The sequence below is a fragment of the Methylobacterium sp. J-070 genome (genome assembly GCF_022829385.1).
Classification (GTDB): Bacteria; Pseudomonadota; Alphaproteobacteria; order Rhizobiales; family Beijerinckiaceae; genus Methylobacterium.
In genome coordinates this window covers 1-42,152 of the sequence record NZ_JAKSXX010000311.1, presented here as the reverse complement: position 1 = coordinate 42,152, position 42,152 = coordinate 1, and the positions used below count along the sequence as shown (strand labels likewise).

Annotated in this window: 35 protein-coding genes and 1 pseudogene; 15 read left to right on the top strand and 21 right to left on the bottom strand. The window is 69.9% G+C overall.

Annotation, left to right across the window (positions count from 1 at the left end):
• Nucleotides 1-152: 152 nt before the first annotated feature.
• Genes MKL01_RS35300 through MKL01_RS35285 form a run of 4 tightly spaced genes read left to right on the top strand, consistent with a single transcriptional unit; the run spans nucleotide 153 to nucleotide 7,076 of the window.
• On the top strand, nucleotides 153-2,408 hold the full coding sequence (locus tag MKL01_RS35300; protein WP_243909813.1) for a response regulator: 2,256 nt from the start codon (nucleotides 153-155) through the stop codon (nucleotides 2,406-2,408).
• Nucleotides 2,409-2,422: 14 nt separating this feature from the next.
• A complete protein-coding gene (cheB, locus tag MKL01_RS35295) occupies nucleotides 2,423-3,472 on the top strand; it encodes a chemotaxis-specific protein-glutamate methyltransferase CheB (protein ID WP_243909817.1) in 1,050 nt (349 codons plus the stop codon).
• Nucleotides 3,469-5,193, top strand: coding sequence for a response regulator (locus MKL01_RS35290; protein ID WP_243909812.1), 1,725 nt, complete (start codon nucleotides 3,469-3,471; stop codon nucleotides 5,191-5,193). The genes cheB and MKL01_RS35290 overlap by 4 nt, the downstream gene beginning before the upstream one ends.
• A complete protein-coding gene (locus tag MKL01_RS35285) occupies nucleotides 5,190-7,076 on the top strand; it encodes a response regulator (RefSeq protein ID WP_243909811.1) in 1,887 nt (628 codons plus the stop codon). The genes MKL01_RS35290 and MKL01_RS35285 overlap by 4 nt, the downstream gene beginning before the upstream one ends.
• A 435-nt stretch (nucleotides 7,077-7,511) precedes the next feature.
• Here the strand turns inward: MKL01_RS35285 and rplQ are convergent, their stop codons facing one another.
• From rplQ to rpsM, 5 genes are all read right to left on the bottom strand, one after another.
• On the bottom strand, nucleotides 7,512-7,922 hold the full coding sequence (rplQ, locus tag MKL01_RS35280) for a 50S ribosomal protein L17 (protein ID WP_243909810.1): 411 nt from the start codon (nucleotides 7,920-7,922) through the stop codon (nucleotides 7,512-7,514).
• A gap of 197 nt (nucleotides 7,923-8,119) precedes the next feature.
• Nucleotides 8,120-9,139 (bottom strand): DNA-directed RNA polymerase subunit alpha, encoded by a 1,020-nt coding sequence (locus MKL01_RS35275; protein WP_243909809.1) that lies wholly within the window; start codon nucleotides 9,137-9,139, stop codon nucleotides 8,120-8,122.
• Nucleotides 9,140-9,247: 108 nt separating this feature from the next.
• Nucleotides 9,248-10,120, bottom strand: a complete 873-nt coding sequence (locus tag MKL01_RS35270; RefSeq protein ID WP_243909808.1) for an MBL fold metallo-hydrolase — start codon at nucleotides 10,118-10,120, stop codon at nucleotides 9,248-9,250.
• 34 nt (nucleotides 10,121-10,154) lie between these two features.
• Nucleotides 10,155-10,544 (bottom strand): 30S ribosomal protein S11, encoded by a 390-nt coding sequence (rpsK, locus tag MKL01_RS35265; RefSeq protein ID WP_007557606.1) that lies wholly within the window; start codon nucleotides 10,542-10,544, stop codon nucleotides 10,155-10,157.
• Nucleotides 10,545-10,715: 171 nt separating this feature from the next.
• Nucleotides 10,716-11,084: a 30S ribosomal protein S13 gene (gene rpsM / locus MKL01_RS35260; RefSeq protein WP_010686168.1), complete on the bottom strand. Its 369-nt coding sequence runs from the start codon at nucleotides 11,082-11,084 to the stop codon at nucleotides 10,716-10,718.
• Between the two features lie 277 nt (nucleotides 11,085-11,361).
• Here rpsM and MKL01_RS35255 point away from each other — a divergent pair, with 277 nt between their 5' ends.
• A complete protein-coding gene (locus tag MKL01_RS35255; RefSeq protein ID WP_243909807.1) occupies nucleotides 11,362-11,718 on the top strand; it encodes a hypothetical protein in 357 nt (118 codons plus the stop codon).
• A 354-nt stretch (nucleotides 11,719-12,072) separates the two neighbouring features.
• On the opposite strand, the gene MKL01_RS35250 is transcribed toward MKL01_RS35255, so the two are convergent.
• Genes MKL01_RS35250 through MKL01_RS35240 form a run of 3 tightly spaced genes read right to left on the bottom strand, consistent with a single transcriptional unit; the run spans nucleotide 12,073 to nucleotide 15,462 of the window.
• Nucleotides 12,073-13,410, bottom strand: coding sequence for an LLM class flavin-dependent oxidoreductase (locus tag MKL01_RS35250; protein ID WP_243909806.1), 1,338 nt, complete (start codon nucleotides 13,408-13,410; stop codon nucleotides 12,073-12,075).
• Between the two features lie 14 nt (nucleotides 13,411-13,424).
• Nucleotides 13,425-14,468, bottom strand: a complete 1,044-nt coding sequence (locus MKL01_RS35245; protein WP_243909805.1) for an LLM class flavin-dependent oxidoreductase — start codon at nucleotides 14,466-14,468, stop codon at nucleotides 13,425-13,427.
• Between the two features lie 4 nt (nucleotides 14,469-14,472).
• The gene (locus MKL01_RS35240; RefSeq protein ID WP_243909804.1) at nucleotides 14,473-15,462 is read right to left on the bottom strand and encodes an ABC transporter substrate-binding protein; all 990 of its coding nucleotides are present in this window, start codon (nucleotides 15,460-15,462) and stop codon (nucleotides 14,473-14,475) included.
• Nucleotides 15,463-15,870: 408 nt separating this feature from the next.
• Here MKL01_RS35240 and MKL01_RS35235 point away from each other — a divergent pair, with 408 nt between their 5' ends.
• Nucleotides 15,871-17,091 carry a monooxygenase gene (locus MKL01_RS35235; protein ID WP_243909803.1) on the top strand — a complete coding sequence of 407 codons (1,221 nt, stop codon included), beginning with the start codon at nucleotides 15,871-15,873 and terminating at the stop codon, nucleotides 17,089-17,091.
• Nucleotides 17,092-17,116: 25 nt separating this feature from the next.
• On the top strand, nucleotides 17,117-18,445 hold the full coding sequence (locus MKL01_RS35230; protein ID WP_243909816.1) for an LLM class flavin-dependent oxidoreductase: 1,329 nt from the start codon (nucleotides 17,117-17,119) through the stop codon (nucleotides 18,443-18,445).
• 161 nt (nucleotides 18,446-18,606) lie between these two features.
• On the opposite strand, the gene MKL01_RS35225 is transcribed toward MKL01_RS35230, so the two are convergent.
• The 8 genes from MKL01_RS35225 to MKL01_RS35190 all read right to left on the bottom strand — a co-directional run bounded on the left by MKL01_RS35225 (nucleotide 18,607) and on the right by MKL01_RS35190 (nucleotide 28,551).
• Entirely contained in the window at nucleotides 18,607-19,566 is a 960-nt protein-coding gene (locus tag MKL01_RS35225) for a sulfonate ABC transporter substrate-binding protein (protein WP_243909802.1), read from the bottom strand.
• Nucleotides 19,567-19,913: 347 nt separating this feature from the next.
• Complete coding sequence (locus MKL01_RS35220; RefSeq protein WP_243909801.1) at nucleotides 19,914-21,290, bottom strand: LLM class flavin-dependent oxidoreductase; 1,377 nt, start codon at nucleotides 21,288-21,290, stop codon at nucleotides 19,914-19,916.
• Nucleotides 21,287-21,940 carry a methionine ABC transporter permease gene (locus MKL01_RS35215; RefSeq protein WP_243909800.1) on the bottom strand — a complete coding sequence of 218 codons (654 nt, stop codon included), beginning with the start codon at nucleotides 21,938-21,940 and terminating at the stop codon, nucleotides 21,287-21,289. Before MKL01_RS35215 ends, MKL01_RS35220 begins: the two co-directional genes overlap by 4 nt.
• Nucleotides 21,921-22,955 (bottom strand): methionine ABC transporter ATP-binding protein, encoded by a 1,035-nt coding sequence (locus tag MKL01_RS35210; protein ID WP_243909815.1) that lies wholly within the window; start codon nucleotides 22,953-22,955, stop codon nucleotides 21,921-21,923. Before MKL01_RS35210 ends, MKL01_RS35215 begins: the two co-directional genes overlap by 20 nt.
• Before the next feature lie 101 nt (nucleotides 22,956-23,056).
• The gene (locus MKL01_RS35205) at nucleotides 23,057-23,857 is read right to left on the bottom strand and encodes a MetQ/NlpA family ABC transporter substrate-binding protein (protein WP_243909799.1); all 801 of its coding nucleotides are present in this window, start codon (nucleotides 23,855-23,857) and stop codon (nucleotides 23,057-23,059) included.
• Between the two features lie 95 nt (nucleotides 23,858-23,952).
• Nucleotides 23,953-24,753, bottom strand: coding sequence for a MetQ/NlpA family ABC transporter substrate-binding protein (locus tag MKL01_RS35200; protein ID WP_243909798.1), 801 nt, complete (start codon nucleotides 24,751-24,753; stop codon nucleotides 23,953-23,955).
• Nucleotides 24,754-25,532: 779 nt separating this feature from the next.
• Nucleotides 25,533-28,361, bottom strand: coding sequence for a PAS domain-containing sensor histidine kinase (locus tag MKL01_RS35195; RefSeq protein WP_243909797.1), 2,829 nt, complete (start codon nucleotides 28,359-28,361; stop codon nucleotides 25,533-25,535).
• Nucleotides 28,348-28,551 carry a type II toxin-antitoxin system ParD family antitoxin gene (locus tag MKL01_RS35190; protein ID WP_243909796.1) on the bottom strand — a complete coding sequence of 68 codons (204 nt, stop codon included), beginning with the start codon at nucleotides 28,549-28,551 and terminating at the stop codon, nucleotides 28,348-28,350. The genes MKL01_RS35195 and MKL01_RS35190 overlap by 14 nt, the downstream gene beginning before the upstream one ends.
• Before the next feature lie 570 nt (nucleotides 28,552-29,121).
• Between MKL01_RS35190 and ugpB the strand changes: the two genes are divergently transcribed.
• The 7 genes and pseudogenes from ugpB to MKL01_RS35155 form a co-directional block, all read left to right on the top strand.
• Entirely contained in the window at nucleotides 29,122-30,465 is a 1,344-nt protein-coding gene (gene ugpB, locus MKL01_RS35185) for a sn-glycerol-3-phosphate ABC transporter substrate-binding protein UgpB (protein ID WP_243909795.1), read from the top strand.
• A gap of 30 nt (nucleotides 30,466-30,495) precedes the next feature.
• Entirely contained in the window at nucleotides 30,496-31,377 is an 882-nt protein-coding gene (locus MKL01_RS35180; protein ID WP_243909794.1) for an ABC transporter permease subunit, read from the top strand.
• Entirely contained in the window at nucleotides 31,377-32,210 is an 834-nt protein-coding gene (ugpE, locus tag MKL01_RS35175; RefSeq protein WP_243909793.1) for a sn-glycerol-3-phosphate ABC transporter permease UgpE, read from the top strand. The genes MKL01_RS35180 and ugpE overlap by 1 nt, the downstream gene beginning before the upstream one ends.
• Nucleotides 32,210-33,271, top strand: a complete 1,062-nt coding sequence (locus MKL01_RS35170) for an ABC transporter ATP-binding protein (protein ID WP_243909792.1) — start codon at nucleotides 32,210-32,212, stop codon at nucleotides 33,269-33,271. Before ugpE ends, MKL01_RS35170 begins: the two co-directional genes overlap by 1 nt.
• 601 nt (nucleotides 33,272-33,872) lie before the next feature.
• Nucleotides 33,873-34,700 (top strand): EamA family transporter, encoded by an 828-nt coding sequence (locus MKL01_RS35165; RefSeq protein WP_243909791.1) that lies wholly within the window; start codon nucleotides 33,873-33,875, stop codon nucleotides 34,698-34,700.
• A gap of 81 nt (nucleotides 34,701-34,781) precedes the next feature.
• Nucleotides 34,782-36,221, top strand: a complete 1,440-nt coding sequence (locus MKL01_RS35160; RefSeq protein WP_243909790.1) for a phosphatase PAP2 family protein — start codon at nucleotides 34,782-34,784, stop codon at nucleotides 36,219-36,221.
• A 7-nt stretch (nucleotides 36,222-36,228) separates the two neighbouring features.
• Nucleotides 36,229-36,495 (top strand): annotated as a pseudogene (locus MKL01_RS35155) (MgtC/SapB family protein); the annotation flags it as partial.
• 8 nt (nucleotides 36,496-36,503) lie between these two features.
• Here the strand turns inward: MKL01_RS35155 and MKL01_RS35150 are convergent.
• The 5 genes from MKL01_RS35150 to solA all read right to left on the bottom strand — a co-directional run bounded on the left by MKL01_RS35150 (nucleotide 36,504) and on the right by solA (nucleotide 41,024).
• Nucleotides 36,504-37,283 carry an amino acid ABC transporter ATP-binding protein gene (locus MKL01_RS35150; protein ID WP_279605092.1) on the bottom strand — a complete coding sequence of 260 codons (780 nt, stop codon included), beginning with the start codon at nucleotides 37,281-37,283 and terminating at the stop codon, nucleotides 36,504-36,506.
• Nucleotides 37,284-37,287: 4 nt separating this feature from the next.
• Complete coding sequence (locus MKL01_RS35145; protein WP_243909789.1) at nucleotides 37,288-38,163, bottom strand: amino acid ABC transporter permease; 876 nt, start codon at nucleotides 38,161-38,163, stop codon at nucleotides 37,288-37,290.
• A complete protein-coding gene (locus tag MKL01_RS35140) occupies nucleotides 38,160-38,909 on the bottom strand; it encodes an amino acid ABC transporter permease (protein ID WP_243909788.1) in 750 nt (249 codons plus the stop codon). The genes MKL01_RS35145 and MKL01_RS35140 overlap by 4 nt, the downstream gene beginning before the upstream one ends.
• A 37-nt stretch (nucleotides 38,910-38,946) precedes the next feature.
• Nucleotides 38,947-39,789 carry a transporter substrate-binding domain-containing protein gene (locus MKL01_RS35135; RefSeq protein ID WP_243909787.1) on the bottom strand — a complete coding sequence of 281 codons (843 nt, stop codon included), beginning with the start codon at nucleotides 39,787-39,789 and terminating at the stop codon, nucleotides 38,947-38,949.
• A gap of 71 nt (nucleotides 39,790-39,860) precedes the next feature.
• Complete coding sequence (gene solA, locus MKL01_RS35130; protein WP_243909786.1) at nucleotides 39,861-41,024, bottom strand: N-methyl-L-tryptophan oxidase; 1,164 nt, start codon at nucleotides 41,022-41,024, stop codon at nucleotides 39,861-39,863.
• 203 nt (nucleotides 41,025-41,227) lie between these two features.
• On the opposite strand from solA, the gene MKL01_RS35125 reads away from it, so the two are divergent.
• Nucleotides 41,228-42,152: GlxA family transcriptional regulator (locus tag MKL01_RS35125; RefSeq protein ID WP_243909785.1), on the top strand; the 925-nt coding region annotated here is incomplete at its 3' end.

Sequence of the window (42,152 nt, the reverse complement as noted above, 5' to 3'; positions counted from 1 at the left end):
AGGTGATGGGCGCCCTGCAGAACATCCGCCAGGCCAGCCAGCAGACCGCCGCCGGAACCCGACAGGTCGAGGCGGCCTCCGCCAACCTCACCGAACTCGCCCAGGCGCTCATGGCGCTCGCCGAACGATACCGGCACTGAGGGCCCGCCGCCTTGGCCGAGGACATCCGCCAGCTGCTGCTCGCCGCCTTCGACGTCGAGCACCGGGAGCACGTCGCGGCGATCCGCGCGGCTTTGGGCAGCGCCACTCCGGACTGGAACGACGTCTTCCGCCGCGCCCACAGCCTGAAGGGGGCGTCCCGCGCCGTCGACCTGCCCGCCGTCGAGGCGGTGGCCCACCGCCTGGAGACGCTGTTCGAGGGCGTCCACACCGGTGCCACGGTCCTGGACCGGGAGGCGGCCAACGCGGTCCACCTCGCCCTCGACCGGATCGAAGCCTACGTGGCCGGCCTCAAGGACGGCGTCGGCCCGGACATGCCGGCGGACGCCCTGGCGGCGCTGGGCCGGGTCCTCGGCCTTCCCGGCGCGGCACCGGAGCCGGCGAGCCCGGACCCCGCACCGGGACCCCCGCCTGCGCCCCCCTTCGAGCCACCACCCGCGCCGGTTGCTCCTCCGGCCGCCGGCCCTGCACCCGCCGCCCCGTCACCGGCCGCGCCGGCCCAGAGGCCGGTCCCCGAGCCGGCCGAGGCCGGGACCGCCATGCTGCGGGTTCCCGCGGAGGCGGTCGAGGTGATGGCCCGGGCGAGCCACGACCTCGCCAGCACGCTGGCGGGCCGTGCGCCGGCGGCGGAAAGCCTCGCGCGGCTCGCCCGGTTCGCCCAGGACCTGCGCACCGGCGCGGAGGCGCTGGCCGCCGGAGCCGAGGGGGAACGGCCGGAATGGCGCGCCTTCGCGGCCCGGGTCGGCACCTTCGCCCGGGAGGCCTCGGAGCTGTCCCGGCGCCAGGCGGCGGCCTCCAGCCGCATCGAGGGCGCCGCATCCCGCGTCCGCGCCGCCGCCGAGCGCCTCGCCCTGGTGCCCGCCGAGACGGTCCTCGCCCCCCTGGCCCGCTCCCTCCGCGAGACCGCCCGGGAACAGGGGCGCGAGGTCGATATCGACCTGCGCGGCCTCGATCTGCCGGTGGAGCGCGGCACGCTGCAGGTGCTGAAGGATCCGCTGCTTCACGCCCTGCGCAACGCCCTGAGCCATGGCTGGCAGCCGCCGGAGGTGCGCCGCAACGCCGGCAAGCCCGAGGTCCTGGGGCTCGGGCTGGCCATCGCGGTCCGCGGCGCCCGTCTCCAGGTCACGGTGTCGGATGACGGGCCGGGCCCGGATCTCGCCCGGATCGAGGCCACGGCCCGGGCGCGGGGCCTCATCGCCCCGGAGGCGGCCGCCGATGCCGAGACGCTCCTGCGCCTCGTCTTCGAGCCGGGCTTCTCCACCGCGGAGGCGGTCGACACCCTCTCGGGACGCGGCTACGGCCTCTCGGTGGCGGCGGACGCGGCGCGCCAGCTCCTCGGCAGCGTGCGCCTGGAGCCGCGGGCGCCGGCCGGAACCGCCCTGGTCTTCAGCCTGCCGCTGTCGGCGGCCCGGCGCAGCCTGCTGCTGGTCGAGGCCGCCGGACGCAGCTACGCCCTGCCGGGCGACGCGGTCGAGCGCCTGCTGCGGCTCAGGCGGGACGCGCTGCCGGTGGCGATGGGCCGCACGATCCTGCGGATCGGTGCCGGCGACGCGGCGGCGACCTGCCCGGTCGTCGACCTCGCCCAGGTCCTCGGCGCGGTCCCCGCCCCGGCCGATCCCGCCACCCTGACCGCCGTGGTGCTGCGGGCGGGCGGCGGCCGCATGGCGCTGGCGGTCGACCGCCTGCACGACGTGCGCTCGCTCCTCGTCCTGCCCGCGCCCGACTTCGGCGCCGATCCCGGCCTGATCGCCGGCACGGCGGTGCTGCCCGGCGACGTGCCGGTGCTCGTCCTCGATCCCGAGGGGCTCGCCGGACGCGCATCCGTCGCATCCGTCGGAACGATGGCGCAGGCTCCACGTTCGACGACTCACGCGCCATCGCGGGCGACGATCCTGGTCGTCGACGATTCGATCACAACCCGAACCTTGGAGAAGGGCATCTTGGAAGCCGCCGGCTACCGCGTAGTCGTCTGCGTCGACGGCCAGGACGCCCTCGACCGGCTGCGCGCCGAGATCGAGCCCGTGGACCTCGTCCTCGCGGACGTGGAGATGCCGCGCCTCGACGGGTTCGGCCTGCTCCAGGCCCTGCGGGCCGACGAGCGCTTCGCCCGGCTCCCGACGATCCTGATGACGTCCCGGGGAGACGCCGCCGACGTGGCCCGGGGCCTCGACCTCGGTGCCGACGCCTACCTGACCAAGCAGGCATTCGACCAGCGCCAGCTCCTCGACACGATCGGGCAGCTCCTGTGACCCCGGTCCGCGTCATGCTGGTGGAGGACAGCCTCGTGGTGCGCGAGCTGCTCCGCCACATCGTCTCCCGCGACGCCCGGCTCGAGATCGTGGCCGCCGTCGCCTCCGGGGAGGAGGCCATGGCGAAGCTTCAGACGGTCCGGCCGGACGTGATCTCGATGGATATCCGCCTGCCCGGGATCGACGGGCTGGAGACCACCCGCCGGATCATGGCCGAGCATCCGACGCCGATCGTCGTGGTGGCGGATTCGGTCGAGGATTCCTCCCTGCGCATCTCGATGAACGCCCTCCGGGCCGGCGCCCTGTCGGTGGTGGAGAAGCCGGTGGCCACCACCCACGCCGGCTACGAGGCGGTGGCCGGCGAAATCTGCACGCAGCTGCGGATCATGGCCCAGGTGCCGGTGATCCGCCGCCGCCCGATCGGCACCGAATGGGCCACCCGCGGCACAGTCCCGTCCCACGCGTCCCCGGCCGAGCTGCCCGGGCAGGCGCCGAGCCTCCTGGGGATCGGCGCCTCCACGGGCGGCCCCCCGGCGCTCGCCCGGGTGATCGGCGCGCTGCCGAACGACTTCCCCCTGCCGGTGCTGGTGGTCCAGCACATGGGGCCCGCCTTCATGGACGGATTCGCCAGCTGGCTCGACAGCGTCGTGACCCTGCCGGTCGGCCTCGCCCGGGACGGCGAGCGGGCCGAGCCCGGCCGCGTCTACGTGGCGCCCGGCGACCGGCACCTGGAGATCGGCACGGGGCGGATCCTCCGGGTGATCGACGCCCCGCCGGTCTCGGGGCAGCGTCCGGCCGCCACCGTGCTGTTCCGCTCGATGGCCCGGCAGTCGGGCGCCGCCGGCATCGGCGTCCTGCTCACCGGGATGGGCGAGGACGGGGCGGCGGGCCTCTCCGACATGCACCAGGCCGGGGCGCAGACCGTGGCCGAGCATGAGAGCACCGCGGTGGTCTACGGCATGCCGGCGGCGGCGGTGCGGCTCGGCGCCGCCCGCGCGGTCCTCCCCCTCGACCGGATCGCCGAGCACGTCCTGCGCCTCGTCGAGCCTGGGGCGCGGCCGTGACGGGGACCGAGGTCGGCGTCCCCGAGGGGCCCGCCCGGATCCTGCTGGTGGAGGATTCGGAGACTCAGGCGCTGGAACTGCGCCTCCTGCTGGAGGCCAACGGCTTCTCGGTGGAGCGCTGCCCCTCGGCCGAGACGGCCCTCGACCACCTCAACCGCAGCCAGCCCGACCTCTTGGTGGCGGATTACCACCTGCCGGGCATGAACGGCGACGAGCTGATCCGGCAGATGCGCCTGTCCCTGCGCACCCGGGCGCTGCCGGTCCTGATGCTGACCGGCGGCAACGGCGGCGAGCGCCAGGGCCTCGAGAGCGGCGCCGACGCCTACCTGCCGAAATCGGCCGACCGCGACCTGATGATCCTGCGCATCCGCGCCCTGCTGCGCGAGCGGCGCCCGGCCGGCGATGCCGAGGGGCCGGGCGCGGCCGCCTTCCGGCGCGGCCGGATCCTGGTGATCGACGGCAGCGCCACCTACCGGACCTTCCTGGCCGGGCTGATGGGCCAGGACGGGCACCACGTGTCGAGTGCGGACGGGCCGGAGGCGGCGCTGGCCGCCCTGGACGCGGCCGCCGGCGACGACGCCTTCGACTGCGTGACGGTCGATCTTCTCGGCCACGCCTATGACGGGCTGGCCCTGTGCCGGGCGATCAGCCAGCGGCGCTCCGGGCAGGCGGCGGGGGCGGGCTTCCACCTCGTGGGCATCGCCGGGAGCGATCCCGCCAAGGACTTCTTGGTGGACGCCTTCGCGGCGGGGGCCGACGACGTGGTCTCGAAATCCGACGCGGAGGTCCTGGCGCTCCGGGTCCGCGGCTTCGTGCGCCGCCGCCTGCTGGAGGAGGACGACCGGCGCATCGCCGGCCAGTTCGGCGAGCGCGAGCGGGCGGTGGAGCGCGCCCGCGCCGAGGCGGAGGCGGCGGAGGCCCGGGCCGGGCTCGCCGACGCCCTGGAGCGGGCCAACCGCGACCTCGCCGACGCCAACCGCCAGCTCACCGAGGCGCAGTCCAAGCTCGTCCAGGCCGCCAAGATGGCCTCGCTGGGCGAGCTCGTGGCCGGCATCGCGCACGAGATCAACAACCCCCTCGCCTTCATCCTGGCCCACCAGGGCACGGTGGAGCGTCTGCTCGGCGAGCTGCCGGGCGCCGCACCGGATGCGGCCGACCGCGCTGTCCAGAAGGCCCGGCAGCGGGTCGCCTCGATGCGGATGGGTCTGACGCGGATCCAGGATCTCGTCCTGAACCTGCGCAAGTTCTCGCGCCTCGACGAGGGCGAGCGCGCCCTGGTCAACGTGCCGGAGGCGATCGATACGGTGCTGGCCCTGATCCAGCACAAGCTCGGCGAGCGCATCGCCGTGGAGCGCGCCTTCGCGGGCCGGACCGAGATCCACTGCACGCCGGCGCTGCTCAACCAGGTGGTGATGAACATCCTGGGCAATGCCGCCGACGCCATGCCGGAGGGCGGGACCATCCGGATCACCACGCAGTCGAGCCCGGACCTCGACGAGATCCGGATCAGCGATACCGGCCCAGGAATACCGGAAACGCTGCGGGAGCGGATCTTCGAGCCGTTCTTCACGACCAAGCCCGTGGGATCCGGAACCGGCCTCGGCCTGGCGATTGCCTACAGCGTCGTTCAGGCGCATAGCGGCTCGCTGACCGTGGAGACGGCGCCGGAAGGGGGAGCCTGCTTCGTGATCGGGATACCGCGGCAGGCGGCCAGCGCATGAATGACGGAACGGCAGGTGCAGGAACGATCCTGGCCGTCGACGACGAGCCGGACATCCTGATCGCCCTGGAGGACCTGTTCGAGGAGTCCTACCGGGTGCTGACGACCTCGCGGCCCGCCGAGGCGCTGGAGATCCTGCGCGCCGAGCCCGACATCGCCGTGGTCCTCTCCGACCAGCGCATGCCCGGCCTCACCGGCGACGCGCTGCTCGCCGAGGCGCGCAGCTTCCACGACGCGCAGGCGATCCTGCTGACCGGCTACGCCGACATCACCGCGGTGATCGCCGCCCTCAACCGCGGCGGCATCGTCGGCTACGTGACGAAGCCCTGGGACCCCGGCCTGCTGCGCTCCACCGTCCGGCAGGCCTTCGAGCGGCACCGCCTGGGCCGGGACCTCGCCACCGAGCGGGCGCTGCTGCGGGGCCTGCTCGACCACGCCCAGGACGCGATCAGCTTCAAGGACGCCGACGGCCGCTTCGTGCGGCTGAACGCCCGCAAGGCGGCCCTCCTCGGCCACGACATCGCCGCCTGCCTCGGGCGGCGCGAGGACGCCCTCCTCGGCCCGAAGGCCGCTCCGGTCGCCGAGGCGGACGAGGCGGCGATCCGCTCCGGGGCGGTGGCCGAGAGCCTCATCAGCGACGGGCCGACCGGGGCCGAGCAGTGGAGCCACGTCACCCGGGTGCCGATCCGTGACGCCGGCGGCGCGATCAGCCACCTCGCGGTGATCGAGCGGGACGTGACCGAGCAGCGGACCCTGGAGGCCAGGCTGCGCCAGTCCGACAAGATGCAGGCGCTCGGCACGCTGGCCGGCGGCATCGCCCACGATTTCAACAACCTCCTGACGGCGATCCTGGGGAGCCTGGAACTCGCCGGCCCGCGGGTCGCCGACCAGCCGCGGGTGCAGCGCCTGATCGAGAACGCCCGCGGGGCGGCCGAGCGCGGCGCCTCCCTGACCAAGCGCCTACTCAGCTTCAGCCGGGCCCACGACCTTCAGGCCCGGGCGGTCGACGTGAATGCCCTGATCGCCGGGATGAGCGACCTGTTCGGGCGCAGCCTCGGCGGCCTCGTCACCGTCGTGACCGACCTGGAGGACGATCTGCCGGCGGTCCAGGTCGATCCGGACCAGCTCGAGCTCGCCGTGCTCAACCTCTGCATCAACGCCCGGGACGCCATGCCGGAGGGCGGCACCATCACGGTGGCGACCCGGCGCCTGAGCATCGGCGGCGACCCCGAGATCGCCGACGGCCCCTATCTCGGCATCAGCGTCACCGACGAGGGCACCGGCATCCCGGAGGAGATCCTGCGCCGGGTCTGCGAGCCGTTCTTCACCACCAAGGCGGTCGGCCAGGGCACGGGGCTCGGTCTCGCCATGGTGTTCGGCCTCGCCCAGCAATCCAAGGGCCGGCTAGCGATCGACAGCGAGGTCGGCCGGGGCACCCGCGTCGAGCTGGCGCTCCCCTTCGCCGCCCAGGCGCCCGAACAGGTCGCGCGGGAGGCCGGCGCCGCACCGGTCGAAGGGCGGCGCGCCCGCGTCCTCATCGTCGACGACGATCCCCAGGTGCGGCACGTGACCGCCTCGTTCCTCACGGGCTTCGGTCACAGCACCACGGAGGCGGGCGGCGGCGAGGCCGCGCTCCAGCATCTCCAGCGCGACCGATACGACATCGTCGTGGCGGATCTGGCCATGCCCGGTATGAGCGGCATCGAGCTCGCCGCCGAGATCCGCGACCGCGACCCGGGCCTGCCCGTCCTGATCCTCACCGGCCATGCCGACGCGATGCAGATCCCCGAGGACCTGCCGGTGCTCTCCAAGCCGTTCCGTTCCGCCGATCTGGCGGCCCGGGTCGCCACCCTTCTGGAGGATGCCGCCGGACAGACCGGCTAGCCGGCTCCGGAACCCCCCGGCGGCCGGCTCATTGTCCTCGCATGGGGCTCAAGGGCCCCGGGTCTGAAAAGGAGGTGGACCATGAGCGATCACGGCATCTTCCCGCGCCGCCGGCGCGACATCGACCCGGACCAGGACGGTCCACCGGACGCGTTTCAGCAGGGATAGGGGTTTTCGGACCGCGGCGCGGTCGAGTTCCCGGCCCTTCCGAACCGGGCCGACACGGCGAGCTCCCGCGACCATCCGAAACGTGGACCCTGCTCCAGACCCGTCGGCGCGAGCCGGCGGGTTTTCGTTTTTGTATCGCCAGAACGCGAAGAAGCCGCCCTGGGTGAGCCGGGGCGGCTTCTTCGCGTGTAAGACGGTTGAGAACGGAGCCGCGTCTTCCCCTCCCCCGCAGAGGGGTAGGGAGAGCCTGCCGCGCCCGCGCTGGGCTCAGGCGGCCTCGGCCACCTGGCTCGGGCCGGAATCCTTGCCGCGGGCCTCGACGTCGCGGTCGACGAACTCGATCACCGCCATCGGGGCGTTGTCGCCCTGGCGGAAGCCCGCCTTCATGATCCGGCAATAGCCGCCCGGGCGGCCCTTGTAGCGCGGGCCGAGCACCGTGAAGAGCTTCCGGACCATGTCGGCGTCGCGCAGCTGCGCCATGGCGAGACGGCGGGTGTGGACGCTGTCGATCCGGCCCAGCGTGATCAGCTTCTCGACCACGGGTCGCAGATCCTTGGCCTTCGGCAGGGTGGTGACGATCTGCTCGTGCTTGAGCAGCGCCACCGACATGTTGGCGAACATCGCCTTGCGATGCTCGGCGGTGCGGTTGAAACGGCGACCGCGATAACCGTGACGCATGGTGCTGGCTTCCTTCTCGTCGCGGCCGCCGTGCCACGGTACGGCCGGGCGCCCCAACAGCGGGGCTGTTCATTCCGCATGACCCCGCGGCGGGTTCCTTTGGGACTTCGCGTCGTGCCGGCGAAGTCCTCGGTCCGGGTCGGGCGAACCGACGGCGCCGTGCAGCGCCGCCACGTCCGCCCCGAGACGGTCTCGCCTCAGTAGTGCTCCTCGAAGCGCTTGGCGAGATCCTCGATGTTCTCCGGCGGCCAGCCGGGGATGTCCATGCCGAGGTGCAGGCCCATGCCGGCCAGCACTTCCTTGATCTCGTTGAGCGACTTGCGGCCGAAGTTCGGGGTCCGCAGCATCTCGCCCTCGGACTTCTGGATCAGGTCGCCGATGTAGACGATGTTGTCGTTCTTCAGGCAGTTCGCCGACCGGACCGACAGCTCCAGCTCGTCGACCTTCTTGAGCAGCGCCGGGTTGAAGGGCAGCTGCGGCGCCAGCGGGGCGGCCTCTTCCTTGCGCGGATCCTCGAAGTTCACGAAGACCTGCAGCTGGTCTTGGATGATGCGCGCCGCGTAGGCCAGCGCATCCTCCGGCGAGACCGCGCCGTTGGTCTCCACCGTCAGGGTCAGCTTGTCCTTGTCGAGATCCTGGCCCTCGCGGGTCGTCTCGACGCGGTAGCTCACCTTGGTCACCGGCGAGAACAGCGAATCCACCGGGATGAGCCCGATCGGCGCGTCCTCGGGGCGGTTGCGCTCGGCCGGGACGTAGCCCTTGCCGGTGGCGACCGTGAACTCCATCCGGATCTCGGCCCCGTCGTCGAGGGTGCAGATCACCAGGTCGGGGTTGAGGATCTGGATGTCGCCGACCGTACCGATGTCGCCCGCGGTGACGAGGCCCGGTCCGGTCTTGCGCAGGGTCATGCGCTTGGGCGCGTCCGTCTGCGAGCGGATCGCGATGGTCTTGATGTTGAGGACGATGTCGGTGACGTCCTCGCGCACGCCCGGGATCGACGAGAACTCGTGCAGCACGCCGTCGATCTGCACCGACGTCACGGCCGCGCCCTGGAGCGACGACAGGAGCACCCGGCGCAGGGCGTTGCCGAGCGTCGTGCCGAAGCCGCGCTCAAGCGGCTCGGCGACGACCGTGGCGACCCGCTTGGGGTCGTCGCCGGTCGTGACCTGCAGCTTGTTCGGCTTGATCAGTTCCTGCCAATTCTTCTGAATGACCACGATCCTACCTCTCGTCCTTGCCCGGGATCCGCGACGCCCGTCCCCGCGCTTCGGCCGTCCGGCGCCGCCCCCTGGCGCCCCGAACGGTCCCTGAATCCGTTTCCGCCGTTACTCGCCGCCGACCCACAGCACCGGCACGAAGCTGTAGCCCGCCCCGTCCCGGTCCACGTAGCCCAGCGCCGGGAATTCGAGATGGCCGCCGGCGATGAGCGTCCGCTCGCGGGCCACCTCGTCCAGGATCCGCTTGCGCGTCTCCCGCGCCTGGTCGCCGTCGACATCGAAGCCGACGCCGGCCTCCGGGTTCTTGAACTGGATCGCCGGCAGGTGCACCACGTCGGTCCACATCATCAGCGCCTGTCCACCGGAGACGATGCGGAAGCCGCAATGGCCCGGCGTATGGCCGGGCAGGTGAACCGCCGTGATCCCCGGAAGAACCTCGCCGCCCCGGTGCTCGCGCACCCGGCCGGCATAGGGAGCCAGCGCCTTGCGGGCACCCTCGAAATAGGGCTTGGCCGCCTCCGGCGCCCTGGCCAGGGCCTCGTCCGGGAGCCAGTGCGCCGCCTCGTCGGCGTGCAGCACGATCTCGGCGTTCGGGTAGCGCGCCGCCCCGTCCTTCACGAGCCCGCCGACGTGGTCGGGATGCAGGTGACTGACCAGCACCGTGCCGATCTCCTCGGGCGTCACGCCGGTGAGCGCCAGGGCCGCGCCGACCCGACCGAGGGTCGGCGCCGGCGCGAGGTCGCCGTAGCCCGTATCGATCAGGGTCGGCTTGAGGCCGGGCCCGGTGATCAGGAAGGCGTTCAGCGTGATCTTGGGCTGCTCGGTGCGGAAGCCCGCCACTTGGAGGCGCCCGGCCTCCGCCTTGGAAATCCCCGTCACGAGATCGAGGCTCGCCTGAAACCAGCCGTCGTTGAGCGCGGTGACCGTGAGGTCGCCGAGGTTCCAACGCAGCACGCCCGGAAGCGGCTTCGATCCCGTCATGAGCTTCTCCGTCAAAGGGCTTCGCCGTTCCCGATCAGACGCGGCGGCGCTTGCGCGGCCGGCAGCCGTTGTGCGGGATCGAGGTCACGTCGCGGATCGACGTCACCGTGAAGCCCGCGGCCTGGAGGGCGCGCAGCGCCGACTCGCGGCCGGAGCCGGGGCCCGACACCTCGACCTCGAGGGTGCGCATGCCGTGCTCGGAGGCCTTGCGGGCGGCGTCCTCGGCGGCCACCTGGGCGGCGTACGGGGTCGACTTGCGCGAGCCCTTGAACCCCATCGCGCCGGCGGACGACCACGAGATCGTGTTGCCCTGGGCGTCGGTGATGGTGATCATCGTGTTGTTGAACGACGCGTTCACGTGGGCCACGCCCGACACGATGTTCTTGCGTTCGCGGCGACGGACGCGTTGCGGTTCCTTGGCCATGCTCGTCTCACTCTTCCTTCAAGCGCGCCCGTAATTCCAGGCGCTCGGGATTCTTTTGGGACTGGGCCGGGTGCCCGTGCAGGGCCGTCCGGCCTGCGCCGGACCCCTTGCGGGACACGCGGCGCGACGGAGGGAAGGCCGCGCGGAGCACGGCCTTCCGCGTGGGAAAAATTACTTCTTCTTGCCGGCGATCGGCTTCGCCTTGCCCTTGCGGGTGCGGGCGTTGGTGTGGGTGCGCTGGCCACGGACCGGCAGCTGCTTGCGGTGACGCAGGCCGCGATAGGCGCCGAGATCCATCAGGCGCTTGATGTTCATCGAGACTTCGCGGCGCAGGTCGCCCTCGACCAGATAGTCGCGGTCGATCGTCTCGCGGATCGAGAGAACCTCGGCGTCGGTCAGCTGGTTGACCCGACGCTCGGCGGGGATGTTCACCTTCTGGGTGATCTCCTCGGCCTTCTTGGCGCCGATGCCGTGGATGTACTGGAGCGCGATGACGACGCGCTTGTTGGTCGGGATGTTGACGCCTGCGATACGGGCCACGATCACTCTCCATTGTGGGCCCGGGGATCCGGGCCGGTGTCGCGCGCGTCCGGTGGAGGCCGGCCCCTGCGCACGTGAAACGACGACGCGGCCCGCGGGCAGCCCCTGACAGGGCACCTCGGACCATCGTTCGGTTGGACGAAGGAGGGCCTGCTAGCGCGCGGGCGGGCCGATGTCAACGACGGAGTGCCGGGTCGTCATGCCGCCATGCCTCGCCACGATGCGGCGCATTCGAGAGGTTCGGGCGGATCCGAAGCCGAAATCACGGGGGAGCCGGATGGCGATTGTGACCAGCGACGGTGCGACCCTGCGGGCCTTCGCCGAATCGGTCCTGCAGGCGGCCGAGGAGACCCTGGACGAGGTCGTCCCCGTGACCCTAGCGGTGATCGGCGGGGTGCTCGCCGAGGCCGAGCCCGGTTCCGTGGCGCTTCAGCCGGCGGAGGCCGGGCCGGCCCTGCTCTGGGCCACCTTCGGGGGCTGCCGGATGGTGTTCCGATTCAATCCCAGGACGGCCATGATCGAGTTGCGGGACGGCACCCTCGACGGTCATCCGATCCGCCTGTTCGGCTTCCGGTCGCTGGCGATGGATATCGTCAACTTCTTCGGCGCCCTGCACAGGGACGGGCGGTTCTAGAAGGCTGCCGAAGACGTCTCGCTCCGGCGGCGGCGGAGACGATTTTCGTCGTTTGAACGGGTTCATCGGACCGGCGATGGCCGGCCCCATTCCCGCCGTCTGTCGCGCCCGGCCCTCGCCGCGACCTTCCGCCCGCCGACCTCCCGACGGATCGATGCGCCCCTCGCGCTCGGGCCGTCCCGATCGGCATCGGCCTGGGCCTGTCGGGCTTCTGCCCCGGCCGTGGCGGCGCTCTGGACCGGGGCGGCACCGGTCCTTGTCTTCCTGGCGGCGATGCTCCCCGACTAGGCGGCGTATGAGATGGGCTCACAACGAAACTGCAGGACCGTCGCGGTCAGGCCGCAACGCGCCCGATTACGCTGAGAGCGCGTGCCCGGTCGCCAGGTAGCGGCTCGCGGGCCGCGCCAGACCCAGGTGATCGCGCAGCGTCGCCCCGGAATAGTCCCGGCGGAAAAGACCGCGGCGCCGGAGGATCGGCACGACCGCGTCCACGAAGGTCTCAAGGCCCTCCGGCAGCACGTCCGGCATCAGGTTGAAGCCGTCCGCCGCGCCGGCACGGAACCACGCCTCGATGTCGTCGGCGATGGCCTCCGGCGTGCCGGCGACGATGCGGTGGCCGACGCCGCCGCCGAGGGCGCGCAGGAGCTGGCGGACCGTCAGCCTGTCCCGGCGCGCGAGGGCGACCGTGCCGAGGAACATCGTGTGGTTGCCGTCCGGCGGCAGGGGCAGCGGGTCGGGGAGCGGCTTGTCGAGGTCGAGCCGGGCGGGGTCGATCCTCAGCGTGCCCGCGAGCCGGGCGAGGCTGTACGCCTCCGGCACGAGATCCCAGAGCGCATCCTGGCGGCGGCGCGCCTCCGCCTCCGTGGAGCCGATCACCGTGGCGAGGCCGGGCAGGACGACCAGCGCCTCGGGGCTGCGGCCGTAGCGCGCCGCCCGCGCCCTCAGGTCCCGGGCATACGCCACGCCGTCCTCGAGGGTCTGGGCCAGGGAGAACACCGCGTCGGCGGTGGCGGCGGCGAGCTCGCGCCCGTCCTCCGAGCCGCCGGCCTGGAAGGTGACCGGGCGTCCCTGCGCGCTGCGCGGCACCGTGAGCGGCCCCGCGACGGCGTAGTGCACCCCGCGGTGCTCGATGGCGTGGACCTTGGCCGTGTCGACGAACCGGCCGCTCGCCTTGTCGCCGAGGAAGGCGTCGTCCTCCCAGCTGTCCCATAGGGCGTGGACGAGATCGGTGAACTCGCGGGCCCTGGCGTAGCGGGCGCCGTGCTCGGAGGCGCCGGTGAAGCCGAAGTTGCGGCCGGCGGCGGCGTCGGCCGTCGTGACCACGTTCCAGCCGGCCCGGCCACGGCTCACGAGGTCGAGGCTCGCGAAGCGGCGGGCGAGATTGTAAGGCTCGTTGTAGGTCGTCGAGGCGGTGGCCACGAGGCCGACATGGCTCGTCGCCGCCGCGACGGCGGACAGCACCACGGTCGGTTCGAGGGCGTTGAACGGCCGGTAGTCGATCCGGTCGTTGATCGCCGGCGTGTCGGCGAGGAAGATCGCGTCGAGCTTGCCGCGCTCGGCGATGCGGGCGACGCGCACGAAGTGGTCGATGTCGAGAAAGGCGTCCGGTCGGCTCTCCGGCAGCCGCCACGCGGACGGGTAGACCCCCGAATGCAACAGGTTGACGTTGAGATGCAGTTGGCGGCCGCTCATCGAAGCCCTCCGGGTCAGCGGGTGCGGGGGATGATCTGCTCGGCGAAGCGGCGCATCTCCGCCTCGAAGGGCTGGAACTGCAGCATGAACAGCTCGATGCCGGCGGCGTGGAAGTCACGGATCCGCGCGGCCACGGTCTCGTAGCTGCCGACCAGCCCGGCGGCGGTGCCGCCATTGGTCCCGACATGGCGGGAGGCCGCCGCATCGGTCTTCGCGAACATCACGCTCGCGGCATCCGTGCGAGCGCGGGTGTCGGCGCGCAGGGCCGCGTCGCGCTGCGCGAGGGCGAGGAGGCGGGCATGCTCGGTGTGCGCCTCCGCATCGGTCTCCCTGGCGATCACGAAGGCCGAGAGGCCGTAGCGCAGGGCGCCGTTCGCGGCGGGGCGCCGGGCCACGTCGGCGATCAGGGCGGCGACGTCCTCCAGCGGTTGGCCGTTGATGAACCACACGTCGGCATGGTCGGCGGCCAGCGCCCGGGCCGGCTCGGATTCGCCGCCGAGATAGATGGTCGGCCGTGGCCGGAAGGTGCCGGCCGGGCGGAGCCGATAGTCCTCGACCTGGAAATGCGCGCCCGCGAAGTTGACGGCCTCCCCGCGCATCAGCCGGTCCACGAGGCCGATCCATTCGCGGCCATAGGCGTAGCGCTCGTCATGGGCCGGGAACGGGAGCCCGGCCCGCTCGAACTCGGCCTTGTTCCAGGCATTCACGAGGTTCAGGGCGAAGCGTCCGCCGCTGATATGCTCGATCTGCAGCGCCATCTTGGCGAGCACCACCGGGTGGTACAGGCCGGGCTTGATCGCCGCGATGATCTCGATGCGCCGGGTGAGCGCGGCGAGCGCCGCCGCCCCCGTCCAGGCCTCGAGCTGGTCGCGCTCCGCGTCGTAGGGGTTCATCGTGTGCTGCGCGACCAGCACCGCATCGAAGCCGAGCGCCTCCGCCTCCAGCACAAGGGCGCGGTTGCGCTCCCAGCCGGCGTCGTCGGGCTCGTCGGGATCGTGATGGGCGGCGCGGGAGCCGTGAACCGCGGCCCAGATGCCGAAGCGGGGTGCACTCGCCACGGCGTCAGCCCCGGCTCGTCGGTATCGGGAAGATCGGCACGTCGGTGGCGTCGATCCGGCGGGGGATGAGCTTGGCCTCGTAGAACACGTCGGCGATGGCCTGCTGCTCGCCGAGCTGGCTGCGCTCCACCGGCTCCACCGCGTAGGTCCGGCGGCTGTTGGCGGCGGCCACGACCGCCGGAGGCAGGTCGCCCCAGATCGGGGCCAGCAGCGCCACGGCCGCCTCCGGGTTCGCCCTCATCCAGGCGCCCGCCTCGACCAGGGAGCGGTAGACGGTCGCCACCACCTCCGGCTGCGCGGCGACGAAGCTGTCGTTCACGAGATAGTAGCGATGGTAGGTCGTCAGCCCGCTGCCGTCGGCGATGACCCGCACAGGGCGCTTGGCCTCCGCGAAGGCCAGGAACGGATCCCAGATCGACCACGCGTCGAGGCTGCCCTGATCGAAGGCCACGGCCCCCTCGGGCGCCTGTAGATAGGCGGGCTTGATGTCCGCGACGGTCAGGCCGGCGCGCTTGAGCGCGGCGGCCAGCACGTAATGGCTACCCGAGCCGCGAGAGACGCCGACCGTCTTGCCCTTCAGGTCGGCGACGGTGCCGATGGGCGACCCGGCCGGCACGATGATCGCCTCGGCCGCGGGCGCGCCCCGCTCGCGGGCGTAGAAGGTCAGGGGCGCCTTGGCGGATTGGGTGAAGATCGGCACCGCGTCGGCGACGTCGGCGTGGATGTCGACGGCCCCGGCATTCATCGGCTCGATGACGCTAGTGAAGAGGTGCCAGCTCGGCGTGAAGCCCAGCGGTGCCAGCCGCTCGGCGAGTGTGCCCTTCACCTTGAGCACGGTGAACAGCACCGACGAGCGCTGCATGCTGATCTTCACCTCGCGGGGCGCCGCGCGCACGGCCGGCGCGCCGAGCGCCAGGGCGGCCGCCGCGCCGAGCCCCCCGTGCAGGAGCGTGCGCCGGGAGGGTCCAAATCGGCCCATCGTGTCGTCGGTCATCGAGCGCTCGCGAATCGTGAGGAGCGGAAGGGGAGCGCCGGAGCATGGCGGCCAGCGGACCCCTTATTGAAGGCCGGCAAGGCGGGTCTGATCAATGAAATGTGCTTTCGAATTGGCCCGCGTACGGAGGAGCATGTCCCCCGAAAGGGGATTTGCGGGAGATCGCTTTCTTTCCATCTGCGCCGGCACGAAAAAACGCCGATCTCAGTTGCCATTGTTGACGCAGAGGATGGATCTTCGGCGAAACTTGCCGCCACAAAACGAAAATTCTCTTGCCGAACGTCTCACGATACGTCGATCCCAAAGACGAAGGCCGGCAAAGAATCCGGCTTGAGATCGACGGCCGGCTCGCCGATTCATCTGGGAAACGCCCCCCGGGGCGATGTCGGACATCGGAAAGTCGAAGCCATGGCGCATGTGGATGCGGGCTGGGGTGCGGGGCCGAGCGGGCGCTACGAGACCCTGGCGGAACCATTCCGCCCGGTCTTCGCCGCGATCCGCGCCACCGCCGTCGAGCGGGATCGCGAGCGCCGCCTGCCGCATGCCGAGATCGCCTGGCTGCGGGAGGCGCGTTTCACCACCCTGCGGCTCGCGCCCGACGAGGGCGGCCACGGCGCCAGCCTGCCCGAGCTGTTCGCCCTGCTGATCGAGCTGTCGGCCGCGGATTCGAACGTCACCAACGCGCTGCGGGCGCATTTCGGCTTCACGGAGGACGCGTTGTGCTCCGCCTCGCCCGAGTGGCGCGCGGCCTGGATCGCGCGGATCGGCGCGGGCGCGACGGTCGGCAGCGGCGTCTCGGAGACCGGCCCGGCCAAGGTCGGCACCTTCGACACGGTGGTGCGGCGGCGCGGCGGAAGGTTCACGGTCGACGGGCGGAAATTCTACACCACCGGCTCGCTCTTCGCGGACTACATCCATCTCTCGGCCGAGGACGAGGCCGGCGGGGCGGTGACGGCCGTCGTGCCCGTGCGCGCGCCGGGCGTCACCATCGTGGACGATTGGGACGGGTTCGGGCAGGCGCTGACCGCCAGCGGCACCGCGACCTTCGAGGGCGTGGCGCTCGACCCCGCGCTGATCAAGCCGGACCCGGATCGCTTCCCCTACGCCATGGCGTTCTTCCAGCTGGTGCATCTGGCGACGCTCGCCGGCATCGGCCGGGCGGCGGCGGACGACGTGGCGCGGCTGGTGGCCGAGCGGACCCGCGTCTACAGCCACGGCAATGCCGGGCGCACGGCCGACGATCCGCAGATCCAGGCGGTGGTGGGCCGCGTCCGCGCCAACGCCTACGCGGCGGGCGCCGTCGTGCTGAAGGCCGCCGAGGCGGTTCAGAGGGTGTCCGACGCGCACCGGGCCGGATCGCCGGACGCAGAGCGCCAGGCGACGCTGGCCGATGTCGAGGTCAACCAGGCGGTGAGCGTGGTGACCGACCTGATCCTGACGGCGACGACGAGCCTGTTCGACGCCCTGGGCGCCTCCGCGGTGAAGGTGGGTGCCGGCCTCGACCGGTACTGGCGCAACGCCCGCACCATCGCCTCGCACAACCCGCGGATCTACCGGGACCGCAGCGTCGGCGCCTTCGCGATCTCCGGCGAGGCGCCGCCCCGACAGTACCGCGTCGGCTCGGCATGAGGCGCCCTTGGCACGCAGCGACCGCATGCGCCTCGGCGCCTTCCTGTATCCCGGTGGGCATCACGTCGCCGCGTGGCGGCATCCGTCCTCCGACGCCGATGCCGGGATCAACGCCGCCCATTACCGGCAGCTCGCCCGCACGGCCGAGGCGGCGAAGTTCGACCTGATCTTCCTCGCGGACGGCGTCAGCATCCGGGGCGACGACCTCGACGCCCTGAGCCGCACGGCGATCCGCTATGTCGGCCAGTTCGAGCCGCTGACCCTGCTGTCCCACCTTTCGGCGGTGACCGAGCGCATCGGCCTCGTGGCGACCGCCTCGACCACCTACAACGAGCCGTTCCACGTCGCCCGCAAGTTTGCCTCCCTCGACCATCTGAGCGGTGGCCGGGCGGCCTGGAACCTCGTCACCTCCGCCGACCCGCGGGAGGCCTGGAACTTCAGCCGCGAGAGCCACCTCGCCCACGCGAACCGCTATGCCCGGGCGGAAGAGTTCGTCGACGTGGTGCGCGGCCTGTGGGATTCCTACGAGGACGACGCCTTCATCCGCGACCGCGAGGGCGGCCGCTTCTTCGATCCCGACAAGCTGCACCTGCTGGCCCATGAGGGCGAGCACTTCTCGGTCCGGGGGCCGCTCAACGTGCCCCGCCCGCCACAGGGGCATCCGGTGGTGGTGCAGGCGGGGTCCTCGGAGGCCGGCAAGGCGCTCGCCGCCCGCACCGCCGAGGTGATCTTCACCGCCCAGCAGACCCTGGAGGATGCGGTCGCCTTCTACGCCGACGTGAAGGGTCGGATGGCCCGGTATGGCCGCGACCCGGAAGACCTCAAGATCATGCCCGGCGCCTTCCCGGTGGTCGGTCGAAGCGAGGCCGAGGCGCAGGACAAGTTCGCTTCGCTGCAGGCATTGATCCACCCGGTGGTCGGCCGCTCGCTTCTCGAACAGCTCACCGGCGCCGACCTGTCGGCCTATCCGGACGACGCTCCGGTGCCGGAGATGCCGGAGACAAACGGCGGCAAGAGCCGCCAGGACCTCTTCCTCCGTCTGGCCCGGCGCGAGGGCCTGACGATCCGGGAACTGTACCTGCGCGCCGCCAGCGCCCGGGGCCACTGGACGATCGTCGGCACGCCTGCTCAGATCGCCGATGCGCTGCAGGAGCGGTTCGAGGCCCGCGGCGCCGACGGCTTCAACATCATGCCGCCGACGCTCCCAGGCGGGCTCGACGACTTCGTCACCCTGGTTCTCCCGGAATTGCGGCGGCGGGGGCTCTTCCGGCACGCGTACGAGGGCGCCACGCTCCGCGACCATCTCGGCCTGCCGCGGCCGGACAATCGATTTCTCGCGGCCCCCTCGCGCTGAAGGCAGGGCCTGACCGGTGCGACGCCCTGGATCGACACCCGGCGCACGACACCGGGCTCATCGTCGTCATCGTCCACAGCCCAGTGCATCGACGCCCGGTTGCCCCGGATCGCCTTTCGAAAGGACTCGCCTGCCGATAGACGGTGCGACGACGGCGGCCCTCACGTCCTCGGTGGGGTCCACACGATGTCCCGGACCTTGATGGGGCGGGGGATCAGCCCCAGCCGGAAGAAGCGGTCGGCGGTGGTCTGCTGGGCGGTGAGGATCTCGTCCGAGAGCGGACGGACGGCGAACTCCGTCCGGTCGGCGGCGACCTTCTGGACGGGGTAGGGAACGCCGGTCACGGAGGCGAGCGCCTGGGCGACCTCGTCGCGATGCTCCCGCGCCCAGCCCGCCGCCTCGGACAGGCCGGACAGCGCGCCGGCGACGAGGCCGGGGTACCTCTCGGCGAAGGTCCGGTTGGCGAGGAAGAAGGACGAGACGTCGTGCGTCTGCCCCGTGGTCGCGACGACGCGCGTCTCGCCGCGGGACTGCGCCAGAGCGAGATAGGGATCCCAGATCACCCAGGCGTCGACGCTGTCGTTCGCGAAGGCCGAGCCGGCGTCGGAGGGCAGCAGGTAGGCCGGCTTGATGTCGGAGAAGCTCAAGCCCGCCTTCTCCAGGGCGGCGATGAGGAGGTTGTGGCTGCTCGTCCCGCGCCCCACGGCGACGGTCTTGCCCTTGAGGCCGGCGACCGAACGGATCGGCGAATGCGCCTTGACCAGGATGGCCTCGCCGTCGCGGGTCGGTGCCGCCGCGCCGACGTAGACGAGGTTGCCCCCGGCCGCCTGCGAGAAGATGGGCGGCGCGTCGCCGGTGTAGCCGAAGTCGATGCCGCCCGCGTTGAGCGCCTCCAGCAGAGGCGGACCGGCCTGGAACTCGACCCAGCGGACGGCGACGCCCTGCGGCGCGAACCGCTTCTCGATCAGGCCCTGCTGCCGGCTGACGACGATGAGGCCGACCTTCTGGTAGCCGATCCGGAATTCCTTGGGCGCGTCCTGCGCCAGGGCACCGGCGCCGAGGCAAAGGCCGAGGGCCAGCGATCCGAGAAGGGCGGCGGCATGGCGTCTTGTCGAGGTCACGGCAAAGGCTCCTTTGGTGGGGTCGATGTCGTTGGGGGCGATGCTGCCGAAGGCCGGAGCACGGCGCTTCACCGCGTGGATGTCAGGCTCGGCAGACCTCGCGCTGACCGAACCGCCGCTCGAAGGAGCGGGCGGATGAAGCCCTCGTCCCGGCAGAAACCGGAACGGTTGGCCAAATACGACGGGCCCAACAAGACTTTATCCGCAGAATTCTGTGCCCTCGCCGGGGGCGAGCTTGCATATATTTCCTCGATCTTTCCGAGAAATCAAAAGCATTCGGACCTGTTATTCCGCGCGAACCCGTGCAGGTCTTCTTCGGACGCCGCGGCCCAGGAAACATTCCTTCTCTACGGCGGAGACACCCCGGCCGCGGGCCGGAACGCATGGGCGGCATGGCGCGCGGGGAGGCGGTCGCCCTCGCCGAACAGCTTTCTGCGCAGCGAGCCGGGCGCATATGCGATCTTGTACAGGCCTCGGTCCTGGAGCTCGGGGATCACGAGGTCGATGAAGTCCGAAAAGCTTTCCGGTACGACGATGCGGCTGAGGTTGAACCCGTCCACCTCGCCTTCCTCGACCCAGGATTGGAGTTCATCCGCGATGGAGGCCGCATCGCCCGTGAGCACGGCGTAGCGCCCGCCCAGGCCCATTTCCGACAGCAGGTCGCGCTTGGTCAGCCCCCGTTTGGCGGCTGCGGCCGTGGCCGACTGGATCGCATTTCCCGGCGCGTAGGGGATCGCTTCGTCGAGGCCGTAGCGGGCGAAATCGATGCCGGTGGAGGCGGAGAAATGCGCGAGCCCCGCCTCGGCGCTGGCGTAGCGCATGTATTCGGCGCGCTTGTCCTCGGCCTCGGCGCGGGTGCGGCCTGGGATGGCGGCGATGCCGATGAAGACCTTCACATCCTGCGGGTCGCGCCCGGCGGCGGCGGCCTCGGCGCGGATTGCGCGGACGGACTCGCGGGCCGTGGCCTTGTCCCGCGCCGAGATGAACACGCATTCGGCGTGGCGCCCGGCGAAGGCCCGGCCGCGGCCGGAGGCGCCCGCCTGATAGAGCACGGGCGTCCGCTGGGGCGAAGGCTCGCAGAGGTGATAGCCGTCCACCGCCAGGAACTCGCCCCGGTGAGAGACCGGCCGGATCTTGCCCGGATCGCTGAACACCCGCGCTTCGCGGTCCCGGCGCGCGGCGTCGTCGTCCCAGCTCCCCTCCCAGAGCTTGTAGAGGACCTCCAGATACTCGTCGGCATAGTCGTAGCGGCGGTCATGGGCCGGAAGCGCCTCGCCCCGGCCGCGATGGGCGCTTTCCAGATACCCGGTGACGATGTTCCAGCCGACCCGGCCACCGGAGAGATGGTCCAGGGTCGAGATCCGTCTGGCGAAGGTGTAGGGCGCCTCAGCGAAGACATTGACGGTGATGCCGAAGCCGAGATGCTCCGTCACCGCCGCCATGGCCGGGACGATCAGCGTCGGATCGTTCACCGGCAATTGTACGGCCTCCCGCGCCGTCACGTCGAGGCCGCCGCCGTAGATGTCGTAGACGCCGAGGATGTCGGCGATGAACATCCCGTCGAACAGGCCGCGCTCCAGGAGCTTCGCCTGGTCGGTCCAGTAGCGCAGCGTGTTGTACTCGCTGGAGCGGTCGCGCGGGTGGGTCCAGAGGCCGTGGTTGATGTGGCCGACGCAGTTCATGTTGAACGCGTTGAGCCGGATCTGCTTGCGGGGGGAGGTCATCGCGCCCGGAGCCTCCGGACCACGCTGTCGCCCGTGAACTGAACGAGGCAGACGAGGACGATCAGGATCGCGATCACCACTGACATCACGGTGGTGTCGAAGCGCTGATAGCCATAGCGGATCGCCACGTCGCCGAGCCCGCCCGCGCCCACCGCCCCGGCCACGGCCGAGGCGCCGATCATCGAGACGACGGTGATGGTGAGGCCGCCGACGATGCCCGGCAGGGCTTCCGGCAGCAGCACATGCAACAGGATGTGGCGGCGGCGGCAGCCGATGGATTGCGCCGCCTCGATCAGGCCGGGATCGACCTCCCGCAGGGAGACTTCCGCGATCCGCGCGAAGAACGGCGTGGCGCTCACCGCCAGCGGCACGATGGCCGCCCAGACGCCGATCGTGGTGCCGACCACGAGCCGGGTGAACGGGATCAGCGCCACCAGCAGCACGATGAAGGGGACAGCGCGGAAGCCGTTCACGACGAGGCCGATGAGGCGGTTCGCCCGCGGGGCCGGGAAGATCCCGCCCGGCCCCGAGGTGACGAGAAACAGCGCCAGCGGGATGCCCGCGAGGACCGCGATCCCCGCCGAGACGCCGACCATGAACACCGTATCGAACGCTGCCTGCCAGAGGCGGTCAATCATCTGCGGCGACATAGCCGATCCCCTCGACGTCCTGTCCGATAGCCCTCAAACGGGCCTCGGCCTCCGTGCCTCCGGCGGCGATGAGCATCCGGCCGACGGCATGCCCCTGGATGTGCTCCACGCCCGCCTGCAGGAGGTGCACCGGCCCGCCCGTCGCCGCGACGAGGGCAGACAGGTCGGGGGGCGTCCCCCCGGAATAGGTGATCCGGAGCACGGCCCTGGGGCCGGGGCCGGGATACGGCTTGAGGCGTGCGGCGAGGTCGTCCGGCACGTCGCGGGTGAGGGGCGCGAGCAGTGCCCGCGTCGCCGGATGCTCCGGCGCGCCGAACACCCGCCAGACCGGCCCGACTTCCGCGACCCTTCCCGATTCCAACACCACGACATCGGTGCAGATTTCGCGGATCACGCTCATCTCATGGGTGATGAGGACGATGGTCAATCCAAGCCGCCGGTTGATGTCCCGCAGCAGGCCCAGGATCGACACGGTGGTTTCCGGGTCCAGCGCCGAGGTCGCCTCGTCGCAGAGCAGGATCTCGGGGGCGCTCACCAGGGCGCGGGCGATGCCGACGCGCTGCTTCTGCCCGCCCGAGAGGCGCGACGGGTAGGTCCCGGCCTTGCCCTCCAGGCCGACGAGTCGCAGCGCCTCATCCACCCGCCGGGCGATCTCGCGCGTCTCCACCCCCGCCACCGTGAGCGGCAGCGCCACGTTCTGCCACACGGTCTTGGCCGAGAGCAGGTTGAAGTGCTGGAAGATCATGCCGATCCGGCGTCGCAGGGCGACGAGGCCCTCCGTGCCGAGGGCCTGGATCGGTTCGCCATCGACAAGCACCCGGCCGGAGCTCGGCTCCTCCAGGCGGTTGACGGTGCGGAGCAGGGTCGACTTGCCGGCCCCCGAACGGCCGATGATGCCGAAGATCGCACCCGACGGAATGTCGAGGCTCACGTCATCGAGCGCCCGGACCTCGCCGCCCGCCGAGCGATAGGTCTTCGCGATGCGCTCGAACCGCACGGTTCCGGCGGAGCGCATCCCGGCGGCCGCCCGCGAGACCGGGACGGCGTGCGGTCTCGCCACGTCAGTCTCTACCGGGCCCGTTCCGTCGAGACTGTCCAAAGCCAACCCGACCATCGTCAGTTCTGCCATGCGAGCAGGTATAGCTTGTCGCTGCCGGCGAAGGATTTGTGAATCTGCTTTTTCACCGCATCCGAGGTCTGGAAGATCGACACGAATTTTTTGATCGTCGGGTCGTCCTTGCGGCTCGCCTTGGTGACGAAGCTCACCGCGAACAGCTTGTCCTCGATCCCGGAATAGATCAGCCCGCTCGTCGGGTCGAAGGTGCCGGCGGCCACGATGAAGTGCGGATACCCTTGGGCGAGATCGACATCGCCGGTGATCCGCACGAGTTGCGGTCCCTCGACCTCGGTGAACTTGAGCTTCTTCGGGTTCTCGGTGATGTCGTCGACGGTGCCGAGGAAACCGACGCCGTCCTTGAGCTTGACGAGCCCGGCCTTCTGCAACAGCAGCAGGCCGCGTCCCTGGTTCACCGGGTCGTTGGCGATGGCGACCTTCCCGCCCACCGGGATCTGGTCGAAGCTCTTATGCCTGAGGGAGAACAACCCGATATTCTGCAGGATTCCGATGCCGACGATATCGAACCGGTAGCCCTTCTGCTTCGAGGCATTCTCCATGAAGGGCCGGTGCTGGTAGAAGTTCAGATCGATATCGCCCGCGTCGAGGGCGACGTTCGGCGTCGTCCAGTCGCTGAACTCGATCACCTTGACATCGATGCCCTCCGCCTTGGCCTCCTTGGCGGCGGCGGTGATCGCGTCGCTATAGGCGCCCGGCACGGTGCCGATCGTCAGGGTCTCGGCCTCGGCCGCCATCGTGCCCGCGCAGAGGAAAGCGATGGCGAGGGTCTTCAGGACACGCATGGGTCGTGGGCTCCGGTCTGCCGCCGCGGCGGAGCCGGGGCGGCGTGGTCAGGATCGGGGAAAAGGAGGGGACGACCTCGGCGGGGCCACATCGGTCAGGACGGGCGGACGGGGAGCACCGAGCCGCGGTAGCGGTTGCGGATGAAGGCGGCGACCTCGGCCGAGGTCAGCAGCGACGCGAGACGCAGCACGCGGGGGTCCTTGGCCAAGCCCTCCGTCGTGACGAGGACATTCGCATACGGGTTGCCCTCGGCGCGTTCGAGGGCCAGCGCATCCCGGGCGGGTTCCAGCCCCCCTTCCAGCGCGTAATTGCCGTTGATCACCGCGAGGGCCACGTCATCCAGGGAGCGCGGCAATTGCGGCGGCGCGATCTCGACGAAGCGGAAATTCTTGGGGTTCTCGACGATATCGTCCAGGGTGGCGTTGACGCCCGGCTCCTTGGCCCGCAGTCGGATCAGGCCGTTGGCCTGCAGCAGCGACAGCCCGCGACTCGTGTTGGAGACGCTGTTCGAGAGGGACACAGTCCCGCCGGCCGGCACGTCGGCAAGGGATTTGGCCCGGCGGCTGTACAAGCCCAGCGGCTCGACATGCACCGCCGCGACGACCGCGAAGTGCATCCCCATCGAGGCCTCCTCCGAGCGGAGGAAGGGGACGTGCTGGAAGAAGTTGGCGTCGGCGTCCCCGTCACGCAACAGGGCATTCGGCCGGAGATCGCCCGAAATCTCGATGTTCTTCAGCGGCAGTTCGGGGGCGAGCGTCGCGGCGACGAAGTCGAGGATTTCCGCGTGCGGTATCGAGGACGCCACGACGCGCAGGGGCGCCGTCGCGGCGCGGGCCGGTCCGATGCTCAGGGCCAGGGCGCCGGACAGGAATACACGGCGGGTCGATCCAGGCACGGCGCACGCTTTTCGAAAGGAGTTCAAGGATTCAAGGTTATCCTCGTATCTCGAAATCAAAGCTGCGCATCAAGAGTAGCGCTTGTCGAATTTTCATCCGTATGAAGGGGATTGTTCCCATGCTTTACATTTGAAAGACAAAGATGTTCTCCCGCCACAGATCTGCTGACGACCCGCCCGGCCACGTCCGATCCCGGGGCGACGACCCCAATCGACGGATGACCCACACGCGCGCGTTGCAGAACCTCCGCTGGTGGGGGGGTAGCTTCCGCAGTCCTCCCCGATTCTGAAGCGCCGGACGGCCAACGCAACCCGCTCGAACGCGGCTTGCGGGGCCGACGACCGGCTCGTCTGCCTCTGCTTTCGTGGCCGATCAGCTCTTCTACGAAGTCTCGGTGGACCTCCGTAGTGAGACGTCGCGTGATCGCCGATTGCCGAAACGCGTCAGACACCGCGTTCTTGCTCACGCGTTGCCGGAGGGCAGCCAGAAATCGGTGAAGAGTGCCTGCGCTCTACGCGGCATCGGCGGTGACTGGACCTCCGTCACAGGTGCCTGAGTGACGGTGCGTGGGGTTGGCCGCGTGCAAGGAATGGTAGGGCAGGACGACGTCATTCAGATGGGCCGGCTTCTCCTCGGCGACCGAGACGTCGACGTCGAGCAGCGCGCGGCAAAGGCGCGTTCCCGCTGACCTGCCTGAGGACATTCGGCCCCAAGGCCGAGCGGACACCCACAACTTTGCAGCCCGCCGGGTGATCGGACGACCTTCCGCCCCACCCTGTCAGGACACGATCATCTCGCGGATGCGGGCCGCCATTGCCTCGACCGGAAAGGGCTTGGTCAGCACCGCCATGCCATGTGCCAGATGTCCATTGCCGAGCAGGGCGTTCTCCGCGTAGCCGGTGATGAACAGCACCTTGAGGTCGGGACGGGTCTCGCGGCCGGCATCCGCCATTTGCCGCCCATTCATGCCGCCGGGCAGACCCACGTCGGTCACGAGCAGGTCAATGCGCACGTCCGATTGCAGCACCTTCAGCCCGGCCACGCTGTCGGCAGCCTCGATCGCGGTGTACCCGAGGTCCTCTAGGATATCGGTGACCAGCATGCGCACGGTCGGCTCGTCATCGACCACGAGCACCGTCTCGCCCTGCTCGGCGCGGGGCAGCGCTGTTGCCGTCACGGCATCCTCGTCCACCTCCCCCTCGCCGAGGTGACGCGGCAGGTAGATGCACACGGTCGTGCCCGCGCCGACCTCCGAGTAGATCCGCACCTGCCCGCCCGACTGCTGGGCGAACCCGTAGATCATCGACAGGCCGAGGCCGGTGCCCTCCCCGATCGGCTTGGTCGTGAAGAACGGCTCGAACACGCGGGCGAGCACCTCCGGCGGCATGCCGGTGCCGGTGTCGGTCACGCACAGGGAGAGGTACTGACCCTCGGGGATCGCGTGCTTCCGGGCTGCTGGCCGATCCAGCCACTTGTTGGCGGTCTCGATCGTGATGCGCCCGCCGTCCGGCATCGCGTCGCGGGCGTTGATGCACAAATTGAGCAGGGCATTCTCAAGCTGCGACGGGTCCACCAGCGCGGGCCAGAGACCGGCCGCGCCGACCGTCTCCAAATGGATCGCCGGGCCGATCGTGCGCCGGATCAGATCCTCCATGCCGGCGATCAGCCGGTTCACGTTGGTCGGCTTGGGGGCGAGGGTCTGGCGGCGCGAGAAGGCGAGCAGGCGGTGGGTCAAGGCAGCGGCACGTTTCGAGGCGCCTTGGGCGGCCGCCATGTAGCGCTCGACATCGTTGAGCCGGCCCTGGCTCATGCGGGTCTGCATCATCTCCAAGCTGCCGCAGATCCCCGCCAGCAGGTTGTTGAAGTCGTGCGCCAAGCCGCCCGTGAGTTGCCCGACCGCCTCCATCTTCTGCGCTTGCCGCAGAGCGGCCTCCGTAGCGCGCAGGGTCTCGGCCGCCTCTTTCTCCGCGGTGATGTTGCGGCCGCTGGCGTAGATCAGGCCGCCCTCGGGGGCCGCGACCCACGAGATCCAGCGTGCGCTCCCGTCCTTATGCAGGCAGCGTGTTTCATAGGCGGGCAGTTCGCCCAGCGAACTTCTGTCCAGGGCCTGCGAGCTACCCGGGCGATGATCCGGATGGTTGAAGGCAAGGTGATTTTTGCCGACCACCTCGCTGATCGGCCAGCCCAGGATAGTCGTCCAGGCTCCGTTGGCCGACAGGATCGTACCCTGGGCGTTCACCACCGTCTGCAAGTCGCGCGAGTTGCGCCATACTTGGTCCCGTTCGCGCGTCCGCTCCTCGACGCGCTGTTCCAAGGTCTCGTTGAGGCGCCTCAGCCCCTCCTCGGCTAGCCGGATCGCCGTGATGTCGCGCGAGACGGACAGGATCTTCTCCGGCCGTCCCTCGGCGTCCAGGATCGGGGTGATCTGCACGTCCCACCATTTCGGTGTGCCCGCCATCGTGGGGGCGGGTCCCTGGAAATTGGCCGAGCGCCCCTCCCGCGCCGCCGCGACGCCCGCCTTGGCGTCCGCGTTCCCCTGCCCCGCCCAGAAGTCCGGCCAGGGGCAGCCTCGGATCGCGTTGAAGTCGCTGACCTCCATGATGCGCTGGCCGCCGTCGCTCATGAAGCTCAGGGTGCCGTCCAGGTCGAGCACCTTGATGCAGTCGTTGCTGCTGGCGAGGATACGCCGGTTGAACTCCTCGCTTTCGCGCTGCGCCTGTTGCGCCGCATGAGCCTCCGTCACGTCGGAGCCTTGGACGAAGATGCCGGTGACGGTCCCGGCATCGTCGGTGATCGGCTCGTAGATGAAATCGACGAAGCGTTGCTCGGGCACCGGTCCCGAACGTTGAAGCTGGATCGGCACGCTCGTCGCGACGAAACGCTCGCCCGTGCCGAAGACCCCGTCGAGCAACTCGTAGAAGCCCTGCCCCGCGATCTCGGGCAGAGCCGTGCGAACCGTCTTGCCGATCGGGTCGCGCCGACCCACGAGGCGCAGGTAGGCGTCGTTGACGAAGGTGAAGACGTGTTCCGGGCCGCTCAGGATGGCCGTGAAGCCCGGCGCCTGCTCGAACAGCCTGCGCTGCCGCTCGGCCTCGTCCCGCATGCGGCGGTCGGCAACGACCTGCCCGGTGATCTCCGCGCCTTGGTTCAGCAGGCCGACGACGCTGCCGTCCTCGCCGCGGATCGGGGTGGCGCTGAAGTTCCAGTACGTCGTCTCACGCCTGCCCCGGCGTACCATCGGCAATTCGACGCACGTTTGCGCAAAGCCCTCGCCGGTCTGCATGCAACGGTAGAACGGCGCGGCGACCTGCTCCCAGGACGAACCCCAGACCTCGGCGACGGGACGGCCGAGCGCCGTCGGGTGCCGTTCGGCCATCGAGGGGATGTAGGCGTCGTTGTAGAGCATCCGGAGGTCCGGCCCCCACAGGATCGTGCCGAGCATCGGCGAGTTCAGGCAGGCCGCGAGCATGGAGCGCAGCGACTGCGGCCACGTCTCCGGAGGCCCGAGCGGCGTGGCTGCCCAGTCTTGGCCACGCATCCGCTCGCCCATCTCGCCGCCGCCTGCGAGGAAGGCGAGGTCGCGCGTCGGCACCCTAGACGCGTTCATGCGGCTGCGCGGGCTGACCCGGGGCGGCCGGGCTGACCTCCCCCCGGCCTTCGTCCTGCGCGGGCAGGAGGCGGCGCGCGGCGCGGATCACGTCGCGGACCGAGGTGTACTTGCCCTTCGCGACTCGCGCGTCGATCCACTCGGCCCGCGGGCCGGTCAGAGCGATGTGGCGGGAGTGCTTGGCGGGCATGACGTGCCTGTAGCACAACCAAGCCGCGGGTGTTTCCTCGCGTTCACCCCACACGAGGTTTTGCTTTCGCCGGCGCAGCATACGTTCCGCCTTGGGGGGCAGCCGATTGGACTGCTCCGAGTGTCCGCCAAAGTTCGTGAGCGGGTGCGACGGCGATGTCTGGTTCCTTTGGATTTCGCGCGGAAGCAGACCGTCGGATCATCTCCTGGCTCGGCCACTCAGCGTGCGTGCCGAAGCTGGCGTGCTGCGTCGCGAGAACCCCGCACCGCGCGCCTCGAATACCGAGACGGCCCCGCACGGCGGGACGACGCTGCCCGTGCCGCTCGGTCATGGGGAACCCATGTCCGACGGGAGCGGCACCGCAACGCTGGCGGATCGATTGAACGGAGTTTTCGTTTCGAGGCGGGGGTCGAGCCACAGAGCCTTTTCGCGGGCTGCTTTATTACGCCGTCGGGTCCGTGCATGATGGAAGGACGAGTATCGCGTCCTCGGACGCAGGTGCTTTCGCGGGATCTCGTCCAAAGCCCGACGTCAACGGGCGCGTCGATCCCGCCGCAGGGAGGATTCTGGATGGATCGTCGCGTCCTGTTGGCCGGCGTCGGCGGTCTCGCCGCATGGTCTGCGCTTCGCCCGCCGGCCTCTGCCGTGGCCGGGGACAGGACGCCCATCGTGCTCTGGCACGCGATGTCGGGCGCGAACGGCGAGGAGGTCGATCGGCTGACGCGCGACTTCAACGCGAGCCAGTCCGAGGTGACGCTGGAGGCGGTGTACAAGGGCAGCTATCCCGAGACGCTGACGGCGGCGATCGCCGCCTACCGCGCGGGCAAGGCGCCGCACATCGTCCAGATCTTCGAGGTCGGCACGGGCACGATGCTGCAGGCCGGCCCCGCCATCAAGCCGGCCTGGAAGCTCGCGGACGAGACCGGGCTCGGTCTCGATCCCAAGGCCTACATCCCCGGCGTGCGCGGTTATTACAGCCTGCCGGACGGCAAGCTCGCCTCGATGCCGTTCAACTCCTCGACGGCGGTCATGTGGTACAACCGCGACGCCTTCGAGAAGGCGGGGCTCGACCCGGACAAGCCGCCGGCCACCTACGACGAGTTCGCGAAGGCGGCCCGCACCCTCGCGTCGAAGGCGCCGACGCCCATCGCCAGCACGTCGGCCTGGATGACCTGGATCCAGTTCGAGGAATACGCCGCGATCCAGAACCTCGCCTATGCCACCGAGAACGACGGCTATGACGGCCTCGGCGCGGAACTGCTCATCAACACCAAGCCGTTCGTCGAGCAGCTGCAGCGCTTCCTGGACCTGTCGAAGGACGGCGCCTTCAAGTATGCCGGCCGCGACGGTGCCCCCGACGCGATCTTCTACTCCGGCCAGGCCGCGATCGGGTTCGGCTCGTCCTCGGGCCGCGCCGACATCGTCAAGAACGCCAAGTTCCGTTACGCCGAGGCCTTCCTCCCGACGGAGCCGGCCCTGAACCCGCGCCCGAACAACTCCATCATCGGCGGCGCCAGCCTGTGGGCGATGACGGCGCCGAAGCGCTCCGAGGCCGAGTACAAGGGCGTCGCGGCCTTCTATGCCTTCATCGCGAAGCCCGAGCAGGTCGCCCTCTATGCCCAGAACACCGGCTACGTCCCGGTGACGCTCGCGGGCTACGAGGCCACGAGGCGGTCGGGCTATTTCGACCGGAATCCCGGGACCGATGTGCCGGCGCGGCAGCTCTCCCGCGGGGACCTGACCGCGAATTCGCGGGGGCTGCGCCTCGGCCGTCTGCCGGAGATCCGCGCGATCCTCTACGAGGAGATCGAGAAGGCACTCCAGGGTCAGCAGGCCGCGCAAGCCGCGTTGGACAGCGCCGCCGCGCGCGGGAACCGCGTCCTGCGCGACTTCCAGAAATCCGCGCGCGGCTGACGCGGCGGATCGGCGGAAGGCGCGTCAGATATGGAACGACGGACGCTGTTCCCGGGCCGCTTGCTGCCGGCTCTGCTGATCATGCCGCAGCTCGTGCTGACGGTGGTCTTCTTCCTGTGGCCGGCCATCCAGGCGATCAAGTCGAGCCTGGAGCGCGAGGACGCCTTCGGCACCAGCACGGAGTTCGTAGGCCTCGACAACTTCGCCGACCTGTTCGCCGATCCGCTCTACCTCGCGGCGATCGGGCGGACGGCGGTGTTCTGCGCGTGCGTGACCGCCGCATCGATGGGTGTGGCGTTGGTGCTCGCGGTCCTGGCGGATACCGAGATCCGGGGCCGCGCCTTCTACCGCACGATGCTGATCTGGCCCTACGCGGTGGCGCCCGCCATGGCGGCGGTGCTGTGGGTGCTCATGTTCCACCCGCAGATCGGCCTCGTCGGGGCATGGCTGAACCGGATCGGAATCGCCTGGGACTACAAGCTCGATGGCACGCAGGCCATGGCGCTCGTGATCCTGGCCGCCGCCTGGAAGCAGATCAGCTACAACTTCATCTTCTTCCTGGCGGGTCTCCAGGCGATCCCGAAGACGATCATCGAGGCGGCCCGCATCGACGGCGCCCGGGGCTTCCGCCGGTTCCGCACCATCCTCCTCCCGCTGCTGATGCCGACGGTCTATTTCCTGCTCGTCGTCGATCTCGTCTACGCAGCCTTCGACACCTTCGCGACGGTCTATGCGGTGAACGGCGGAGGGCCGGGGCAATCGACCCAGACGCTCGTCCTCAAGGTCTATCTCGACGGCGTCGTCAACGCGAATGTCGGCTCGTCCTCGGCGCAATCCGTGGTGCTGATGGCCGGCGTCATCGTGCTCTGCGCCTTGCAGTTCCGGTTCCTCGGGCGGAAGGCGGCCACCTGATGCGCCGGAAGACGCTCCATCTGATCCCCCACGCCGTCCTGATCCTGGCGATCCTGCTCTTCGCTCTGCCGATCTGGATCGCGATCGCGGGCTCGACCCAGGATTCGGCCGTGATCGCCCGCGGCGAGGTCTCCCTCGTGCCGAACCTCTCCGGCCTCGGCGTCTACCGCGACGTGCTGGTGAACGGGTCGGCGGGGGCCGGGCCGGTCTGGCGCGCCCTGCTCGTCTCGGCCGGGATGGCGCTCGCCATCGCCTTCGGCAAGATCGCCCTGTCGCTGCCCTCGGCCTATGCGGTCACCTTCTTTCGCTTCCCCTTCCGCATGGCGGCCTTCTGGCTGATCTTCCTGACCCTGATGCTGCCGGTCGAGGTGCGGCTGATCCCGACCTTCCAGGTCATGTCCTCCCTCGATCTCATCAACAGCTTCACGGGCCTGACGATTCCCCTCATCGCCTCCGCGACGGCGACGCTGCTCTTTCGGCAGACCTTCCTCGCCGTTCCGGACGAACTCGTCGAGGCGGCGCGGATCGACGGGGCCGGGCCCCTGCGCTTCCTGCGGGACATCCTGATCCCGGTCTCGGGCGCCAACATCGCGGCGCTGTTCGTGATCCTGTTCGTCTACGGCTGGAATCAGTACCTGTGGCCGCTGCTCGTCGCGACCGATCCGAAGCTCGACACGGTGGTGATCAGCATCGTCAAGATGATCGGCGTCGACACCGCGACCGAATGGAACAAGGTCATGGCGACGGCGGTGCTGGCGCTGATCCCCCCCGTAGCGGTGGTGCTCCTCATGCAACGCTGGTTCGTGAAGGGCCTGACGGAGGGCGACAAGTGATGGCGGGCCTGAGGCTCGACGGCCTGCGCAAGAGTTTCGGGAGCACCGAGATCCTGAAGGGCGTCGACCTCGCCCTGGCGGACGGCGAGATGCTGGTGATCGTCGGTGCGTCGGGCTGCGGGAAATCCACTCTGCTGCGCATCGTGGCGGGCCTCGAGACGCCCACCTCCGGGCGGGTCCTGATCGACGGACGCGACGTCACGGATCTCGACCCGTCGGCGCGCGACGTCGCCATGGTTTTCCAGAACTACGCCCTGTACCCGCACATGAGCGTGTTCGAGAATATGGCCTACGGGCTGAAGATCCGCGGCCTTCCGCGATCCGAGATCCGGGCAAAGGTCGATGCGGCCTCGGCCCTCCTGGGCCTGGAGGCGCTCCTCGAGCGCAAGCCGCGCCAGCTGTCCGGCGGCCAGCGCCAGCGGGTCGCCATGGGGCGCGCCATCGTCCGCGACCCGAAGCTGTTCCTGTTCGACGAGCCCCTGTCCAACCTCGACGCCAAGCTCCGGGTGCAGATGCGCGGCGAGATCCGCCGCCTCCAGCGGCGGCTGAAGGTGACGAGCCTCTACGTCACGCACGATCAGGTCGAGGCGATGACGCTGGGCGACCGACTGCTCGTGATGCACCAGGGCGTGCCGGTGCAACTGGCGACGCCGACGGAGGTGTTCGAGCGCCCCGCCGATACCTACGTGGCGGGCTTCATCGGCTCGCCGGCGATGAACCTGCTGCCCGGTATCCTCGGCCGCAACGGGACGATGGTGCGCGTGGCGGACACCGACATCGACCTCGGACTCCGGCGGTTTGACCGGCCCGACGGTCACCCGGTGATTCTGGGCATCCGGCCGGAACATGTCAGACCCGACGCATCGGGCATGACATGGCCGGTCGAGGTCGTGGAGCACCTCGGGTCCGAGATGCTGGTGCATGCGGGACGTCCGGGTGACGCCTCACTGACCCTCAAGACCGCGAATGGCGCTGCCGTGAGCGACACCATCCAGGTCGCGTTCCCTGCCGCGCATCTCCACATCTTCGATCAGGCGACCGGGCTGCGGATCAAGGCCTGAGGGCCGGCCGAAGCGGCGTCTCGAAGCGTGGCACATCCCGATAGCGGCCGAGGATCCGCGTGCATTGCGTTCGCCTGCCCTGAGACCTGCGGTCCGAGTGATGAAAGGCCGCTTCAGGAGGCTGGGACGTTTCTGCTCACGGCTTTCCGGACGCATCACTCGTCGATGCGTGATCGGCACGATGTGTCAGATTTCCTCACACGAGCGTCAGCATAAGTCGTTTGCCGGGCTCGCCAGGGGACGGCATCCTGTGCGCGAACGATGCAGGAAGCCGGATGACGCTCCCACCACAGCTTACGGCGTCAGGCGCTGTTGCGCCGTCCCGGGACGCATCGCGGACGCCGGTGGCGACCGGCACCAACCACGGCCTGCACCTGCACCCTCGGCGGCAGCGCGCGCGCGAGCCCTCCGCTCTCCGGCCGGCTGGGTGACGCGGCCCGACCGATACGGGCTTCAGCGGCAGCCGCCGTGACCGCGCTGGCCGTCGTTTCGATCATGCTCGCCCGATCACCGCATCGCGCCGAGAGAGCGGCCGTTCGGCAGCCTCGACCCCGCTGATCACCACCAGCCGGCGCCGCACCGACACACCTGAGGCGCCTCCATGAGTCCGTTCGTCCTCGCTTGCGTGATGTGCGCCGCGATCCTGCATGCCGGTTGGAACGCGGTGCTCCGCGGCGGCGGCGACCGGCTCTGGTCCATGACGCTGATGATGGTCGCGGTCACTTGCGTCACCGCAACCGCGGCGATGTTCGTACCGTGGCCCAATGCGGCGAGCTGGCCCTACGTGATCGCCTCGGCCGTCATCCACACCGGCTACAACCTGTCCCTCGTGCGGACCTATCGTGTCGGCGATCTCGGCCAGACATATCCCATCTCACGCGGGTCCTCGCCCGTTCTGGTCGCCCTGGGCGCGATGATCTTCGCTCACGAAGCCATCAACATCGTCTCCGCCCTCGGTATCCTGCTGGTCTCACTGGGCATCATCTCCCTGGCCTTCCAGGGCAAAGGACTCACGGCCGACTTCCTGCCCACCGCCCTCACCACGGGCGTGTTGATCGGGGCCTACACGGTCGTTGACGGGATCGGCGTACGGTTGTCCGGGAGCAGCGTCGCCTACACGAACAGCATGTTCCTGCTGTGGAGCATCACCATGCCCCCGATATTCTACGCGATGCGTGGACGACCACCGGCCTACACCAGGGCGCAGACGGTGATGGCGCTGACCGGCGGCCTCGTCTCGCTCCTCGCCTATGGTATCGTCATCTGGGCCATGCAGGACGGCGCGATGGGCGTGGTGTCGGCGCTGCGCGAGACCAGCGTGGTCTACGCCGCCATCATCGGGCGCGTGTTCCTCAAGGAGCGGCTGAGCGCACGTCGGATCACCTCCTGCCTCGCCATTGCCATGGGCGCGGCATGTCTGGCTTGGTGAAGGCCGATCTCTCTGGAGGGTTCGCGGACGGCGCGCACGCACCCCTATCCGCCGCAGATCCAAGAGCGCTATGCTCATCCCATGAGCAGACTTGCCGAACACGTCCTCATCGTCGTCCTGACGCTTGTCCCGCCATGCGCGCAGGCGCAATCTCCGCCCAACATCGCCGCGCTGACCGGGCTCGCGCCGGTTGCCGCGTTACCCAACTCGCCCGAAGGCAAGGCGGCGCTGGACGCGAACCTGAAGATCACCGGCGACATTCAGAGCGGCGCTCTCGCTCAGCCACTCCTCATGTCGTTCCCGGAGCAGCAGAAATTTGCGCTGCGCGACAGTTTCATCACCGACGGCAACGCCACCCAACTCGCCGATGGCCTCGGATCGAAACTCGGGGCCGCATATCAGGAGCGGGCCCAGTACAAGGATTTTCAGACATTTACGAGCGTGGCGCAATCGGTCGCCGACTTTATCGGATATACGAACAACATCGCCAAATCCGACTCGAACGCGGGCAAATATTTCTTCGCTAACGCGACAACGAACGGCAAAACGCCGGTGTCGGAGGCTGCGGCTGCAATCCTGTCCGCCCACGGCGGCGTCATCGATGTGTTCGGTAAGACCTATGGGCGTCCGGCTGGCAGCCGGGGAGCCGACGCCTATGGCAATTCCCGTCCGTTCCAGACCGAGCCGCGCCTGATCGCCTTCCGCAGCGAGGATTATTTCGGCCGTCCCTCGCACAGCCTGGATTGGCTGCGCGGACCCAACCAGAACCTGTTCGACAGTCCCTCGTACCCGAGCGGCCACACCACCTATGGCTACACCGAGGCGGTGGTCCTCGCGATCCTGGTGCCCGAACGCTATCAGCAGATGATCGCCCGAGCCGCCGAATACGGCAACGACCGCATCGTCGTCGGGGCGCACTACGCGATGGACGTGCTCGGGGGGCGGGCGACTGCCCTGCACGCCGTCGCCCATCTGCTCGCCAACGATCCGGCCTATGTCGGGCAGACCCGCAAGAACCCCGCCGTCCTCAACGAGATGAGCCATGGATCGGGCAAGGACATCGTCATCACCGATTATACCGCAGCCCTGAAGGCGGCGCGGGCCGATCTCCACGCGTATCTGAGTGGCGCCTGCGGCGACACCATCGCGACCTGCGCCGCAGCCGACAGCGGGCGCTTCAAGGACCCTGCAGCCAACGAGGCCCTCTACAGCGCGACCCAGACCTACGGTCTGCCGGTCGTGCACCGGAGCACCGCCGACCTGAAGGAGGATGTCGGCACCCTCGCGCCGGAGGCCGGCCATCTCCTGACCGCGGCCTTCCCCGCGATCACACTTGCCGAAGCGAACGCGATCCTGACCGAGACCCAGGGACCCGGCGGCGGCTTCCTGGACAACGGCTCAAGCTTTGGTGTGTACGCGCGCCTCAACCTCTACGCAGCCGCGGGGCGCGCCGCGACACTGGCCGCCACACGGGTGAGGACTGAGGCGATCAACCCATCGCCGACACAGAGTGATCGGTGATCCTGAGATCGTCACGCGTCTCGTCCTGGCCGCAATCCCCGGCGGCTCGATCGGTGTCTTGCGCGCGCGCCTGCTCTGGCCGGCCGGCCTGCGGACCCACAGGCTGGTGGGCGTCGGCGCCTGCCTGATCGTCATCGCTTCGGCATTCGGCTTCAGCGACGTGCTCGGCGCCGAGAACGTCGTCCTCGACCCCTCCCGCATCGCCGCTCACGTCGTCTCCGGTATCGGCTTCCTCGGCGCAGGGACGATCCTGCTGCGTGGGGAGGTTGTGCGAAAGGAGAGTCAAAGCACCTGCGAGAGGAACCGGCGCGTGCGCTCGTCCCGGGCGGAGGCGAAGAAGGTCGCGGGCGGCCCGTGCTCGACGATGACGCCGCGGTCGGTGAAGTAGATGTGGTCGGCGACGTCGCGGGCGAAATTCATCTCGTGCGTGACGAGCATGCAGGTCATGCCCTCCTCGGCGAGTTCCCGGATCGTCACCAGCACCTCCTTGACCGTCTCCGGATCGAGGGCGGCGGTCACCTCGTCGAACAGCATCACGTCGGGCCGCATCGCCAGCGAACGGGCGATGGCCACGCGCTGCTGCTGGCCGCCGGACAGCTCGCCGGGATAGGCGTTCTCCTTGCCGGCCAGCCGGACCTTGGCGAGCAGCGCCCGCCCCCGGGCCTCGACCGCGCGCCTCTCCTGCCCGAGGACGTGGATGGGGGCCATCATCACGTTCTGCAGCGCGGTCTTGTGCGGGAACAGGTTGTACTGCTGGAACACCATGCCGACCTTGCGGCGCAGCGCCAGCTTGTCGAGCCGGGGATCGGTCACCTCGATCCCCTCGACCTCGATCGAGCCCGCGCTGACCGGCACCAGGGCGTTGATGCAGCGGATCAGCGTCGACTTGCCCGAGCCCGAGGGGCCGATGATGCAGACGACCTCGCCCTTGCGGACATCGAAGCTGATCCCCTTCAGCACCTCGAACGTCCCGAAGGACTTGTGCACGTCGACGACGCGGACGATCGGCTGATCGGGGGTCCAGCTCGGGGACGGGGTGGCGGCCGGGGTCGCGCGCGTCATGGTCTCAGCGGGTCTCGAAGCGGCGTTCCAGGGCGGCGGTGAACCGGTCGATGGGGTAGCAGTAGAGGAAGAAGCACAGCAGCGCGAAGCCGTAGAGCGGGGCGAACAGCTCGGGGCGGCCGCCCTCGGCGGCGTGCACCTGCGCGGTCAGCGTCAGCATCTCGGTGACGCCGACGATGGAGGCCTGGACGGTCGCCATCGCGATGAGCGCGTAGACGTTCATCCAGGGCGGCAGCATCCGCTTCGCGCACTGGGGCAGGATGATCCGCCACAGCGTCTGCCGCCGGGTGAAGGCCAGGGACTCGGCGGCCTCCCACTGGGTGTTCGGCACCGAGCGCACCGCGCCGCGGACGATCTCGGCGACGTTGGCCATGACCGGCAGGCTGAAGCCGAAGGTCGCCTTCACCCAGTCGGGCAGCGGCACGCGGATGCCGAACACCGTGACCTGGAACGGCACCAGGAACATCACGAAGAACAGCAGCACCAGCCAGGGCACGTTGCGGAAGACCTGCGTGGCGCACCACGCGAGGCGGGGCAGGATCCGCCCCTCCGCCAGCATGGCCAGCCCGAGCCCGATGCCGGCCACCGTCCCGATCGCCATCGCCATCAGCGAGATCGCGACATTGAAGGCGAAGCCCGTGAGCAGGAGGGGCGCCCACTTGATCACGACCGCAAGCGGGGACAGCGCGGCGGCCCCGCCCTGCGCCCAGGCCGGGACGGCGACGAGGGCGAGCCCTGTGAGCAGCCAGAGGTGGGCCGGGCGCAGGCGCGCCGCCGGGCGGTCCTTGCGAAGCGCGAAGGGCAGCAGGACCGGCAGAGCCCCCGGGCGCGCTTCGCCCGGGCCGCGCGCATCCCGGCCGTGCGGATCCGGGGCGCTCATCGGCCGTATCCCGGAATGCGCAGGGCGCGCTCCCAGCGGTGCATGATCCAGACGAGCACGCCGACGAGGACCGCGTAGGTCGCCAGCAGCACGAGCATCATCTCGAGGACGTTCTGCGACTCGGACCAGATCTGCTTGACCGCGTACAGGGTCTCCGGGACCGCGATGGCGTAGGCCAGCGTCGTGGTCTTCAGGAGGTTGATGAGGTTGTTGTTCAAGGCCGGCAGGCAGACGCGCAGCGCCAGCGGCAGGACGACGTGCCGGTAGGCCTTGAAGCGGGTGTAGCCCAGGGCCTCGGCGGCCTCGATCGTGGTCCGGGGCACGGCCTCGATGCCGGAGCGGAAGATCTCGACGTTGAACGCCCCCGCGAACAGCGACAGCGAGATGATCGCCCACTGGACGTTGTTGAGGATCGGCGCGCGCAGGCCGTCCGCCGAGCGGATGTCCGGGAGCAGCGTCCCGAGCCCGAAATAGAAGAAGAAGATCTGCACGAGCGGCGGCGTGTTGCGGAACACGACCACGAAGCCGTTGACCAGCGCCCGCAGGAAGCGCGACGGCCCGCTCTGCAGGAGCGCGCCGACGGCACCGATGACGAGGCTGGCCAGGATCGTGCTGATCCCGAGCAGCAGCGTCATCCGCAGGCCGGCCACGTACCGGTCCCAGTCGTAGGGATCGTAGAAGACCGTGAAGTTGAAGCCCGCGGTCTCGTAGAGCTGCTGGAACCACGCCTGAATCGTGGCGATCATCGCGGGCGAACGCCCGGAGCCGTTCTGCAGGACCGCATCAGTTGGTCGCGTTCTTGTACTTCTCGTACATCGCCTTCGAGTAAGCGGTCGGCTCGATGCCCCACTTCTTCTCCTCGTCGACGATGAAGCCGGTCTTCATCCAGTCCTTGGTGGCGTCCGCGACGGCGGTCTGGAGCGTGGTGTTGCCCTGCGCCACCGCCATCATCCACGGGGCATCGAGGATGCCCTTGAGCGGCAGCGCGTAATCGGTCTTCCAGTCGTCGTCGAGCAGCTTACCCTGCAGCATGCTCTGGTCGTAGACGTAGCCGATGCAGTTGCCCTGCTTGAGCGCGAAGAGCGGCTTCTCGGATCCGTCGAAGGCGACGATCTCCGCCCCGTAGGTCCGCGCGACGTCCTTGTTGTACCAGGCCCCCGAGGTGGCGCAGAGCGGCTTGCCCTTCAGTTGCGCCCAGTCGGTGATGCCCGAATTCTTGGGGAGCAGGACGTTCACGAAGTCGGAATAGTAGTTCGGGTCGATCGCCTGGACGACGCGGCGGCGCTCGGGCTTGTCCGAGAGGGTGGCGATCAGCAGATCGACCTTGCCCTGCTGCAGGAACTCGATCCGGTTGGCCGAGACGACCGGCACGAGTTCGAGCTTCACGCCCAACCTCTTGGCGAGGTCGGCGGCGAGATCGGGCTCGAGGCCGATGATCGTCCCGCTCGGGTCGCGGAAGCCGAACGGCTTGTAGTCCGCCTTCACGCCGACGATCAGCGTCCCGCGCTTCTTGATCGCGTCGACGCCGTCGGCGGCCGTGGCCCGGCCGGGCAGCGTGACGGACGAGAACGCCGCGAGCGCCATCATCGCACCGGTGGTCAGAAGGGTGCGGATCGTGAGTTGCATCGGATCTTTCCTGCTCGGGTCGGCCGATCTTGACATGGTTTCAAGCAATCCACGAGCCATCGGCCAACACATCAACTGAAACGTGCCAGTGCGAAGGGCCTGAGATCGACCGTGCCGCCGGTCCCGGCCAGGTCCGCCGCAACGGCCTCGCCGATGCCGGCCGAGTGCTTGAAGCCGTGCCCCGAACAGGCGGAGACCACCAGGACCCGGCTCATCGCGGGATGCCGGTCGATGATGAAGCCGCGGTCGGGCGTCACCGTGTAGACGCAGGCCGCGGCCCGGACGACCTCCGGGGTCGCGCCGGCCAGCCGGTTCGCGACGCGCAGCCTGTACATGTCGACGGATTCGGACGGATCGACGCGACGCTCCACCCCGTCGGCGGTGGTGGTGGTGCTGTACTGCTCCGTCGCGACCTTGATGGAGCCGTCGAGCGGTGGGAAGCCGTAGAAGTATTCCGTGTCGCTCGTCCCGTACATCCAGATGAAGACCGGCGAATGCGGTCCGTAGGCGGCCTCATCCGCCAGCGCGTACCAGTGCAGGAGCTGACGGCGGATGGTCAGCAGCCGGTCGAACGGGCTCCCGAGCAGCGGCGCCGTCCAGGCGCCGGCGGCCACCACGGCGCGGTCGGCCAGGATGGTCCCCTCCGCCGTGTCGATGCGAACGCCGCTCCCGTCCTGCCGCAGCCCGACCACCTCGCAATTGGTGCGGATCTCGGCACCCGCGGCGCCCGCGCGGCCGAGCTGCGCCGCGAGACAGCGCTCCGGAAACACGTAGCCGCCGCCCGGCTCGTAATAGGCCTTCTCGTCACCCGCGAGGTTCAGGAACTGCGGGAACCGGCGGGACACTTCCGCACCGTCGAGCACCTCGTGGGCGATGCCGGCGCCCTCCGCGGCGCTGATGGAGCGTCCGACGAAGTCGGGCTTGCCGTGATGCGAGGAGACGCCGTGGCCCGGCGCCATGACGAGGGCCCCGCAGGCGTTCAGCAGGGTCTTGCCCGTCTCGGCCTCCAGCTCGCGCCAGATGCGGTGCGAGGCGGTGACGAAGGGGACGTAGTCGGCGCCCTCACCGACCGCCTGACGGGTGATCCGCGTCTCGCCGTGGCTGGACCCGAGCGCGTGGGGCGGCGCGAAGCGGTCGAGCCCGACCACCGCGGCGCCCCGCTTCGCCACCTGGTAGAGCGCGGCGCTGCCCATCGCGCCGAGTCCCAGGACGGCGACATCGAACCGGCGGCTCATCGCCGACGCTCCGGCCCGGCGCCGGGGCCTGGGGCCGCCGCATCGCCGGACGGGGACAGATCGACAGGTCGGGGCATCCGGAGGCGGTCTCGCGCGGCACGGGTGGACGGCACACAGAATGATGCATGTCCGGCGTCGCGTTTGACCGATACGGACGGTTTCTTGCACGATTGAGCCATCGGACAGCGGAGGGCGCGGGCGGAATGTATGCAGAGACCGGGGATTGGCCGCAGGAGATCGGCTTCATCCTCGTGCCCGGCTTCGCGCTGATGTCCTTCGCCTCGGCCTGCGAGCCGTTCCGCGCGGCCAACGATCTCGCCGGGCGGCAACTCTACCGGCTGCGCTATTTCGGCGAGGCAGCGGGCCGCGTGGCCGCCTCATCGGGCACGGAGGTCCCCGTCGAGGCGCTGCCGCGCCTGCGCGGCCATCTCCACACGCTCTTCGTCTGCGCGGGCGGCGAGCCGAGCGGGTGGGACAGGCCGGAGATCCACGCGACCTTGCGGCGGATGGCCCGGCTCGGCGTTTGCATCGGCGGCATCTCGGGCGGTCCCTACCTCATGGCCGCGGCGGGATTGCTGGCCGATCGCGCGTTCACGCTCCACTGGGAATATGCCGGCGCCACGGTCGAGACCTTCCCGGACGCGCGTCTGACCCGGGCGCGCTACGTCACCGACGGCGATCGCCTGACCTGCGGCGGCGGCGTCGCCCCCTTGGAGATGGCCCACGCCCTGATCGCCGAGCGCATGGGGGAAGCCTTCGCGCGCCGCGTCTCCGACTGGTTCCTCCACACCGCAATCGGCGCCGCCGACGACCCGCAACGGGCCTCCGCGGTGGAGCGGTACGGGATCCGACATCCGGCCCTGCTGGCGGTGCTCGAAACGATGGAGAAGACGGTGGAGGCGCCGCTCGGCCGGCAGGCCATGGCGCGACTGGTCTCGATCAGCCCGCGTCACCTCGACCGGCTGTTCCTCGAGAAGCTCGGGCTGAGCTTCTCGACCCAGTACAGGGCCATCCGCCTCGCCCATGGCCGTCGCCTGCTGCGCCAGAGCCCGCTCAGGATCGGGGAGGTCGCCACGGCCTGCGGCTTCTCGAGCGCGGCCCATTTCGCGCGCAGCTACCGGTCTCAGT

Coding starts and splice junctions, on each gene's coding strand:
- cheB (WP_243909817.1), top strand. CDS start 2,423: ATGCTGGTGGAGGACAGCCTCGTGGTGCGCGAGCTGCTCCGCCACATC.
- MKL01_RS35285 (WP_243909811.1), top strand. CDS start 5,190: ATGAATGACGGAACGGCAGGTGCAGGAACGATCCTGGCCGTCGACGAC.
- rplQ (WP_243909810.1), bottom strand. CDS start 7,922: ATGCGTCACGGTTATCGCGGTCGCCGTTTCAACCGCACCGCCGAGCAT.
- MKL01_RS35270 (WP_243909808.1), bottom strand. CDS start 10,120: ATGACGGGATCGAAGCCGCTTCCGGGCGTGCTGCGTTGGAACCTCGGC.
- rpsK (WP_007557606.1), bottom strand. CDS start 10,544: ATGGCCAAGGAACCGCAACGCGTCCGTCGCCGCGAACGCAAGAACATC.
- MKL01_RS35255 (WP_243909807.1), top strand. CDS start 11,362: ATGGCGATTGTGACCAGCGACGGTGCGACCCTGCGGGCCTTCGCCGAA.
- MKL01_RS35250 (WP_243909806.1), bottom strand. CDS start 13,410: ATGAGCGGCCGCCAACTGCATCTCAACGTCAACCTGTTGCATTCGGGG.
- MKL01_RS35240 (WP_243909804.1), bottom strand. CDS start 15,462: ATGACCGACGACACGATGGGCCGATTTGGACCCTCCCGGCGCACGCTC.
- MKL01_RS35235 (WP_243909803.1), top strand. CDS start 15,871: ATGGCGCATGTGGATGCGGGCTGGGGTGCGGGGCCGAGCGGGCGCTAC.
- MKL01_RS35230 (WP_243909816.1), top strand. CDS start 17,117: ATGCGCCTCGGCGCCTTCCTGTATCCCGGTGGGCATCACGTCGCCGCG.
- MKL01_RS35220 (WP_243909801.1), bottom strand. CDS start 21,290: ATGACCTCCCCCCGCAAGCAGATCCGGCTCAACGCGTTCAACATGAAC.
- MKL01_RS35215 (WP_243909800.1), bottom strand. CDS start 21,940: ATGTCGCCGCAGATGATTGACCGCCTCTGGCAGGCAGCGTTCGATACG.
- MKL01_RS35210 (WP_243909815.1), bottom strand. CDS start 22,955: ATGCGCTCCGCCGGAACCGTGCGGTTCGAGCGCATCGCGAAGACCTAT.
- MKL01_RS35205 (WP_243909799.1), bottom strand. CDS start 23,857: ATGCGTGTCCTGAAGACCCTCGCCATCGCTTTCCTCTGCGCGGGCACG.
- MKL01_RS35195 (WP_243909797.1), bottom strand. CDS start 28,361: ATGAACGCGTCTAGGGTGCCGACGCGCGACCTCGCCTTCCTCGCAGGC.
- MKL01_RS35190 (WP_243909796.1), bottom strand. CDS start 28,551: ATGCCCGCCAAGCACTCCCGCCACATCGCTCTGACCGGCCCGCGGGCC.
- ugpB (WP_243909795.1), top strand. CDS start 29,122: ATGGATCGTCGCGTCCTGTTGGCCGGCGTCGGCGGTCTCGCCGCATGG.
- MKL01_RS35180 (WP_243909794.1), top strand. CDS start 30,496: ATGGAACGACGGACGCTGTTCCCGGGCCGCTTGCTGCCGGCTCTGCTG.
- ugpE (WP_243909793.1), top strand. CDS start 31,377: ATGCGCCGGAAGACGCTCCATCTGATCCCCCACGCCGTCCTGATCCTG.
- MKL01_RS35170 (WP_243909792.1), top strand. CDS start 32,210: ATGGCGGGCCTGAGGCTCGACGGCCTGCGCAAGAGTTTCGGGAGCACC.
- MKL01_RS35165 (WP_243909791.1), top strand. CDS start 33,873: ATGAGTCCGTTCGTCCTCGCTTGCGTGATGTGCGCCGCGATCCTGCAT.
- MKL01_RS35160 (WP_243909790.1), top strand. CDS start 34,782: ATGAGCAGACTTGCCGAACACGTCCTCATCGTCGTCCTGACGCTTGTC.
- MKL01_RS35150 (WP_279605092.1), bottom strand. CDS start 37,283: ATGACGCGCGCGACCCCGGCCGCCACCCCGTCCCCGAGCTGGACCCCC.
- MKL01_RS35145 (WP_243909789.1), bottom strand. CDS start 38,163: ATGAGCGCCCCGGATCCGCACGGCCGGGATGCGCGCGGCCCGGGCGAA.
- MKL01_RS35140 (WP_243909788.1), bottom strand. CDS start 38,909: ATGATCGCCACGATTCAGGCGTGGTTCCAGCAGCTCTACGAGACCGCG.
- MKL01_RS35135 (WP_243909787.1), bottom strand. CDS start 39,789: ATGCAACTCACGATCCGCACCCTTCTGACCACCGGTGCGATGATGGCG.
- solA (WP_243909786.1), bottom strand. CDS start 41,024: ATGAGCCGCCGGTTCGATGTCGCCGTCCTGGGACTCGGCGCGATGGGC.